The sequence below is a fragment of the Streptacidiphilus rugosus AM-16 genome, from assembly GCF_000744655.1.
GTDB classification, from domain to species: Bacteria; Actinomycetota; Actinomycetes; order Streptomycetales; family Streptomycetaceae; genus Streptacidiphilus; species Streptacidiphilus rugosus.
The window spans coordinates 834,912-892,582 of the sequence record NZ_JQMJ01000004.1; the positions used below are offsets into that span (position 1 = coordinate 834,912).

The 57,671-nt window shown below is 71.4% G+C and carries 46 protein-coding genes and 2 pseudogenes (2 of these 48 cut by a window edge); 26 read left to right on the plus strand and 22 right to left on the minus strand.

What is annotated here, in order from left to right; genetic code table 11:
- The 5 genes and pseudogenes from BS83_RS12845 to BS83_RS12865 all read right to left on the minus strand — a co-directional run.
- Positions 1-302: the start of a GTP-binding protein gene (locus BS83_RS12845; protein ID WP_051942989.1), read on the minus strand. The gene continues 328 nt to the left of window position 1, outside the view; 302 of the gene's 630 nt are visible here — the first part of the coding sequence; it begins with the start codon at positions 300-302; its stop codon lies off the left edge, out of view.
- Complete coding sequence (locus BS83_RS12850) at positions 259-654, minus strand: DUF742 domain-containing protein (protein ID WP_037603867.1); 396 nt, start codon at positions 652-654, stop codon at positions 259-261. The genes BS83_RS12845 and BS83_RS12850 overlap by 44 nt, the downstream gene beginning before the upstream one ends.
- Complete coding sequence (locus tag BS83_RS12855; RefSeq protein ID WP_037603868.1) at positions 651-1,052, minus strand: roadblock/LC7 domain-containing protein; 402 nt, start codon at positions 1,050-1,052, stop codon at positions 651-653. Before BS83_RS12855 ends, BS83_RS12850 begins: the two co-directional genes overlap by 4 nt.
- Positions 1,049-2,230: a sensor histidine kinase gene (locus tag BS83_RS12860; RefSeq protein WP_037603870.1), complete on the minus strand. Its 1,182-nt coding sequence runs from the start codon at positions 2,228-2,230 to the stop codon at positions 1,049-1,051. Before BS83_RS12860 ends, BS83_RS12855 begins: the two co-directional genes overlap by 4 nt.
- Positions 2,231-2,877: 647 nt before the next feature.
- Positions 2,878-4,049, minus strand: a pseudogene (locus tag BS83_RS12865) (RNA-guided endonuclease InsQ/TnpB family protein).
- A 10-nt stretch (positions 4,050-4,059) separates the two neighbouring features.
- Here BS83_RS12865 and tnpA point away from each other — a divergent pair.
- Positions 4,060-4,488, plus strand: coding sequence for an IS200/IS605 family transposase (gene tnpA / locus BS83_RS12870; protein WP_084713419.1), 429 nt, complete (start codon positions 4,060-4,062; stop codon positions 4,486-4,488).
- 99 nt (positions 4,489-4,587) lie between these two features.
- Here tnpA and BS83_RS12875 read toward each other — a convergent pair whose 3' ends face one another.
- The gene (locus BS83_RS12875) at positions 4,588-4,743 is read right to left on the minus strand and encodes an XRE family transcriptional regulator (RefSeq protein ID WP_232248254.1); all 156 of its coding nucleotides are present in this window, start codon (positions 4,741-4,743) and stop codon (positions 4,588-4,590) included.
- A 58-nt stretch (positions 4,744-4,801) separates the two neighbouring features.
- Between BS83_RS12875 and BS83_RS12880 the strand changes: the two genes are divergently transcribed.
- The gene (locus tag BS83_RS12880) at positions 4,802-6,217 is read left to right on the plus strand and encodes an SWIM zinc finger family protein (protein ID WP_037603873.1); all 1,416 of its coding nucleotides are present in this window, start codon (positions 4,802-4,804) and stop codon (positions 6,215-6,217) included.
- Positions 6,214-8,787, plus strand: a complete 2,574-nt coding sequence (locus tag BS83_RS12885) for a DUF6493 family protein (RefSeq protein ID WP_037603874.1) — start codon at positions 6,214-6,216, stop codon at positions 8,785-8,787. The genes BS83_RS12880 and BS83_RS12885 overlap by 4 nt, the downstream gene beginning before the upstream one ends.
- A 164-nt stretch (positions 8,788-8,951) precedes the next feature.
- On the opposite strand, the gene BS83_RS12890 is transcribed toward BS83_RS12885, so the two are convergent.
- From BS83_RS12890 to BS83_RS12915, 6 genes are all read right to left on the minus strand, one after another.
- Entirely contained in the window at positions 8,952-9,503 is a 552-nt protein-coding gene (locus tag BS83_RS12890; protein WP_051942990.1) for a hypothetical protein, read from the minus strand.
- Positions 9,500-10,516 carry a cysteine peptidase family C39 domain-containing protein gene (locus tag BS83_RS12895; protein WP_037603875.1) on the minus strand — a complete coding sequence of 339 codons (1,017 nt, stop codon included), beginning with the start codon at positions 10,514-10,516 and terminating at the stop codon, positions 9,500-9,502. Before BS83_RS12895 ends, BS83_RS12890 begins: the two co-directional genes overlap by 4 nt.
- 30 nt (positions 10,517-10,546) lie before the next feature.
- Positions 10,547-11,710 carry an acyl-CoA dehydrogenase family protein gene (locus tag BS83_RS12900; RefSeq protein WP_037603876.1) on the minus strand — a complete coding sequence of 388 codons (1,164 nt, stop codon included), beginning with the start codon at positions 11,708-11,710 and terminating at the stop codon, positions 10,547-10,549.
- Positions 11,707-13,536 (minus strand): non-ribosomal peptide synthetase, encoded by a 1,830-nt coding sequence (locus BS83_RS12905; protein WP_084713421.1) that lies wholly within the window; start codon positions 13,534-13,536, stop codon positions 11,707-11,709. Before BS83_RS12905 ends, BS83_RS12900 begins: the two co-directional genes overlap by 4 nt.
- 418 nt (positions 13,537-13,954) lie before the next feature.
- Positions 13,955-14,281, minus strand: a complete 327-nt coding sequence (locus BS83_RS12910) for a hypothetical protein (RefSeq protein WP_051942992.1) — start codon at positions 14,279-14,281, stop codon at positions 13,955-13,957.
- A gap of 10 nt (positions 14,282-14,291) precedes the next feature.
- Entirely contained in the window at positions 14,292-14,606 is a 315-nt protein-coding gene (locus BS83_RS12915) for a Cif family virulence factor (RefSeq protein WP_037603877.1), read from the minus strand.
- Positions 14,607-15,272: 666 nt separating this feature from the next.
- Here BS83_RS12915 and BS83_RS12920 point away from each other — a divergent pair.
- Positions 15,273-15,857, plus strand: a complete 585-nt coding sequence (locus BS83_RS12920) for a dihydrofolate reductase family protein (protein WP_037603878.1) — start codon at positions 15,273-15,275, stop codon at positions 15,855-15,857.
- A gap of 56 nt (positions 15,858-15,913) precedes the next feature.
- Complete coding sequence (locus BS83_RS46435; protein ID WP_051942993.1) at positions 15,914-16,177, plus strand: YciI family protein; 264 nt, start codon at positions 15,914-15,916, stop codon at positions 16,175-16,177.
- A 607-nt stretch (positions 16,178-16,784) separates the two neighbouring features.
- On the opposite strand, the gene BS83_RS48890 is transcribed toward BS83_RS46435, so the two are convergent.
- Entirely contained in the window at positions 16,785-17,510 is a 726-nt protein-coding gene (locus tag BS83_RS48890) for a DUF6431 domain-containing protein (RefSeq protein ID WP_051942994.1), read from the minus strand.
- Positions 17,511-18,441: 931 nt separating this feature from the next.
- On the opposite strand from BS83_RS48890, the gene BS83_RS12935 reads away from it, so the two are divergent.
- The 9 genes from BS83_RS12935 (at position 18,442) to BS83_RS12975 (ending at position 27,662) form a co-directional block, all read left to right on the plus strand.
- Complete coding sequence (locus tag BS83_RS12935) at positions 18,442-19,011, plus strand: (2Fe-2S)-binding protein (RefSeq protein WP_232248255.1); 570 nt, start codon at positions 18,442-18,444, stop codon at positions 19,009-19,011.
- Positions 19,008-21,395, plus strand: a complete 2,388-nt coding sequence (locus BS83_RS12940; protein ID WP_051942995.1) for a xanthine dehydrogenase family protein molybdopterin-binding subunit — start codon at positions 19,008-19,010, stop codon at positions 21,393-21,395. Before BS83_RS12935 ends, BS83_RS12940 begins: the two co-directional genes overlap by 4 nt.
- Entirely contained in the window at positions 21,392-22,258 is an 867-nt protein-coding gene (locus BS83_RS12945) for an FAD binding domain-containing protein (RefSeq protein ID WP_037603881.1), read from the plus strand. Before BS83_RS12940 ends, BS83_RS12945 begins: the two co-directional genes overlap by 4 nt.
- Positions 22,259-22,272: 14 nt before the next feature.
- Positions 22,273-23,202 carry an AAA family ATPase gene (locus BS83_RS12950; RefSeq protein WP_084713425.1) on the plus strand — a complete coding sequence of 310 codons (930 nt, stop codon included), beginning with the start codon at positions 22,273-22,275 and terminating at the stop codon, positions 23,200-23,202.
- Positions 23,199-24,521 (plus strand): vWA domain-containing protein, encoded by a 1,323-nt coding sequence (locus BS83_RS12955; RefSeq protein WP_084713427.1) that lies wholly within the window; start codon positions 23,199-23,201, stop codon positions 24,519-24,521. The genes BS83_RS12950 and BS83_RS12955 overlap by 4 nt, the downstream gene beginning before the upstream one ends.
- The gene (locus BS83_RS12960) at positions 24,514-25,659 is read left to right on the plus strand and encodes an XdhC family protein (protein WP_037603882.1); all 1,146 of its coding nucleotides are present in this window, start codon (positions 24,514-24,516) and stop codon (positions 25,657-25,659) included. The genes BS83_RS12955 and BS83_RS12960 overlap by 8 nt, the downstream gene beginning before the upstream one ends.
- A gap of 2 nt (positions 25,660-25,661) precedes the next feature.
- Positions 25,662-26,312 carry an SRPBCC family protein gene (locus tag BS83_RS12965; protein ID WP_037603883.1) on the plus strand — a complete coding sequence of 217 codons (651 nt, stop codon included), beginning with the start codon at positions 25,662-25,664 and terminating at the stop codon, positions 26,310-26,312.
- 49 nt (positions 26,313-26,361) lie between these two features.
- Complete coding sequence (thpR, locus tag BS83_RS12970; protein ID WP_157597162.1) at positions 26,362-26,862, plus strand: RNA 2',3'-cyclic phosphodiesterase; 501 nt, start codon at positions 26,362-26,364, stop codon at positions 26,860-26,862.
- Between the two features lie 344 nt (positions 26,863-27,206).
- Positions 27,207-27,662 carry a hypothetical protein gene (locus tag BS83_RS12975; protein ID WP_037603884.1) on the plus strand — a complete coding sequence of 152 codons (456 nt, stop codon included), beginning with the start codon at positions 27,207-27,209 and terminating at the stop codon, positions 27,660-27,662.
- Between the two features lie 23 nt (positions 27,663-27,685).
- Here BS83_RS12975 and BS83_RS12980 read toward each other — a convergent pair whose 3' ends face one another.
- The 3 genes from BS83_RS12980 to BS83_RS12990 all read right to left on the minus strand — a co-directional run bounded on the left by BS83_RS12980 (position 27,686) and on the right by BS83_RS12990 (position 30,550).
- Positions 27,686-28,582, minus strand: coding sequence for a hypothetical protein (locus tag BS83_RS12980; protein WP_051942997.1), 897 nt, complete (start codon positions 28,580-28,582; stop codon positions 27,686-27,688).
- A gap of 532 nt (positions 28,583-29,114) precedes the next feature.
- Entirely contained in the window at positions 29,115-29,813 is a 699-nt protein-coding gene (locus BS83_RS12985) for a sterol desaturase family protein (protein ID WP_037603885.1), read from the minus strand.
- Positions 29,810-30,550, minus strand: coding sequence for a FadR/GntR family transcriptional regulator (locus BS83_RS12990; protein WP_051942998.1), 741 nt, complete (start codon positions 30,548-30,550; stop codon positions 29,810-29,812). Before BS83_RS12990 ends, BS83_RS12985 begins: the two co-directional genes overlap by 4 nt.
- A 1,238-nt stretch (positions 30,551-31,788) precedes the next feature.
- On the opposite strand from BS83_RS12990, the gene BS83_RS13000 reads away from it, so the two are divergent.
- Positions 31,789-31,992: a hypothetical protein gene (locus BS83_RS13000; protein ID WP_157597163.1), complete on the plus strand. Its 204-nt coding sequence runs from the start codon at positions 31,789-31,791 to the stop codon at positions 31,990-31,992.
- Between the two features lie 368 nt (positions 31,993-32,360).
- Here the strand turns inward: BS83_RS13000 and BS83_RS13005 are convergent, their stop codons facing one another.
- Both BS83_RS13005 and BS83_RS13010 read right to left on the minus strand, forming a co-directional pair.
- The gene (locus BS83_RS13005) at positions 32,361-33,086 is read right to left on the minus strand and encodes an ABC transporter ATP-binding protein (protein ID WP_037603888.1); all 726 of its coding nucleotides are present in this window, start codon (positions 33,084-33,086) and stop codon (positions 32,361-32,363) included.
- Positions 33,083-34,003 (minus strand): ABC transporter ATP-binding protein, encoded by a 921-nt coding sequence (locus tag BS83_RS13010; RefSeq protein WP_084713431.1) that lies wholly within the window; start codon positions 34,001-34,003, stop codon positions 33,083-33,085. Before BS83_RS13010 ends, BS83_RS13005 begins: the two co-directional genes overlap by 4 nt.
- A 103-nt stretch (positions 34,004-34,106) precedes the next feature.
- On the opposite strand from BS83_RS13010, the pseudogene BS83_RS48305 reads away from it, so the two are divergent.
- The 5 genes and pseudogenes from BS83_RS48305 to pflA all read left to right on the plus strand — a co-directional run.
- Positions 34,107-34,178 (plus strand): annotated as a pseudogene (locus BS83_RS48305) (hypothetical protein); the annotation flags it as partial.
- A gap of 54 nt (positions 34,179-34,232) precedes the next feature.
- Positions 34,233-34,646, plus strand: a complete 414-nt coding sequence (locus tag BS83_RS13015; RefSeq protein WP_269664891.1) for a universal stress protein — start codon at positions 34,233-34,235, stop codon at positions 34,644-34,646.
- A 674-nt stretch (positions 34,647-35,320) separates the two neighbouring features.
- Positions 35,321-37,987 (plus strand): bifunctional acetaldehyde-CoA/alcohol dehydrogenase, encoded by a 2,667-nt coding sequence (gene adhE / locus BS83_RS13020; RefSeq protein WP_037603889.1) that lies wholly within the window; start codon positions 35,321-35,323, stop codon positions 37,985-37,987.
- A gap of 43 nt (positions 37,988-38,030) precedes the next feature.
- Entirely contained in the window at positions 38,031-40,298 is a 2,268-nt protein-coding gene (gene pflB / locus BS83_RS13025) for a formate C-acetyltransferase (RefSeq protein ID WP_037603891.1), read from the plus strand.
- Positions 40,299-40,372: 74 nt separating this feature from the next.
- Positions 40,373-41,200: a pyruvate formate-lyase-activating protein gene (gene pflA / locus BS83_RS13030; RefSeq protein ID WP_051945341.1), complete on the plus strand. Its 828-nt coding sequence runs from the start codon at positions 40,373-40,375 to the stop codon at positions 41,198-41,200.
- Between the two features lie 156 nt (positions 41,201-41,356).
- Here pflA and BS83_RS13035 read toward each other — a convergent pair whose 3' ends face one another.
- Positions 41,357-42,229: an oxygenase MpaB family protein gene (locus tag BS83_RS13035; RefSeq protein ID WP_037603893.1), complete on the minus strand. Its 873-nt coding sequence runs from the start codon at positions 42,227-42,229 to the stop codon at positions 41,357-41,359.
- Positions 42,230-42,534: 305 nt separating this feature from the next.
- Between BS83_RS13035 and BS83_RS13040 the strand changes: the two genes are divergently transcribed.
- Positions 42,535-43,914, plus strand: a complete 1,380-nt coding sequence (locus BS83_RS13040) for an FAD-binding oxidoreductase (RefSeq protein ID WP_037603895.1) — start codon at positions 42,535-42,537, stop codon at positions 43,912-43,914.
- Between the two features lie 82 nt (positions 43,915-43,996).
- The gene (locus BS83_RS13045) at positions 43,997-44,374 is read left to right on the plus strand and encodes a nuclear transport factor 2 family protein (protein ID WP_037603897.1); all 378 of its coding nucleotides are present in this window, start codon (positions 43,997-43,999) and stop codon (positions 44,372-44,374) included.
- A 55-nt stretch (positions 44,375-44,429) separates the two neighbouring features.
- Here the strand turns inward: BS83_RS13045 and BS83_RS13050 are convergent, their stop codons facing one another.
- Entirely contained in the window at positions 44,430-45,509 is a 1,080-nt protein-coding gene (locus BS83_RS13050) for a GNAT family N-acetyltransferase (protein ID WP_037603899.1), read from the minus strand.
- A gap of 379 nt (positions 45,510-45,888) precedes the next feature.
- Here BS83_RS13050 and BS83_RS13055 point away from each other — a divergent pair, with 379 nt between their 5' ends.
- Both BS83_RS13055 and BS83_RS13060 read left to right on the plus strand, forming a co-directional pair.
- Positions 45,889-47,214, plus strand: coding sequence for a lipopolysaccharide biosynthesis protein (locus tag BS83_RS13055; protein WP_157597164.1), 1,326 nt, complete (start codon positions 45,889-45,891; stop codon positions 47,212-47,214).
- A gap of 147 nt (positions 47,215-47,361) precedes the next feature.
- Positions 47,362-49,176 (plus strand): hypothetical protein, encoded by a 1,815-nt coding sequence (locus BS83_RS13060; RefSeq protein ID WP_051943000.1) that lies wholly within the window; start codon positions 47,362-47,364, stop codon positions 49,174-49,176.
- A 543-nt stretch (positions 49,177-49,719) separates the two neighbouring features.
- Here BS83_RS13060 and phoU read toward each other — a convergent pair.
- Positions 49,720-50,379, minus strand: coding sequence for a phosphate signaling complex protein PhoU (gene phoU / locus BS83_RS13065; RefSeq protein WP_037603902.1), 660 nt, complete (start codon positions 50,377-50,379; stop codon positions 49,720-49,722).
- Between the two features lie 507 nt (positions 50,380-50,886).
- Here phoU and BS83_RS13070 point away from each other — a divergent pair.
- A complete protein-coding gene (locus BS83_RS13070) occupies positions 50,887-54,639 on the plus strand; it encodes a family 78 glycoside hydrolase catalytic domain (RefSeq protein ID WP_084713435.1) in 3,753 nt (1,250 codons plus the stop codon).
- Between the two features lie 135 nt (positions 54,640-54,774).
- Positions 54,775-57,537: a SpoIIE family protein phosphatase gene (locus BS83_RS13075; RefSeq protein ID WP_084713437.1), complete on the plus strand. Its 2,763-nt coding sequence runs from the start codon at positions 54,775-54,777 to the stop codon at positions 57,535-57,537.
- Between the two features lie 40 nt (positions 57,538-57,577).
- On the opposite strand, the gene BS83_RS13080 is transcribed toward BS83_RS13075, so the two are convergent.
- A protein-coding gene (locus BS83_RS13080; RefSeq protein WP_051943001.1) for a TetR/AcrR family transcriptional regulator crosses the window boundary here: on the minus strand, positions 57,578-57,671 show its final stretch. Its footprint extends 488 nt past the window's final position; only the last 94 of its 582 coding nucleotides appear in the window; the start codon falls outside the window, past its right edge; its stop codon occupies positions 57,578-57,580.

Sequence of the window (57,671 nt, forward strand, 5' to 3'; positions counted from 1 at the left end):
GGTGTGCCGAACAGGTAGAGGACGACTCGCTCGCTGATGGTGAGCCGACCGAAGTCCATGGCGACGGTGGTGGTGGTCTTGCCCTGCACACCCTTCAGGTCATCCAGGTCCTGCGCAGCGCGCGTCATCGTCTCCTCGGTCGACAACGGCTCGATCTCGGAGATCGAGCCGATGAACGTGGTCTTGCCCACCGCGAAGTGGCCGACGACGAGAATTTTGACGGCGGTCTGCGAGGCGCCGCCCGCGACGTAGTCCCGCTCACGCAGACTCGGTCGTCGATCCAAACTTGGCCCGGAGACCATTGAGCACCTCCTCCAGGAGCTCCCTGTCGGCGAGACGAGCGCGGGCCACCGGCGGCCGGGTGATGAGGTATCCGGCCTCGGTGAGTCCGGCCAGGATGATCCGCACCACGCCCAGCGGCAGCCGGGTGTGCCCCGCGATCTCGGCCACCGAGAGGTAACCCGCCGAGCAGATGTCCAGCAGTCTCTGCTCTTCGGGGGACAGTCGCAGCGGACGCTGCACCTGCTCGGGCGCCGCCGTCACCAAGGTGACCAGCGAGAGCTGGTCCTCCTCCGGCAGCCCGCGTCCCTTGGTGATGACGTAGGCACGGACTAACTCCGCGGCCTCGAGCTCGAAGTCCCCCGGCCTCGTCATGAGCGTGCGCCGATGTTCTCGCGCGGCGGCGCGACCAGGACTTTGCCGAGTTGGCCGACGAGCTGCTGCATCCGGAAGGTGATGTCCTGCATGTCGACGTCCGGCGCGGCGGAGACGCCAAGGTAGGCGCCCTCGCCGGCTGATATCAGGAAGACCCAGCCGCCCTCGAACTCGACCAGCGTCTGCCGCCACAGCCCGCTGTTGTCCTCACAGAAGAAACCGAGCGAGCGGCTCAGAGACTGCACTCCGCTCATCGCGGCGGCGACGCGGTCTGCGTTGTCCTTGTCGAAGTCCTTGGTGCGGGCCATCAGCAGGCCGTCGGCTGAGATCAGGACGGCGTGCAGGGCACCGGGTATCTCCAAGGCGCTGTCGAGCATCCATGACAGATCGTCGTTCACGAGAACTCATGCCCTTCACTGCTTGACACACGTGTGCTGGTCGTCTGGTCCTGTCCGTCACCGGGCGCGTCCCGGCCCGACCTGGTTCCGCGTTGGAACGCTCCCATGATGGCCGCGGTCTCCTCCCCGGAGCGGGCTTGGGCGGTAGGAGCAGGCACGGAGACCGGCACGATCGCCATCGGACGCTTACGCCGTCGAAGCGGCAGTCCCTCGGAAGTCGTCCCGGCAGCGGGAGATGCCGGCGCGGGCTCGGGCGCCATGGGCGGTGCCGGCACGGAGGCGCGCATCATGGGGGCAGTTGGTGCCTTCTTCTCGGGCATGGTCGTCAGGAGCTGGTGCGGCAGGAGCAGCACCGCGCGCACACCGCCATAGGGTGAGGCGGAGTCCACCGACACGTCGAAGCCGAAGCGCTCGCTGAGCACACCGATGACAGCGAGGCCGAACTGCGGCGGGTTGCCCAGGCCTGCCACGCTCTTGACCCGCTCGGTTCGCAGCAGCCGCTCGCCGCGGGCACGCTCCTCGTCGTTCATGCCGACGCCAGCGTCGTCAACGACGATCGCGACGCCCTTGGGGACTGTCCGGATGTTGATCTCGACCACCGTGTCCGGGCTGGAGTAGCTGGTGGCGTTGTCGAGAAGTTCGGCGAGTGCGAGCGCCACCGGTTCGACGACGCGGCTGGCGATGCCGAAGTCCACCTGCGAGAGGATCTCCACCCGCCGGAAGTGCCGGATGCGGCCCTGTGCGCTGCGGACCACGTCGTAGACCGAGGCATTGTCGCGGTGCCGGCCCAGCCAGCCGTCGCACAGGACTGCGATGGACTGGGCGCGACGGCCGAACTGGGAGTTGGTGTGGTCGATCTCCAGTAGGTCCTGGAGGATGACCGACTCGCCGTACTTGGCCTGCAGGCGGGAGACGATCAGTTGCTGCTCGGCGGCGAGACCCTGCAGGGTACGCATGGCCGACTTCAGCACGCTCTTCGTCGCTTCCTCGGCTTGCTCCTGCGCCGCGGCGACCGACTGGGTGTAATGGTGCTCCAGACCCGAGTAGTACTCTCTGAGCCCCGCGATCTCCTGTCGCGACGCCGTGGCCTTCTTCCGTTGGCGGACGACGATGGCAATGAGGATGGGCAGGAGCACGACAAGAGCCCACGTGGCTGGATCTTCGATGTATTCCGTCATAAGACTCTTTTCAGGCGTCCGACAGCCGGTCCCTGAACCCCCGCCAATGCAGGGTGGACCCGCCCGCTCCGCAAAACGCAGTGATCCTATCATCAGCGGAACATCCGGGCAGGTGACCGTAGTTCAGCAAGGGGATCCAGCTCCTCCGGTTATTCCTACGTGAGTTGATTGGTGGTCAGACCTTCCGCGAGGCTTGGAGGCTGCCTGCCGGAACGCTGACGACGCGCCGATCAGGACCTCATCAGCAGCACTCCCGACCCCGCCCCCACGGTGACGGTCGGGCAGCGGATCGCGCCGGCCCGCCTGCGGAAGGCTGCCGCGGACCGGTCGCAGAGGTTCGAGCCGGTCCATCGGGAAGCCGTCGATGCCGAGCTCGCCCCCATCGACGGCCGCCGGAAGCACTCGACGCGCCGCCCTGCCGACGTGTGTCGCCTCCAGCAGCTCCCACGACAAGATGCGGCTGTTGCAGTCTGGGCCGAGACTCCGAGGATCGGCGCCCGGAGTCGTCTGGCCGTCGGACGCGGGGCGTTCACCCCCGTGCGGGCAGGAGCGAAGCGGGGGGTCAACTTGACCCGGCCCTGAAGGGCCGGGCTTGTGGGTAGGGCGCGACTGGCTGTCGCGTGGCCTCCCACGTCTGAGAGCTGCCGTCAGGCTGGCTCTGGGACGCGTGACTCACGCCCCGCAGTCCACACGGTCGCGCCTTTTCGGGCGATGTTGTGGGACGCGTTGTCGTCCGCGTGCATGATCACGCCGCAGGCGCGGCACGCGAACGTTGCTTGATCGACGCGGTTGCCCCGCTCGATGTGGTGGCACTGGGAGCACTGCTGGCTGGTGTACGCCGGATCGACGTACACCAGCGGCACTCCGGCCCGCTTGGCCTTGTACTCCACGAAGGAGGCGAGCTGGTGGAAGCTCCACGAGTGCAGTTTGGTCCGCTGGTCCTTGCGGTGCCGTACCCGGTTGCGGATGCCCGTGAGGTCTTCCAGGGCGATACCGGAGCCGGTGCGTTCAGCGGTGGTGACGATGGTCTTGGAGATGACGTGGTTGGTGTTGGCGGCGTGCCGCTGTTCCTTGCGAGAGCGCTTCTTGAGGAGACGCTTCGCGGACTTGGTGCCCTTGGCCTGCAACGTCTTCCGCAGGTCACGTTGTCGCTTGCGGTGCCGGTTCAGGCCGCGCCCGGCGGCGCGGTAGCCGGTGGACGCGGTGGCGATGTTGGCGATGCCGAGGTCAACGCCGACGAACCCGGCAGGGTCCTCATTGAGCGGCGTCTCGGGCACGTCGCAGACGGCGATCAGGTAGAACACGCCTCACGTTCGATCAGGTCGGACTCGCCCTTGCGGTGCTCACGCAGCATCGTGAGGGCATCGGGCGAGCACGCGAAGCGCACGCCCTTCAGACGCCCAGCGGTCGTCCAGATCGACACGGTCCACTGGTCGTACTGCCAGCTCAAACACCGGTCATCGTATGGCTGCGCGGCCTCGGGCCGGAACGCAATCGGCTTCGACTCCGCCTTGATGCGGCGCTTGGCCCCCGCCTTGCCCAGGTTCCCGGCGCGGATGTTCGCCTGCAACGTGGTGTAGGCGTCACGGGTCTTCTTGATCACGTGCTGCGCGGCCTGCGCCCCGAGCCCACGCGCCCTCAGCTCGGCGTAGGTGTGCTTGCGCAGCTCGAACTCACGCGGCACGCCACGCTCGAACGCCACCCCGGACACCCAGCAAGCCGCCTCGTTGACCGTGCGCAGGGTGGAGCGCAGCACGGCGGCCTGGTCGGCCTCCGGCATCAGCTTCACCTGCCTAACGATCTTCACGGGCATGACAATACATTGATCCATGTCACCACGATGGGAACCAAACCCCAGCATTCGCAGGGGCCGTACGGTTGTCCACACTCTCCATGCACACTTGGTCTTCACGCCCAAGTACCGGCGCGGACCTTTCACCGACGAGATCCTGCGACGCTGCGAAGAGATCATGCGTGCCGTCTGCGCCGACTTCGAAACCGAGCTGGTCGAGTTCAATGGCGAACGCGACCACGTCCACCTACTGGTGCACTACCCGCCCAAGGTCGCCCTCTCCCGCCTGGTGGGCTCACTCAAGGGCGTCTCGGCTCACAGGCTCCGTCAGGAGTTCCCCGCCCACATCCGTAAGTACCTGTGGGGCGAACACTTCTGGTCGCCCAGCTACTTCGCCGCATCATGCGGCGGCGCACCACTATCGATCATCAAGGAGTACATCGAGAACCAGAAACGCCCACAGTGAAACGGCGGCGCACCGCACCGCCGTGGCTCAGGAAGCGATTCCTCCCGACCGTGAACGGCCGGGGTTCCTCGCTAGATCATGCTGAAGCTCCTACCGGTGTCAAGCGGCGGTGAGCCAGTCGCGGTAGACGGCGGCGAGGTCGTCGTCTCGGCTGAGTCCGCGTTCGAGTCGGGAGATCGCGGTGGGCCAGACCGTGAAGTGTTGGGCCGCGGCGGTGAGCGTGATGGTCTCGGGCTGCCTCAGTGCCCGAGCCACGACCACCGAGACCCGAGTGTCAGCATCAATGTCACTGCCCTGATCTAACGTTCCCGGCATGACGCAAGCCGCTCACGCGTACCGCTATCTGCGCTCCTCCGTGCTGGACGACCGGCACGGGCACCTCGGGCTGGAAACCTCCGGCGGCGCCACGCCCTTCGGTGAGGTCGCCCATCCCCGCTTCTTCGAGGGGTGGCTGACGGCCCCTTCGGCCGCGGCCGCCGCGCTGCTGGCGGTCGCGGACGTGGCGGCCGCGCGCTACTACCAGCCGCAGCTGCGCGCCTCGCTGGATCCGGTGGTCACGGCCAACGGCGACCGGCTGCGTTTCGAGTCCTTCTCCGGGTGCGGCGGCGTCTACGCCCGGCTCGATGTCCTCGAAGCCGGCCTGGACGGCGGCGAGATCGGCCATGGCACGACCAACGTCGACGTCAACGTACCGCTGCGTGACGCCCTGGGGCGTCTCGGCCCGGCCGAGCCGCTGCGGCTCGCGGTCGGCCCCGAGTCGCTGGAGGTCACCACGCTCGACGGCCCGTTGCTGGAGAAGAAGGTTCCGCTGCCGGACCGCTGGCTGCGCGGCTTCGCCGAGACGCAGGTGGTGGCCGCCGGGTTCGACCTGCGTGCCGAGCTGCCCGCCGCCGAGGCGGTGCGTTTCCTGCGCTCGCTGACGGCCGGGCCGGGAGGCCGCGCACGCGGTACGACCGGCGCGACGCAGTGGGTGGTCCCGGCGGGGCGGCTGCTGCGGCCGACGAGCCGGCCCGTGTCCGGCGCCGTGTGCCTGCCGGGCGCGCAGCGGCTGGTCGCGCTGCAGCGGGTGCTGCGCCACGCCCGCACACTGCGGGTCTACGGGCCGCAGCTGACGGCCGGGGACACCCGGCCGACCAGCTCTGCCTGGGAGATCGGGCTGCCAGGCATGCGGCTGACGCTCACCTTGTCCCCCGACCCGGCACGCGGCTTCTCCGGGGAGGGCGGGGTGCTCGATGCCCTCGCCGCGGCCGGCAGCGAGCAGGACGCGGAACTGATCGCGGTGCTGCTGGCCTGGGAGCCGCGCGTCGACGTGGCGGAGCTGGCCGAGGAGGCGGGCCTGTCGCCGCAGCGGGTCCGCGCTGCGCTGACACGGCTGGGCACTGCGGGACAGGTCGGTTACGACACCGCCGAGGCGGCCTTCTTCCACCGTCAACTCCCCTACGACGCGGGCCGTGGCGAGTCCTGCAACCCTCGGCTGCGGGCCGCGCGGGCCCTGGTCGCCGCCGGAGCCGTCCGGCCGGAAGCGGACGGCAGCACCTTGGTCCTGGTGGAGGATCATGTGCAGCGGGTCCGGCGCGCTGCCGACGGCTCGCTGGGCTGCACCTGCCTGTGGTGGGCCAGGTACCGGGGCGGGCGCGGGCCGTGCAAGCACGTACTGGCCGTGGGACTGGCAGCGGGGGCCGCTGCCTCGACCGTTGTGAACGATGCGAAGGAGCTGGCTGCGCGATGAGCCTGCTGGACTGTGTGGACCTCGGCGACGTCGACGGTGTGAGGGCCGCGCTCGCCGGGCTCGGCCCGGCGGAGCGCCGCGCCCTGCTGCCCGAGCTCAAGCGCCGCCGCACGGCGTTCTCCGTCGCATGGTGGGAGCATTCCCACCACCACAAGCTGGCGCTGCTGGTGGCGGGGCTCGGCTGCAACACGGCGCCCTCCGCCGCGTTCTCCTGGGCGAGCGGGATCGGCTCCCCTGCCGGGATCGTGGTCTGGCAGGACGAGGCGGTCCTGGCCGTCGTCGACCAGCAGAGCGCTGAGTGGCAGGCCGAGGTCCTGCGCCGGATCGCCGACCGGCGGCCCTCCGCCTGGCTCGGCGACGAGTACCCGACGATCGAGCGCCTTGCCCGCGCGACGGGCCTGCCGGTGCCGGTCACGGAGGGCGTGGTGCTGGCGTGGCAGCGCCACCACGACTGGCCCTACGCCACCACCGAACAGCGCAGCGGGATGGTGCTGCGGTTGATCCAGGCCCCGTCGACGCCCGCGCTTGTCCTTGGCCTGTTCGAGGTTGTCGGAACGGGCGACCGGCTGGGCGAGGCGTGGCGTGGCGCGGTCCTGGGGCTGGTCGAGGCCGGGGTGGTCGAGCGTGGCGAGATACTCGACCGGTGCCTGGCCCGGTTGGCGCGCGGCGGACGTCCTGGCGACCAGCGCGGTTTCCTGCGGCTGCTGGAGGAGCTCGCACCGACGGCGCAGGAGAGCGCCGCCCGGGTCCGGGCCTGGCTGTCGATGCTTGACGGCCTGCCGACGGTGGCCGCGCACGCCCAGGCGCAGCTCGTCGAGCTCGACGCCGAGGGCCTGCTGGAGCCCGAGCATCTGGTGGAGGCCTCGGCCACGGTCTTCTTCCGCAGTGAGAAGAAGCTGGTGCGCGCCCAGCTGGCGTGGCTGGACCGGTCCGGGCGGCGGTCGCCGGAGTGGGCGGCGGTCGCTGTGCGCGGTGCGGTGGAGGCGTTCGGGCAGACCGACGCCGCGCTGCAGGAGCGGGCGTTCAAGGTGGCGGCGCGTCACCTCAGGGCGGCCGGGCCCACGTTGTTGTCCGAGCTGCAGGCAGCCACGGAACTGCTGGGCCCGGCCCAGGCCGCCCAGGCGGTGGCGCTCTTCGGTCTCGATGCCCAGGCAGCGGGGGATGAGGGCCCCTATGTCGAGCTGCTGCCGCCGCTCCCCCGACGGGTGCCGCTGGGCGGGCCCTTGGACGGACCTGTCGCGGTCGCCCAGGAGCTGGCCGCCGTACTGGCGGGCGACGACAGCGTCGCCGCGTTCGAGCGGACGCTCGACGGCTTGGTCCGCGAGTCCTATCGGGACGTCGAGGCACTACGGGTGGCGTTGAAGCCGGTGCTGGGCGGGCGTCACTGGGCCACCGAGCACAGCGTCTGGTCGCTGCCGCACACCTGGATGGGGCTCGTGGCCGCCGCGGCGTTCGGCGAGGTCCCGGCGGTGGAGGCTGACGCCATCCTGCAGGGGCAGGGGCCCCTGCGGGCGGACAACCAGGAGCGGTTCCGCGCCGTGGCGGCCGCCCGACTGGAGGAGGCCGCCGCGCTGGTCGTGTTCGGACGTGCGCCCTTCCTCCTTGCCACGCCCAGCTACGTCGACGGTGCCCTGGAGGCGTCTACGCTGGTGGAGCGGCTCGCCGCCGTGGAGGCGACGGACGGACAGGTGGGCGCGGTGGACTTCGGTCAGGCGCTGCTCCGTGTCCTGCCGACCGCCGACCCGGCGGTGCTCGCCGCCGCCGCGCGGCTCCGCTCGGTGAAGGGCCAACAGCTCGCGAGGTGGCTCACCGAGGGTGGCCTGCCCGGCCAGCCCACCGAGCGCCGGCCGGCTCAGGGCCTGTTGCGTCCGATGGTCACCCAGCCCGGGCCGGCACCGGAGCAGGAGGACCTCCTCCATCCGGTTCTGCGCCGGGTGCTCGGGTCCCTGGTGGATCGGGAGGGGCGCGCGATCTACGCCATCGGGGACATCGTCACGCCCGCCGCGCTTGCGGTGCTGCCGTGCCACCGTGAGGAGTTGGCGGCCCGGCTCGGCAACGCGATCGTGGACAACGCCCGGGCCGACGTCAAGGGCAGAGCGCTGTTGCTGCCGCAGTTGGTCGAGGCGGGCGGCCCGGCCGGCCCCGCGGTCCACCTGGCGGTGGCGTGCACGCTCGGCGCGCCGTCGGCGGATTACCGCACCGCGGCTGTGGACGCGCTACTGCTGCTCGCCGCCCAGCGCGCATTGGACCCGGCGCGACTCGGTGCTGACCTGGCCGACGCGGTCCGCTGCGGCGACGCCCCGTTGAACCGGGTGCCGCTCACCCTCCGGCAGGCCGCCGAGTCCGGCGCCTACGGGACGGTCTGGTCGGTGCTCCGCGGCGCGCTGCCGGGGCTGCTCACGCCGGAGCCGATACGCGGCGTTCCGGAGCTGCTGTCCATCGCCGCCGACTGCGCCGCCCGCAGCGGCGCGACAGGCACGCTGCCGGAGGTCGAGGCGCTCGCCGCGCAGCGCGGCTCCTCCCGCCTGCTCAAGGAGGCCCGAGCACTGCACGCCGTGCTCGCGGGCTGAGACGCACCCTAACCTGCCAACGCGCTGACGCGTTCAGCACGGAATCCGCAGGGGTTGCGCTCTGTTTCAGCGCGTCCGCCGGGCAGTCGAGTGGGGACGGCGCGGTGCGGAGAGCGCGCGAAGGGCCCGGCGGCGCAGGCGCCGGGCCCTGCTGAAGCGGCCGCTCAGATCTCGAACCAGAGGCTGAAGACGTGGAGCCCCGGATTGAACGGAAGCCGGACGGACGCCACGATGAACGGCGCGGGCAGCGGCCGGCGGCTGCGCCACAGCTTGGGTCGGGGGCCCTTGATGTCGATCCCTTCGATGCGGAGGGTGTCCGCCTCGGCGGCGATCTCCTCACCGAAGGCGGGGCCGCCCGCGAGGAAGTCGCTCAGCGCCAGGGGCACCCGCTGCTCCCTTGCCCCCTCCGGGCCCAGCAGCGTGAGTTCGTCACGGAGCGAGCCGCCGGTTCCGGCACCGACGACGCCCACTGCGCGCACCGGAGCGGGCGGCGCGACGAGGAACTGCTGCCCCTGGCACTCGACGTTGTCGGCGCCACCCGCGCCCCAGCGCCCGGGGAGCCCGCCGATCTGGTCGGCCAGGGCGGCGAAGTCCTCTGCCGGCAGCCACTTGCCGAACCCGTCGAAGCCCCCGCCGAGCAGCTGCGCGCCCGGACCGGCACAGGCGGCGTTGGTGCGGTGGCCGCTGAGGTCCACCTGGAACCGTCCCGGGTTCACCTGGAGCACCCCCCGGCCTGCCCGGAAGGGCGCAGGCGGGCCGCGGCCTTCTCGAGGAGCTCGCCGATCCGCGTCAGTCGCAGGGTGATCTCCTCGCGGTAGCCACCCTGCTGTTCGGGTCCGCTCATCCCGGCCCGCGTCAGCAGCGTCCTGACAGCGAGCCAGTCGTGTGCCGCCCGTTCCACGAGGTCGGCCGCCCCGTCCAGACGTGCCTTCTCCGGCACCGGCACGCAGCGCAGGTAGCGGGCGAACCAGCGCAGCCGGTGGTGATAGCCCCACAGACCGAGCATCAGCGAGACGGCCTGTTGACGCTCCGCCTGGCCGACGCCCTCCTGGTCGACTCGCGCGAGCAGCGGCATCCGCATGAGTACCTGGTCCAGCCGCCGGGCGAGCGAGGCTGCCAGCGCGGTCCCGCTGAGCTCTGGTCCGATTGGTCCGGCGAGCGAGTCCGCGTGCAGCGGCATCCGCGCGGCGTGGTCCTCTCCCTCGGCGGTGAGCGTCGGAGCCCACGCCGTGACGTGCAGCACCGACTGGCTGAGCGGCCCGGCGAACAGCGCCGCGTCGAGCGCCGCCAGCGGCGTTCGCCCGTCGTGCAGGGTCGCGTCCATGGGGTCGGTCAGCCGGACCGACCCGTCGGCAGGGTCGTAGTCACGCAGCAGCACGGCGTGCAGGGCGTGGTTGCGTCCGCGGTCCATCCAGTAGTGGTCGAGCGCGTAGGTGTCCGCGACAGCGATCAACGGGGTCCCCCGCCGCAGCAGTTCGTGCAGCGCGGCTGCCCCGGCCTCGGTACGCAGGTCCGTCTCGGCGACCAGGTGGCCGCGGATGTGGAGAGAGTCGGACAGGGCGGTGGCGATGTGGTCGAATACGGGGCCGTCGGGGCTGTCCGCGGCCTCGGTCGTGGCCGAGTCGCCCAGAACCAGAGCCGGATCCTGCTCCGGGAACCGGTCGAGCAGCATGGTGCCCAGCGTCGCGTGGAAGCAGCACGGATCGGTAAGGGCCGTCGCCACGGTCATCGGCGGTTCACTTCTCTCTCCTCATCTCGCTCAGCGGCCGAGAGAACGGCCGACGAGCTCCTTCATGACCTCGTTGGTGCCGCCGTAGATCGGCATCATCCGGGTGTCCAGACAGGCGCGGGCAGCACGGCTGTCCTGGTCGGGACCGTCGGCGGCGAGCAGTTCCAGGCACCGGTCGACGACGCGCCGCTGCAGGTCCGTGGTCCACCACTTGGCCTGCGCCGCGGCGACCGCCCCCGACGCGACGGTGTGCACGCCCTCCACCTGGTCCAGGACACAGCGGTCGAGGTAGGCGCGGGCCACCTCCAGCTCGGTGGCCAGCTCGGCCAGCACGAACCGGGCCGCCTGCGGGTCCTCACCGCCGTGCCGCGCACCGGAGCGGGCGGCCGCGCGGCGCTCCAGCGTGTCGGCGAAGACCGCCTCGGCGCCGGCGACGGCCGCCACCGCGATGCTGAGCCGCTCCCGCGCCAGGTTGCCGGTCAACTGGCCCAGTCCGTGGCCCTCCTGACCGAGCAGGTGGTCCGCGGGGACCCGGACGTCGTCCAGCCCGATCTCGACGACGTCCGTCAGCGCGGAGCCGAGGGTCCGCATCGGCCGGCCCCGACGGAGTCCGGGCGTGCCGCCCTCGACCACGAAGAGGCTGACCCCACCGCCCCGAGGGACCCGGGCCCGATCGGTCACGGCCGCGACGACGATCAGGTCGGCGTGACTGCCGTTGCTGACGAAGGTCTTGGTTCCCCTGAGTACGTAGTGGGAGCGGTCCCGAACGGCGGTGGTGCGCATCGCCCGCAGGTCGCTCCCGCAGTCCGGCTCGCTCATCGCGATCGCGACGAGCAGTTCCCCGGCGCAGAAGCCGGGCAGCCACCGCCGGCGCTGGGCGGTGTCGGTGAGCGCGGTGAGGTAGGGGGCGACGACGTCGTTGTGCAGCGCGATGCCGACTCCGGCTACGCCCGCGCGGACCAGTTCGGTGCCGAGCAGGAAGTGGTAGCGCAGGTCCGTCAGACCTCTTCCGCCCCAGGTCCGCGAGACGTCGAGCCCGAGGAGGCCCGCTGCGCCGGCCTTGCGCCACAGGGCGCGGTCCACCGTGCCCTCGCGCTCCCAGCGGGTGTAGTACGGGGTGATCTCGGCGGCGATGAAGGCCTTGGCCTCCGCCCGGAAGGCGTGGTGTTCCGGCGTCAGGTGGGCCCGTCTCACCGCGCGTCCGCCAGCAGCAGCCCGCGCAGCGCCTCGGCCAGCTCGGCCACCGTCTCGGCATCGTAGACGAGGCTCGCTGGCACCTCGAGGTGCCAGCGCTCCCCCAGCCGGGCGACGAGCTGCATCACCGTCAGGGAGTGCGCCCCGAGGGCGAAGAGGTCGTCGCCCGGCGCCACCGGAACCCCCAGGACCTCTGTGCACAGCTCGCACAGAGCGGCTCCCAGGGACGGCTCCTGGCGACCGGCCGGGGCGAGCCCGCCGCCCGCCGCGGGCCGTGCGTCCACGGTGGGTCCCAGTTCGGCCGCCCGAGCGCCGAGGGCAGCGCGGTCGACCTTTCCGTGTACCGTCAGCGGGAGCTCCGTCACCGCCACGACGACGCTCGGGACGAGGGTCTCCGGTACCAGGGCCGCCATGCCGGCCCGCACCCGCGCCGGGCTCAACACGCCGACCGGGACGACGAAGGCGATCAGCGTGTCGTCGTGGACCACCGCCGCCGCGTCCGCGACGTCCGGCAGTTCCGCCAATCGGGCCTCGACCTCGCCCGGTTCGATCCGCTGCCCGCGCAGCTTCACCTGGTCGTCGTCGCGCCCGAGATACTCCAGTGTGCCGTCGGGGCGCAGCCTGCACCGGTCGCCGGTGCGGTAGCAGCGCGCGGCCGGGTCACCCGGCTCGTCCAGGAACCGCTCGGCGGTCAGATCGGGCCGATGGAGGTAGCCGAGGGCCACCCCCGCGCCCGCAAGATACAGTTCTCCCGGCTCGCCGGGTGGCACGGGGCGACGCAGGTCGTCGAGGAGGTAGGCGCGGGTGTTGGCGATCGGCCGGCCGATCGATGTCGAGGCCGCTTCCTGCGGGACCTGCCACAGCGTCGAAAGCACCGTCGTCTCCGTCGGGCCGTAGCCGTTGACCAGGCCGCCGACACGCGCAAGCAGGCGTTGCGCGAGAGCCGGGGTCAGCGCCTCGCCACCGGTCATGGCCAGCATCGCCGGCCTGTCGAACCCGGCGTCCAGCAGTGCCCTCCACTGCGACGGCACCGCCTGCATACGGTCCACCTCGTGTGCGTCCAGCAGCCGGACGAGTGCGGCGGCGTCCCTCAGCTCGGCCTCCGTGGGGATGACCAGTCGGGCGCCGCTGACGAGCGGCACCCAGATCTCCCCGAGTGAGATGTCGAAGGTCGTCGGGGCCATGGTGGCCCAGCGGGCGTCCGGTGTGCTCCGCAGCGCATCGGCGAGTTCCAGGACCACGTTGAGCAGTGCCCGGTGGCCGCCCAGGACGCCCTTGGGCCGGCCGGTCGAGCCGGAGGTGTAGAGGACGTACGCGCGGCTGTGCGCGGTCACCGGCGCGCGGCGGGGCAGCGGCTCGACAGACGCCTCGCCGAGGTCGTCGGCGTCGTACACGACCACCGTCGCACCGACGGCGGGCAGCCCGGCAGCCGCATTCGCGTCGGTCACGACCGCGCGGGCCGCCGAGTCGTCCAGGAGACAGGCGATCCGGTCCTCAGGGTGACGCAGATCGAGAGGCAGGACCACGGCGTCGAGTTTCCATGCGGCGACCATGCCGACCACCGCCGCGAACGAGCGGGCGGTGGCCACCGCCACCACGTCGCCGGGACGCACGCCCGCGTCGCGCAGGCGTGCGGCCAGGCATGTCGCTGCCCGGTCGAGCCGGCCGTAGCTGCGTTCCTCTCCCCGGCAGACCAGCGCGACGGCGTCCGGTGCGGTCCGGGCCCGGGCCTCGAACAGATCCAGCACGCCTCCGTCGGGCATCGAGCGTTCACGCCCGATGAGTGCGGGCGAGAGACCCGCAGATGTGGTCGCCGCGATCGACATGTGTCCCCCTGGTCCGTGCGTCCCCGTCAGCCACCGACCGAGCGGACCGGCGCTGCGGCACAGGAACGTAGCAGCGCCGACGTCACATTGGAAACTTCTTTCTGCAACTTTTCGCAACTTCTTTCATGTGCGAGCATCCCGTTGAGGCAACGTCAGACATTGGCAACCGCCCCGGTTTCGCTGGGCACGCCATCACCAGGCCGCGTCACGGGGCACCCGATAAGCGGTGTGCCCCAGGGAGGTGTTCGCGGGTTCCGGGCCGTTCCCCTCCGCGCGGCTCCCACGCTGCCGGAGATGGTGAACCCAGAGATCCGGAACGGATCGCCGCGCGCGGCACGGAGCCGGTCGGGCTGGAAGGACAGCTGGTCAGGCAGCTGGACCCGGTTCGAGCCGAGCAGGACGTGGGTGTCGATGGGGGTCATCGGGGGCCCCTCTCGCTCGTCGCCGCCCGAGCCGTGGATGGTGCGGCGACGTCCTTGAGGATCGTGGCACGGGGACGACCGGAGAGGGCCGGCGCGTTCGCGGGGCTCGGCCAGACGTTCCGGACGAGGAACCCGCGGCAGCTCTGGGCGGCTGCCACGGTGTCGAAGCCGAGGTCGACATCGATGAACGCCGGGTCGTCGACGGGTTGCCGGATGTGCTGACAACGCACACCGGCCTGGGCGCGGGCGGACTCGAACCGGGCGAATGCCGCCAGCCAGGTGTCCAGGTCCGTGATCCGGTGGTGGATACGGAGGATGATCATGATCCTCCCCTCAGGAGGACGAGGAACTCGTAGCGCCACATGCCGTCCTCGCGGCAGCGGCGGGGTTGACGGTGTCCGCTCCCAGGAGCAAGGCCGCGACCCGGACCTGCAGGACCTTTCGCGGCGTGGCGACGTAGGTGACGTCGTGCCGGCGGACCGTGGAGAGCGCGGCGCAGAGCGCCCGGTGCCCCCGGAACTCGCGCGCGTCCTTGAGGACCAGCACGCCGGAGGGGTGGAACAGGCCAGTGGCGGCGTCGACGTCACCGAGCAGGAGCGCGTCCTCGATGAGGGTCTCCAGTTCCTCTGGCGTCGCTCCGCCTTCCACGCTCCTCGCCGCCTGTCAGAACTGCAGGCCGTGCCGCTGGACCAGCGGGAACGTGGCCTCGAAGTCCAGGTCGCAGTGGTACCTGCCGGCCATTTCGCCCGAGACACGCACCACGACGTCTATGCCCCGGAGTGCCCCTGTCGGGCGCTGCTGGACCTGTCCGCCAACAAAGTGGTCCACGCTAGCCGTCGGCGTGTTGGAGGAAGGCCCGCAGCGCCTCGGCGCGCTGCAGCGCAGGCTCCGGGGCGTCAGCCCCAGGTGCTCACCCAGCCTGCGCCGCGTGAAGGACTTCGGCCTGGTCGCCAGGACCGTCTACTCGAAGTGCCGCTCCACGTCGGGTAGGCGCTCACCGCGCTTGGCAAGAGCGCCGCCGTCACGCTGAACCTGCTGCGCACCCGGGTGGAGGGCAACGTCGACTCCACTGCTGCGGCCGACGCCGAGCCGCGTTAGTGAATATCGCGCGGTCTCTTCCCCGCTCACAGCCCTACCCGCCTAGTCACCCACGATGAGATCCGCGCGCCGTCCGCTCGGGTTACCAGGTTCCTCTGGTCGTGATGACTTTGCTGGGAGAAAAGTTCCGGCCGGGTGTCGATTTGGCGGGTGACTCTTCGTGTAGGGGGTGAAGCAGGCCGCGGAAGAGCGGTCCGCACGAGCAGGGAGCACGTCATGCGCCAGGTCAACGCCACGCTGTCCATCACTCTCGACGGAGTCGTTCAGGGCGTGGGTCGTCCGGACGAAGACACCCGCGGTGGCTTCACTCACGGGGGCTGGGGCGGCCCGTACAACGACCAGGTCATGGGCATGGAGATGGGCAAGAGCATGTCCAAGCCCACCGACATGCTGTTCGGGCACCGGACCTGGACGGACTTCATCACCGCCTGGGGCAACCGCAAGGATGACAACCCCTTCACCACGCACATGAACGCGGCGACCAAGTACGTCTGCTCCCGGACCCTGCAGAACGCGGACACCTGGCAGAACTCGATCCTGCTCAAGGGCGACGCCGCCGAGACCGTGGCCGAGCTCAAGCAGGAGGACGGCAACGACCTGACGATCATCGGCAGCGCCACGCTCGTCCACGAGCTGCACAACGCCGGCCTGGTCGACACCTATCATCTGCTGATCCACCCGCTCACCCTGGGCAGCGGCACTAAGCTGTTCGAGGGCCCCGCCCCGCTGACCGAGTTCGAGCTTACCGACAGCGTCACCACCACCAAGGGCGTGATCATCGCCCGCTACTCCCGCATGTAGGCCTCCATGGGGAGTACCTGCTCTCGATCTATCAGCCCGAAGGCAAGGCAGACCCCGTGGCCAAGGACAAGATCAAGGCTGATCTACACCAGCGCAACGAGGAACTGCGCGACAGCGGCTCGTGGGTGTTCACCGGCGACCCGCATGCGCCCAGCACAGCCGCGGTCCTGCGCACCGACGGCATGCTCGCCAATGGTCGCTACGTCGAGGGCAAGGAGTACGTCAGCGAGATCTGGGTGATCGCAGCACCCGATCTGAACGTTGCACTGGAGTGGGGCAGCATCGGCGTCCGCACGTATCAGGGCGTCGAACCGTATTGAGTCCGACACCGCAGCAGATCGCGGCCGTGTTCCGAGCCAAGCACGGCAAAGCCGTAGTCGTGCGCGGCTTGGCGACATGGGCATGGCCAAGGACGCCGCGGCATCGTCCCATCGGGACTCCTCGTGCGAATCGAAGATGAGCACCGGCGGGCGGCCGGACTGGCCGTAACCGAGGGGGATGTCTACCGCGGGGAACCACAGATCGCGCTGGGCCAGCTCGCCCGGCTCGCAGACGGTCCGCGAGACGGGGTCCACCGGGAGGGAGCAGCAGCAGCGCGTCATGGCCTGCGAGACGAGGGCACCTCGCTGCGGAAGATCGCCGCCGAGGTGGAGGGTGTCGCTGTGCACGGTCCAGGACATCCAGCGGGGCTACACGCGGGTGGTCGGAACGGCCGAAGAAGGGCGCGGAGCAGGAGCAGGCCCCGGCACGTCCGAGATCGAACCCGGGCCTCTACCTGCTCACTCGGGCGCGCCAACGCCCACTGCAAGCCGCGCACGCCTGGCGCTTGCCCAGCAGTTCGGCGACGAGGAGGCAGGTTGCGGCAAGCGCCAAGGGAGCGACGCCACACCGGCTTCAAGATTGCCAATTCGCCAGGATTCGCCATGCTCAAAGACGTTCCGGGTGTCCCTCGCCACGGGCATAGTCAGAACGCACTCCTTCGCGGCTGTGCACAGGGCCGCCTGTGGCGCCGACGAAACGATGCAGGCGGCCCTCACCGCTAGTGGAGCATGCGACGCCCACTGGCAAGGCGTGGCGAACTCTGGCGAATGATGGCGAATCGCCTGGCGCCACAATCCAGGGAGGCTGATGAGCCGAGGCGACCGCGAGGACCGCGTCGGCCACCGCCGTTCCGGCCGGTTCCGGCATCATCGGGTCGTCAGCGAGCGCGACCAGGGCGACGGTGAAGTGGCGGCGGACCTCTTCCGACCGGGTCCGGAAGCGGCGGACCCGGCCCCGCACAGTGTCCTCCGCCCGCCCCAACTGGGCCGCGATCCGCCGATGCCCCAACCCAGCCGCGGCTATCTCCAGACCCGCCCCGATCACCTCCGTGGCATCCGTACGCCGAGGCCACAGCACCTCCGGCAGCAGCACGTGGGTGGCCTCGCATCCTCGGCACCGGGCCCGACGCGGCCGGACCTGCAACCACGAAGCCCCAAAAGCCCGGATCTCCCGCGACCGCCCGTGTCCCCACGGCGCCAACCCGGCCCCGCACCCAGGGCAGGCCAGCTCGCCCGCCCGCAATTGACGTTCCACCAGCACGACCTCGACGTCCACGATGAGCACCCCGGACACCCCTTCACCCGCGTTCGTGCACACCGTGTCGTCGCACACGAAACGAGTCGAGACTGCCCACCCGGCCCAGTCCTCATGTCCACCGTCAGTGACGCCAACCCCCGCCTACGTGCTCACACAGAGAGTCGTCCAACAGGTGGCAGCACGCAGTCGTCGCGACCGATCCCGTGGCAGACCTGCACGAGAGGCTCAGGGATCACGCAGGCCGCGTCTGGTGCTGTTGGGATCGACGGTCGTTTGCGGTGGGCAGCAGCGGTGGTGACGGCAGAGGGCTCAGCACGTCCCGGCGCCATGTCGCAAGAATGACCACCGGGATCAGCACCAGCGAGAACCGTCCCATGAAGCGCGTCACTGCGCTCTGGCCGTCTTCTCCTGTTCGAAGCGGCAGGTGCCCAGGGTGTACGGCAGGGTGTCGGCAGGTTCGGCTGTTCCTGGGCGCTGGAGCGCAGGGCGACGGTACGGTCGGCGCTCACCGGGTGGCCTCGGTCCAGGGCAGGAGGGCGCGGGTGACCATCTCGGTGGGTGAGGTCCTCGTAGGCTGATCCATGGGCGGTGACCGGCAGGAGCGAACCGGTCGGCAAGCTCGTGACGGACCGAACCCGCGAGCTGACGGCGCAACTTCGCCTTCTCGTGCCGCAACACCAGCAGCTGGGCGTCCTTGGCCATGCCCCGGCGCGGCAGTGCAGGCACGGACAACAACGTCCGGGTCGCCCGGGCAAAGGACGAGATGATCACCCAGGCCGCATCCGAGCCACCATCGACAGCCTGGCACGCGGATTCCCACCTGCAGCGACGACGTCGCGAACCCCACACGTGCCCGCACGACCCCGAAAGACGCGGACGACCTTCCGCGCAGGGTGCTGAGGCCGCTGCCGCGCGGGGCGGATGAGGGCGGCCTAGGGTAGAGGTAGAGCCGGATTTCCGCCATTTCGGGCCCTGGGTCGCAGGACCCGAGAGTTCAGGAGGGCAGATGGCCTCCACAGCGATGCCCCGGGCCTCCGCGGCCCGGATATCCGTGAACGTCGACGGCGTGGATCACCTGGACGAGGTGGAGCCGCGCCTGCTGCTCGTCCACTATCTGCGCGATCGGCTCGGCCGCACCGGCACGCCGGTCGGGTGCGACACGGGCAACTGCGGTGCCTGCACCGTCGATCTGGACGGGGTGAGTGTCAAGAGCTGCCAGGTGCTCGCCGTCCAGGCGGACGGCGGCCGGGTGACCACGATCCAGGGGCTGGCCGGTCCGGACGGGGCCTGGCATCCCCTGCAGAAGGCCTTCCACGAACAGCACGCGCTGCAGTGCGGGTACTGCACGCCCGGCATGATCATGGCCGCGCGCGACCTGCTCAGGGAGACACCGGATCCAACCCCGGAGGAAGTCCGCGACGCGCTGGAAGGCAACCTCTGCCGCTGCACGGGCTACCAGAACATCGTCCGCGCAGTGCTCGCCGCGGCGGCGGAGCTGCGTCGGGCGGGCGCGCCGGAGCCGCGGGGCGAGGCTGAGGACGTCCCACGGCCGAGCGGTCAGGAGGCGCCGGCATGAGTGTGACGACGGACCGGTCCGCCGGGCGCGAGGTCGGGCGCGCGCGGGCCCGCAAGGAGGACGCCCGGCTGGTGACCGGGCAGACCACCTGGACCGACAACCTTTCCCTCCCCGGTGTGCTGCACCTGGCGATCCTGCGAAGCCCGCTGGCACACGCGCGGATCGAGCGCGTCGACGTCGGTCCTGCGCTGGAACGCGAGGGCGTGGTCGCCGCCTTCGGCGGTCGCGACCTGGCGGAAGGGCTCGGTTCGCTGCCCTGCGCCTGGCAGGTGACGGAGGACATGATCCTTCCGGACCATCGTCCGCTCGCCGTCGACGAGGTCCGCTACGTCGGCGACCCGATCGCCGTCGTCGTCGCCCGTGACCGCTACACGGCGGCGGACGCCCTGGAGGACGTGTGGGTGGACTACGAGCCGCTGCCTCCGGTGATGGACCTGGAGGAGGCGCTCGCGGCAGGGGCCCCGCTGGTCCACGCCGACAAGGGCACCAACCGGTGCTACACCTGGCCACTCAGCTCCGGCGACTACGCGGCCGCGAAAGCGGCGGCAGACGTCGTGGTGCGCCGGCGGCACCACCAGCAGCGGCTGATCCCCAACCCGATGGAGCCGCGGGCCTGCATGGTCGTGCCGGTCCCCGCCACGCAGGAGTACACGCTGTACTCCTCGACGCAGATCCCGCACATCGTGCGGATCATGATGGCGCTGACCACCGGCATCCCGGAACACAAGCTCCGCGTCGTCGCCCCGGACGTGGGCGGCGGCTTCGGCTCGAAGCTCCAGGTCTACGGCGAGGACGCGATCGCGTTGGCGATCGCCCGCACGCTGGGGCAGCCGGTCAAGTGGACCGAGTCGCGCTCGGAGAGCTACCAGGCGCAGCACCACGGCCGCGGACAGATCCAGGACATCGAGCTCGCGGCGACCCGCGACGGCCGACTGCTCGGGATGAAGGCCGAGATCCTGGCCGACATGGGCGCCTACCTCATGATCATCACCCCCGGCACGCCGCTGCTGGGAGCGTTCATGTACCCGGGCATCTACAAGATGGACGCCTACGACTTCCGCTGCACGGGCGTCTTCACCACCCGGACCCCGACCGACGCCTACCGGGGCGCCGGCCGCCCGGAGGCGACGTTCGCCATCGAGCGGACCATCGACGAGCTCGCCGCCGAGATCGGCATGGACCCGCTGGAGCTGCGCCGCCGCAACTGGATCGGGCACGACGAGTTCCCCTTCACCACTGTCGCCGGACTCACCTACGACAGCGGCGACTACGAGGCCGCCACCGACCGCGCGGTCGCACTCTTCGGATACGAGGACCTGCGCGCCGAGCAGCGCGCCCGCCGGGCGAACTCCGACCCGGTCCAGCTCGGCATCGGGATCTCCACCTACACCGAGATGTGCGGCCTGGCCCCGAGCCGCATCCTCGGCTCACTGCGGTACGCGGCGGGCGGCTGGGAGGCGGCGTCGATCCGGATGCTGCCCACCGGAAAGGTCGAGGTGATCACCGGCACCAGCCCGCACGGACAGGGCCATGTGACCGCCTGGAGCCAGATCGCCGCCGACGCGCTCGGCGTGCCGTTCGAGGACATCGAGGTGATGCACGGAGACACCCGCGTGGCCCCGCAGGGCATGGACACCTACGGATCGCGCTCGCTGGTGATCGGCGGCATCGCCGTGCACGAGGCCGCGCTGAAGGTCGTCGCCAAGGCCAGGAAGATCGCGGCGCACCTGCTCGAGGCAAGTGAGGACGATCTGGACTTCGCCGACGGCGCCTTCGCCGTGCGCGGCTCGCCGGACGCGCGCAAGACCATCCAGGAGATCGCCTTCGCCACCTTCGCGGCACACGACCTGCCAGAAGGCATGGAGCCGACACTGAACGCGGAGCACCTGCTGGACCCGGACAACTTCTCGTACCCGCACGGCACCCACCTGTGCGCGGTGGAGGTTGACACCGAGACGGGCCGCGTCGCCATCCGCTCCTACGTCTGCGTCGACGACGTCGGACGGGTCGTCAATCCGATGATCGTCGAGGGTCAGGTGCACGGAGGCGTCGCCCAGGGCATCGCGCAGGCCCTGTACGAGGAGGCCGTCTACGACGACGCGGGCAACCTGGTCTCCGGCACCATGGCCGACTACCTGGTGCCCGCCGCACCCGACCTGCCGGACCTGGTCACCGACCGCACCGAAACGCCGGCGACCTCCAACCCGTTGGGCGTCAAGGGCGTCGGCGAGGCCGGCACCATCGCCGCCACCCCGGCGGTGGTCAACGCGGTCATGGACGCGCTACGGCCGCTCGGCGTCCGGGACGTGCGGATGCCGTGCACACCCGAACGGGTGTGGCGGGCCCTCCAAGAGGCAGCCTCCGGACGGGAGGACGAGTCGTGATCCCCGCGAAGTTCGACTACGCCCGCCCGCAGAGCGCGGACGAGGCCGTGCGCCTCCTCGCCGACGCCGGCCCGGAGGCAAAGGTGCTGGCCGGCGGTCAGAGCCTGCTGCCGATCCTGCGCCTGCGGCTCTCCTTCCCCGAACTCCTCATCGACGTCGGCGCGATCGAGCAGCTGCGCGGCGTGCGCGAGGAGGACGGCACGCTCGTGGTCGGCGCCCTGACGACGCATCACGACCTCGTCCGCGCCCCGCTGGTCCGGCTCCATGCCGGGCTGCTCGCGCAGGCGGCCGCGACCGTCGCCGACCCGGCCGTGCGCCATCGCGGCACCCTCGGCGGCTCCCTCGCCCACGCCGACCCGGCCGGCGACCTGCCCGCGGTGTGCCTGACGCTGGACGCCCAGCTGGTCGCGCTGGGCCCGGCCGGGTACCGCACGATCCCGGCGGCGGAGTTCTTCGTCGACTACCTGACCACGGCCCTGCGGCCGGACGAGCTGCTCACCGAGATCCGCATCCCGACCCTCGACGGCTGGGGATTCCACTACGAGAAGTTCCACCGCACCGCCCAGGCCTGGGCGGTGGTCGGCGTCGCGGCGGCGGTCCGCCGCGACGGCGCAGGCCGCGGCGCGATCGCCGAGGCGCGGATCGGCCTGGCCAACATGGGCGCGCGGCCCATGCGCGCCCATCTGACCGAAACCGCGCTCGCGGGCGCCGAGCCGACGGCGGCGGCGGTCGGGCGCGCCGCGACCATGGCCGCCGAAGGCGCGCATCCGCCGACGGACCTGTCCGGCTCCGCCGAGTACCGTGAACATCTGGCGCGGGTGCTGACCGGGCGTGCCGTCCTGGCAGCGGCCGGAGCGGACTGAGACGGGGCGCGCGGATGGGACCGGACGGGCAGGCGGCCGGCTCCTCGACCGAGCCGGACAGCCCGCAGGGGCTGCGGACCCGACTGGAGCAGGCCGGCTACCTCGTCGACGAAGGACTCGCCGTCGCCTGCTTCCTCGCCGTGCGTCTGCACCGTCCGGTGTTCTGCGAGGGCGATCCCGGCACGGGAAAGACCGCGCTGGCCGCCGCCCTCGCCCACGCCCTCGACGCGCCGCTGCTGCGGCTGCAGTGCTACGAGGGCATCGACGCCACCCAGGCGCTGTACGACTGGGACTTCCCACGGCAGTTGCTGCACCTGAAGGTGGCCGAAGCCGGCGGAGTCGGCGACACCGAGCTGCTGGAGAACCAGCTCTACAGCCCGCGCTTCCTGATCGCCCGCCCGCTGCTGCGCGCGCTGGAGACCGCGCCGTCGGTGCTGCTGATCGACGAGATCGACCGCGCGGACGAGGAGTTCGAGGCGCTGCTGCTGGAGCTGCTGTCCGAGTGGACCGTCACCATCCCCGAACTCGGCACCCTGCGCGGCGAGCGACCGCCGGTGGTGGTGCTCACCTCCAACCGGACCCGCGAGGTCCACGACGCGCTGAAGCGGCGCTGCCTCTACCACTGGTTCGACCACCCGGACTTCGCCCGCGAGGTCGCGATCGTCCGGCGCCGCCTGCCCGAGGTCACCGAACAGCTGGCGGTCGAGGTCACCCGCGCGGTCCGCGCGCTGCGCGCCCGCGACCTGCTCAAGCCGCCGGGTGTGGCGGAGACCCTGGACTGGGCGCAGGCCCTGCACGCGCTGGGTGCGACGGCTTGGGACGCGGAGCTGGCGACGACGACACTGGGCGCGGTGCTCAAGCACCACGAGGATGTCGAGCAGGCCCGCCACCTGGACCTGACCGCCCTGCTCGCCGGGACGGCGGCGCCGGGCGGCGCACCATGAGCCGCCCTGTGGCCCGCCCGCCCGTCACCGTCGTGCCGGGACGCCCGGCGGACACCTCTGCCACGTGGACGGCACCGCACGACGGCCCCCAGCTCGAAGGGCAGCGGCTGACGGGCGAGGCATCGGGCAAAGCATCGGGCAAGGGGGCGGCTCCGGCGGGCCCGGGCACCGCAAACGGGTTCGCCGACCTGACCGCCGACGCGGCGTCCTCGGTCGTGGTCGGCCTCGTGCGGACCCTGCGGGCGGCCGGGGTCGGGGTCGTGACGGAGCAGCTGCGGGGGTTCCTGACGGCGCTCGACACGCTCGGACCGGCCCTGCGGCGTGACGTCTACTGGGCCGGGCGGCTCACTCTCTGCGGCGAACAGGACGACCTCGACCGCTACGACCGCGTCTTCGCCGCCTACTTCGGCGAGCGGCCCGGCGAGGCGGGCCCGTCGCGGCCTGTTCCGCTGCGCAGGCGACCGCGTCCGGCCGTCGGCGTCGAGACGGCCTCCGGAGAGGGTGAGGCCGCGCCCGCCGCCGACCGTCCGATGCCGGCGGCGGCCAGCGCGACCGAGATGCTGCGCCACCGGGACATCGCCACCCTGACCGACGGCGAACGCGCACAGCTGCGCCGCCTGCTCGCCGCGCTCGCGCTCGGCGGGGAACCGCGCCGCACCGCACGGCGACGGCCCGCTCGGCGTGGGCGGGTGGACGCGGGCCGCACCACACGCGAACTCCTGCGCCACCGCGGCGAGCCGGTGCGGCTGCTCCGGCGCGAGCGGGTGCGCAAACCGCGACGCGTGGTGCTGCTGGTCGACGTCAGCGGGTCCATGGCGCCCTACGCGGACGCACTGCTGCGCTTCGCGCACGCCGCCCGAGTGGGCGCCGCCACGGCCACGCGCACGGAGGTGTTCACGCTCGGCACCCGGCTCACCCGCGTCACCACCGCACTGACGCACCGCCACCCGGACCTCGCGATGGCGGCGTTGAGCCGGACCGTGCCGGACTGGAGCGGCGGAACCAGGCTCGGCGAGACGCTGCGCGCGTTCCTCGACCAGTGGGGCCGGCCCGGCCTGGCCCGGGGCGCCGTGGTGGTCCTGCTGTCTGACGGTTGGGAACGCGCCGATCCCGCGCTGCTGGCAGCCCAGATGCGGCGGCTGCACAGACTCACCCACCGCGTCGTCTGGGCCAACCCGCGCAAGGGCAGGACCGGCTACGCGCCGCTGGCGGGCGGCATGGCGGCCGCGCTGCCGAGTGTGGACGTCTTCGTGGAGGGGCACAGCCTCGCGGCCCTGGAGCACTTGGCCGCCGTGGTGAGAGGAGTGGCTGATGCGTGAGCTGCTGCCCGCCCTGCAGCGCTGGTACGCCTCCGGCACCGAGTTCGGCCTGGCCACCGTCGTCGCGGTGACCCGCAGCGCGCCACGGGCGCCGGGCGCGGCCATGGCCGTCGGACCCGGCGACGAAGTGCTCGGCAGCGTCTCCGGAGGCTGCGTCGAGGGCGCCGTCTTCGAGCTGGCGAAAGAGGTGGTCCGCACCGGCCGGGCACGACTGGAGACCTTCGGATACAGCGACGACGACGCGTTCGCCGTCGGCCTGACCTGCGGCGGCGAGATCTCCCTGCTGGTCCGGCCGGTCTCGGCCGCGCTGGATCCGGCCTTCGGTGCGGTGGCCGCGTCGGTCGCCGAGCAGCGGCCCGTCGCCCTGGCCACCGTCCTGGACGCGCCCGAGGGACCGGCCACCGTGGTCGGCGCGGTCCTGGCCGTATGGCCGGAGAGGGTCGCGGGCTCGCTCGGCACCGCAGGCCTGGACGCCGCCGTCACCGCAGACGCGCGCGGCGAGCTGGCGCAAGGCATGACCGCCCAACGCCACTACGGCCCGCACGGGGAGCGGCGGATGGACCAGGTCAGCGTGTTCCTGCAGTCCTTCGCTCCCCCACCGCGCCTGCTGGTCTTCGGCGCCATCGACTTCGCCGCCGCCGTCGCCGACCTCGGCGCGTTCCTCGGCTACCGGGTGACGGTCTGCGACGCCCGCCCGGTCTTCGCCACCGCCCGACGCTTCCCGCCGCAGGTGGAGGTGGTCGTCGACTGGCCGCACCGGTACCTCGCCGCGACCGAGGTGGACCGCTCGACGGCGATCTGCGTGCTCACCCACGATCCCAAGTTCGATGTGCCGGTCCTGGAGGTGGCACTGCGCACCCCCGCCACGTACATCGGTGTGATGGGCGGCCGCCGCACCCACGAGGACCGACTGCGGCGGCTGCGTGAGGCCGGCGTCGACGAGGCCGCGCTGGCGCGCCTGCGCGCGCCCATCGGCCTCGACCTCGGCGCCCGCACCCCCGAGGAGGTGGCCGTCTCGATCGCGGCCGAGATCGTCTCGACCCGCTGGGGCGGCACCGGCGCCGCGCTCTCCACCACGACCGGCGCGGTCCACGGGCCGGTCCCACGCACCGAAGCCCCCTCGAACGCGAGGAGTTGACCATGCTGCTGCATCACGGCATGACCGTGCCCGCCTCCGCCGACGAGGTCTGGCGGGCACTCGGCGAGATCGAGGACATCGCGCCCTGCCTGCCGGGGGCGTCGGTCGACCGGGTCGACCAGGACACGGTCTACGGCTCGATGACCGTCAAGGTCGGCCCGATCACGGTCGCGTACCGGGGCCGAGCCGTCATCGACGAGCGGGACGACGTGAACCACCGCATGGTCGTCCACGCCTCCGGACGCGAACAGCGCGGCGCCGGCACGGCGCAGGCGACACTGGTCGTCGAGGTCCACGAGCAGCCGTCAGGGGCGACCGGGCTGGACGTGGACACCGACCTCACCGTCACCGGCCGCCCGGCCCAGTTCGGACGGGGCATCATGGCCGACATCGGCGACCGAGTGATCGCGGAGTTCGCCGACCGGCTCTCGACGCAACTGGCCGCGTCGGCACCGGCTCCCGCCTCCGCCCCACAACCCCCGACCACGGACCCCGTGCCCATGCCGCAGGCCGGCAGCGACGAGCCCCTGGATCTGGGGCCGATCCTGGTCCCCGTGCTGCGCCGCGCGGCGGCGCTCGCGCTGATCGCACTGTCCCTGACCCTCCTCGCCCGCCTGATCCGCCGCCGGATCGCCCGCGGTGGATCGCCCTGAGCCCGCGGCCCGGAAGGCGGCCGGCGCCCCGGCGACCTACCGTGGCCCTGTGACCGCGGTGGAGGACGACTCGATGCGCCTGTTCGTCGCGCTCGTCCCGCCTCCGGCGGCCGTCGCCGAACTGCGCGCCGTCGTCGACGCGGTCCGCGCCCGCCACCCCGGGCCGCGCTGGACCGCACCCGACTCCTGGCACATCACGCTCGCCTTCCTCGGCGAGATCGACACGGCCACCCGGGACCGGCTGAAGATCCGGCTGGCCCGCGTCGCATCCCGCCACCCGGCACCCGTGCTCGCGCTCGAAGGCGGAGGCCGGTTCGGCGACAACACCCTCTGGGTCGGCATGAGCGGAGACCGACGAGAACTCTCCGCGCTCGCAACCGGAGTGCGGCGGGCAGCGGTCAAGTGCCGGATCCCCGTCGAGGACCGGCCATGGCACGGCCACCTGACACTCGCCCGAACGGGAGCGCGGCGGCCAGCGTGCTGGCCGGCCCGAGCGCCGAGCTCGCCGCGTACCGCGGCGCGCAGTGGACGGCGGAGCGGATGCACCTGATCCGCAGCGTCGTCGGCGAGGGGCCACCGCGTTACCACGACGTCGCGGCGTGGACCTTGGCAGGCAGCACCTTCGCCTGTGGCTGAGGCTCGACGGGCACGCAATGGCACCCTCGGCACGCGGGCCGGGTCCCGCACCCGCGGGGCGGCACGAGCGTCTCACCCTCGCCACCCGGCCCGACTCCCGGAGAGACGGGCGAAACCGACGCCGAAACGGGCTGTTGAGATCAGAGAGCGTGTCGGGTCGTGATCCGTCGGCAGATTCACGATCCCGGTCCAAGTGGGTTTGCTGGAGACAAGCCGAACACTGCATCGGCCCCTGAGCAGGGCGTAGCGTGTCGAGGCATGACGCCACTGTCGAACCTGCCGCAGAACACGGCGCTGCTCGACTCCCTGCGGTCCCAGGGCGTCCCGGAAGAGCGGCGTACTTGTGCCTACGAGGGGTGGGAGCTGCACACCCACCCCGATCTGATGGAGAGACTCGAGAGCCTTGCTCCTCGCTGGCCTGTCCTGGCGACGTTCGGGGTACCGGTGCTCGCAGCGAACGGTATTGCCGCGGTTGTCGCCTTGAGCATGGGGACATTGCTGGTGCGCCTTCCCGCAGCGCCGACCGAGTCCCTGGAGCGCGCCCCGGCTTTCCCGCCTCTGACGGATCCGGGTCAGGGTTGGTATTCGGTGTGCCCCTGGCAAAGCGGCCTCTCCTCCGCGGATGCCAAGCGTCTGCTCACGCTGCTGGTCCAGCGAGCGCTCTCCTACTCGGCAAGCCTGTCGGAAGGCGGCAGCCACGAGCGGCGAGGCTGACCGGGGGCAAGCCGGTCCGTGGTTCAGGGCTGATGGGCGGCAGCAGAGTCGGGGGAGATCTGCAGGGTGGACACGTCCACGGCTTCGAAGTCGCTGCCGGTGATGAAGTCGAGTTGGTGCAGTACATCGTTGTTCCAGCGTTGATCCTGGGTTCCGCTGACGTACCAGGGCGAGCCGTTGTCCGCGACGATCGCGCCATAGATCTTAAGCGCCGTGGCGATCGACCGGGCGTTCGGGGAGAGCCGGGAGATGTCGACGCTCGCCTTGAGGCGCAGCCGCAGCCCCATGGGTGGGAGGTCGGTGTCGGAGCTGTCGGAGGCACTGTGGCGGGCAGGCCACAGGTACCCGGCCTGGGTACGCGGGACGGTGATCCGCAGCGCGTGGTCGATCGTTCCGGTTGCGGCCTCGTCGTAGCGGGCGAGGCCGGGCAGGATCGGCAGCCCGGCGGCGTCGGCCGAGGTCCACCCGGCCTGGCGCAGGGCGTCGGAATGCAGGTCGAACACGGCCCCGGAACCGGCGTGCCAGACGTTGCTGCCCTGCGGGTGGGCGTTGTAGAGCTCGTAGTCCCGGCACCGGGAGGTGTCCAGGGCGATGACGTGCCGGTCGCCCTGCGACGAAGGACCTCCTTCGATCAGCGCCGTGTCGGGGATCGGGTAGGTGCCCTGGTCGCTCTCGCTCGCGTAGTCGAACCCCACCCGGGCCGCAGGGGTACCGGCGGGGATCACGGTGATGGGGATGCCCATCGGGGCGCCGTTCCAGGTGCCGGAGCCGAAGTCAGCGTGCAGGTGCTGGTCCGCCCCGATGGCGGTGATGTAGGCCCCGGAGTGTGGGGAGACGGGCAGCGTGTCGACGGGGGTGCGCCAGATGCTGTCGGCGGGAGCGACGGGACAGCCGCCCAGATCCGCCGCCGACCCACTCACGTGGGCAGTCCTCGCAGGGGTCTTCGCGGAGGCGGGCCTGGACCTGGCCGGCGAGGGGGATGCTGCCGCGCTGATGGGGGCCTTCGCGGAACTCGCTCCCCTGGCAAGCGGTTTCGGCGCCGAGACTGCGGCTCGGTGGCCGTCCGGGTGTGCGAGCGCCGCGACGGTCACGGACGCGGCAACTGTAACTGTCAGCACCGTGCCGAGCAGCGGACCACGACGCAGCGACCGGGAACGCCGATGCCGCTGAGGGGAAGACGCCATTCCCGTTGACCTTTCGTGACGCGGGACAGGTGGGTGTTGTTCCTTCGGATCGGATCGAGCCACGTCTTCGCCGAGATGGTCCCGAAGACATCAATCGATGGGCCGGGGCGCTTCGCTGGCGGACGGCAGCAGCCGGTACGGCGCTGGTGTGCGCGGCCACCAGGCGCAAGGCCGACACTGCGGCCCGCCCGAGTTCCTAGGCAGGGGTCAGCCGCCCGGCACCGCGGCAGAAGGCTGGGGCCGACGGGCACCATGCCTCTTCGGTCGGTCAGTTGTCAGGGACAGCACCTACGCCTGTGGTGTCGCCGATGCCGAGGGTCTTGGCGGTCTTCGACGGCGGGGTCTCGTCCTTGGCCGGGTTGGTGTGCAGGACGGTGTCCGAGACGGGGGTGATGATGCCGAACCAGTAGTTCTCGTTGCGGTAGTGGTGCAGCTGGTGGGTCCGGCGGACGGCCTTGTAGAGGGCCGATTTCGGCGAGTAGGAGGAGTGGATGAGGAAGTGCGTCCACTCATACGCGCTCAGCAAGAGCAGGGATGCGGCTGTGCCCGTGAGGGCGGCCCTCGGGGACCGCAGTGCGAGCGTGTTCGCCGCAGCGAGGCCGGCCACCACCGGCACGATCGCCTGCTCGGGGATGAAGACGAGTTCGGGGTCGCGTGGGCTGCGGTGATGCGCACGGTGCTTGCTGGCCAGCAACGAGTCGATCGTGCGCCCCTTGACCGTCCGAGGGCGCTGGTGAAGCACGTGAACGTGGATCATCCACTCGACGAACGGCTCCAGTGCCACCAGGCCGGCGGCAACCTTCGCATCGCGCCGGGACCAGCCCCCTGCCGCCACGCGCACGGCGGCAGCGACGGCGGCAGCCGGGAGCAGCACACGGGGACTGGGGTAGCGGACGAACAGGCGAGCGGCATCCGCAAGTGTGAGCCGAGGGCTGCGGAAGTCTTCGCTGTCCTGCACGGTCTTCATGACTTCCCCCGAGTAGAGATGTCGGATGGGTCGGGCAAGAAGGTGCTCATCGCGGCTGTGCCGAGTTCCAGCAGGGCGGCGGCCCGGTAGCGTGCTTGCGGGGCGTCGCGGCTCGCGATGGCCTGCGCGACAGCCCGGTAGCGGTCCACCGCGTTGTGCTCCGGCGTGAGCACCTGGTGCACGAGAGATTCCGCCTGACGGTAGGACGCGCGCAGTCCGTTGAGGGCAAGGCGGTAGCAGACGTTGCCCGAGCCGTCGACGATCAGATCCCAGAACCGGGTGTCGGCTGCGACCCGCCCAACCGGGTCGCAGTGGACGAGGTCCGCGACAGCGGCCCGCAAATCGCGCAGCAGCTGCTCGCCGCCGCGCAGCGCGCACAGCGCAGCGGCGTCGGCACCGACCGCGGCGCGCATCTCCATAATCGCGCGCACCACCTGCGGTGCTGCCGCACCGTCGGCGCGGATCAGCAGCAGCGGGAGCAGGTCGAGGCCCGCACTGGCGCGCCAGTCGCACACCCGGGTCGCGCCGCCGTGCCGGATCTCCACCAGCCCCAGCTGCGCGAGCCGTTGCAGGGCCTCGCGCAGCGCCTGCCGGTTAACGCCGAACTCCTGTGTCAGGATCCGCTCGGGCGGCAGCAGCGCCCCGGCCGGCAGGGAGCCGTCCAGGACCTGGCCCGCAATCTGGTCGAAGACCGCACCCGACACCGGGTTGCGCTGTACCTGCGTGAAGCCGCTCACAGGCCCAGAGTCACGCACCGGCCTCCAACTGGTCAAGAGGTCAGACCTCTCGCCAGGGACAGCAGTTCGGCGGGACTGACAGACTCGACCGTGTTCCAACCGTTGACCTGGATCCCGGCTCGGTGCAGTCAGGACGCGCAATGATCAAGCGGGTGCGGCAGCAGGCCTCTGGTCTGGCACGCCTCTTGCCAGCGATCACCGGCCCGGAAGCCCCGCGGTCCATAGCCGAGCCGGAACAGCATCTGGACATGGCCCAGTATTCGGCCAGAGTCCAGCAGTTCCTCCATGGAAGGTCCGACAGCACCCCGAGTGTCAGCGCCGCCGCGCGCTGATTCGGCCCGCGTGAACCACGGTCATTGGACCGCCGAGCCATCGAACGCCCGTACTGGCGGACAGGGTCTACGCTGTGACCCGAGGCCATCGCACGAACTTCAGTCTTCATACGCCAGTGACAAGCGGTCGCGGTGCCCGCATCCCAGCCGAACCCACCGGCCAGCCACCGTTTGCGGGTGGGGCAGGCACGAGCGCGCATGATGCGAGTCGGCAAAGGGGAACAAACATCAGGGGATGACATGTCGAGAGCCGGGCTAGGCAAGGCACTTGTATTCGGGGGCCAACTGGCCTTGTACGGCTATTTCCTGACGCGCTACGGAAACGAGGCTCTGACTCCCCTCTTCATGTTCGCCCCTGCCACATTCGGAGCCTCGTTCGCGGGCTTCGCTGTCGGCCGCAAGTGGAGCGCGAAATCCAGCACGGGTTCGCGTCCCTGATCAGACCCGCTCGCAACCCCGGACGGTCGACGAGCACGCCGTGCGCGCCCCACGGAACACCGCGACCTGCGCGCCCCGGACGACGTCGCAGTCGTAGAAGAGGACGACCTCACTCCGCCCCGGCTTCCGAGCCCCGCACTCAGCACCGTCGACATTCGCATCGACGCCGCCCGAGCCGGCCGAGCGCCTCGACGAATCGACCGTCGCCCCCGAAAGAACCCGCGGCGGATCGGATCACGAGGAGGCGGCCGGTCTTCGGACGGTTGCGGGTTGCCGATCAATGGCGACAGCGGACGCGCCATCGAAGCGCTGCCGCGTCCACTGGACGAGGACAGGGAAAGGACCGCCACGGGCTCACACGCGGGTCGGCAGGTGCCGTCCTGCGCCACAAACGGGGCCGTTCGGCCCATGTACTCGTGTCCACCGGAGCGAATCGTGGGACGGAAGCCCAGCACGCAGGTGATCCCCATGAACTTCGAACTGCAAGCCGAATACGAGTACCGGCAGATCTACGCCTGGCACATCGTCCCCACCGGCACCCACCGGAGCCTGTGCGGCAGCCCCCTCGCGCCGGCGGCCGACCTGCCCCCTATCGCCGACCTGGCCCTCACGCCGCGGACCTGCCGTACATGCGAGATCCTGCACGCGGGTCCGACACGGGCCCGACCATGATCCTCAGTTGGCAGGCGATGCGACTGCGTGCAGCTGGCCTGCCCCGGGGTTGACGGCGAGGCAGGCCAGGCCGCCGCGCTCCCCAGGCGGCGACAGTGCGCGGTCGCCGGAGTGTCCGAGCCTGCGGCGACCGCGCCGGTAAGGCACACCAAGCTCGCGGGCCGATGCGGGGGTGGCCCTTGCCTGGCGCTGGGGCCGCCGCGGGGACGAGCGGCCTACTGTCGGGGGAGTCCGCCTCCGACTCACCCAGAGTGCCGCTGCGGACACGAAGCGCTCTTGGGGCTCGTGGTCCACACTTCGAGGCCCCTCGGACCTTGACCAGCCGCGCACGCGAGGGGAGCCGACGTCGAGGCGGCGAGGCCCAAGCCTCACCCCGGGCTGATGCGGCCGTCGCGGAGCTCCAGCACGCGGTCGGCGCGCTCCATCAGGTGCGGGTCGTGGGTGGCGACCACGACGGCGACACCGGCGCTGCGCACGAGGGCGTGCAGGAGGTGCATGATGGCGCGGCCGGTTTCGGAGTCGAGTTGGCCGGTGGGCTCGTCGGCGATGATCAGGGCTGGCCTGTCGACCAGGGCACGGGCGATGGCGACTCGCTGCTGCTGGCCGCCGGAGAGCTCGCCCGGACGCTGTTCGGCGTGGTCGGACAGGCCGACCAGGGCGAGCACTTCTCGGACCCGGGCCTCGCGTTCGACAGGTGGCGTACGGCGCAGGCGGAGGGGGACGCCGACGTTCTCGGCCGCTGTCAGGACGGGGAGCAGGCCGAAGGACTGGAAGACGAACCCGATCCGGTCCCGGCGGACCCGCAACCGCTCGGGCTCGCTGAGGTCACTGAGGTCGAGGCCGTCGACCTGGATGCGCCCGGAGTCGGCCTGGTCGAGGCCGCCGACCAGGTTGAGCAAGGTGGTCTTGCCGGAGCCGGACCTGCCTGCGAGCGCGGTCAGCTGTCCCCGCTCGGCGGTGAAGGAGACTCCCCGCAGAGCGTGAACGGCAGCGCGTCCCGTGCCGAAGGATTTGTGGACTTCCTCCACGACGATCATCGCCGAGCCTTGCGGCGTGCTCCCTGGAGTGGTCTGGGCCTGGGCGCGGGTGGTCATGCCGTGTCTCCTGTGGTCTCGTCACCGACCGGGCCGGGCTGCGGGATGTCGGGCCAGACGGTGATGTGGTCGTGCTCCAGGGCGAGCCGGACGCGTCGTCGCATGCCGAGGCCCTCGGTGAACTCGCGGGGCAGCTGCAGGCGTCCGTGGCGGTCCAGCACGGCGAACTCCGCGGAGACGCCGGTCTCCAGGGCGCGCAGGACCTCGGTGGAGGTGCGGCCGTTGCGGATCCGGACGGTGCGTCCGACCTGCTCGGAGACGAGAGGATCGTGGGTGACCACGACCACGGTGACGCCGAGTTCGGTGTTGGCGCGGCGCAGCGCCGCGAAGATCTCCTCACTGGTGGCGGTGTCGAGTTCGCCGGTGGGTTCGTCGGCCAGCAGCACCTGGGGCCGATTGGCGACGCTCACCGCGATCGCCACGCGCTGCTGTTCCCCGCCGGACATCTCGCCCTGACGGCGGTGGCGGCAGTGTCCGACGCCGAGCAGGTCCAGCAGTTCCTCGGCGCGGGCGCGGCGTTCGCCACGGGGCACTTTGAGGTAGGACAGGGGCAGCATCACGTTCTCTGCCGCGGTCAGGTACGGCAGCAGGTTGCGGGCGGTCTGCTGCCAGACGAACCCGACGACCCGGCGTCGGTACTCGCGGCGTTCGCGTCGCCGCATCGCCAACAGGTCGTGACCGGCCACGAGGGCCGCTCCGGCGGTGGGCGTGTCCTGACCGGACAGGATGCCGAGCAGCGTGGACTTGCCCGAGCCGGACGCGCCCACGACAGAGCCGCGCGGTTGCGGACCGAACTGCTGCTTCTGCACGTCGGCGACTGGCCGGCGCACACCGCCAAGGGCAGCACGTTCGACGTCCACCAGGGCCGGATCCGCGACCTGCTCCGTTCCGCGGCCGCCGAGGCGGATCTCGACCATCCCGGTCTCACAGTGCGAACCGCGACCGCTGCAGGCGCACCGGTCCAGAGCCTGGTCGAGGCCGGCGAGCGAGCCGAGCTGCTGGTGATCGGGGTCGCGTGGACAAGGGGCGTTCCAGGGCCTGCTGGTGGGCTCCACTGCACTCGCTGTCGCGGCGCGCAGCCGATGCCCCGTCGTGCTGGTCCGGGCCGACCAGCCCTTCGGCAGCGCGGTGACGGTCGCCGACGTCGTGGTCGGGATCGACACCGCGGACAGCAGCCCGGTGGTGCTGGAGTTCGCCGTCGAGGCCGCGGAGCGGATGAAGACCGGACTGCGCGTGGTTCACGCCTGGAGCCCGCCACCGCATTGGTTCACCCAGGCACCCGCGCAGGACGACGAACACGCCCTGGCCCAGCACATGGAAGTCGATCAGCTCCAGGAGGTTCTGGCTCCGCTGAGGATCGCGCACCCGGGCGTGAACTTGGTTCCGACCACCAGAGTGGGCGGCGCGGCCGAGATCCTCACCGACGAGGGCAGGCGGGCCTCCCTCATCGTGGTCGGACGGCACGACCGCAAGCACCAGGGCATCGGCCGCCTCGGCGCCGTCACACACGCCGCAATCCACTACACACGCTGCCCCGTCGCTGTTGTCCCCCGCCACTGATCGTCACAGTGCCGGACCGGTCGCGGCCAAGGTCATCAACGCCGCAGACGTAGCCGAGGCACAGCCGACAGGTCGACGTGGACGACCTGCAGGACACGTACCCCCTGCGCTCTCCGCGGTCCGCGCGTCGGCCTCGTAGCCGAACAACGCCTCGGCCTGACGGTTGACCAGGCGGATGCGGACGTGCCGAGCGCGACGCCCCCCGAGCACGGCAGACCACTCAGCGCACCGGCCATCGCCAAGGCAACGCCCGCCAGAGACGCGGTCACCATCAGACCCCACGCAGCGGTTACCCGCGGCACTCCTTCGGCGCCGGCTCTCATCAACCGCAGGACGCCTGGCCGTTCGCCGCAACGGACGCGCCCGCGACCTGCCGCGAGCGCGTCCGTTCCCACCATGAGACCTCCTCCCGCACGGAATCCATCGCTCGGTCTCGCCCGCGGCTCCCCGCGGCGCTCTGTGCAGCAATGGCGCACCCGGCCGACGGGCCCGGATAAGGGACTGTCGGCCCTGCAACGAGGGTCCGATGGCCGCCTTCTGCGCCGCAGGAACGCGGGAGGCTCCAGGGAGGCCAGACGGGCTCGGAAAAGCCCCGGACAGGATGACGATCCGAAAGGTGGTCCACCATGCCCCGCCGCTCGAAGCCCGAGGAGCGACCCCGGCCCGAGGCACACATGACTGCGCCGACCGACACCTCGGCCGGCGACCGGCCCGCGCCAACCGAACGCACCACGCCGTCGACCACCGTCGGCAACCAGGTCGACGTCCTGGTCCGCAACGCGCTGACAGCCCTCGGAGCGTACGACGGGTTCACCCAGGACCAGGTGGACCACATCGTCAAGAAGGCCTCCCTGGCGGCGCTCGCCGCACACACCCGGCTCGCGGTGCTGGCGGTCGAGGAAACAGGTCGGGGTGTGTTCGAGGACAAGGCGGTGAAGAACGTCTTCGCCTGCGAGAACGTCACCCACGTGATGGCCCGGACGAAGACGGTCGGCGTGGTGCGCCGGGACGAGATCGACGGCATCGTGGAGATCGCCGAGCCCGTGGGCGTGGTCGCGGGCATCACCCCGGTGACCAACCCGACCTCGACCACCATCTTCAAATGCCTGCTCGCGCTGAAGACCCGGAACCCGATCGTGTTCGCCTTCCACCCCTCGGCTCAGCGCTGCTCGGCCGAGGCGGCCCGGATCGTCCGTGACGCGGCAATCGCCGCGGGCGCTCCCGAGCACTGCATCGCGTGGATCGACCGGCCGTCGATGGAGGCCACCCACGCTCTGATGCACCACCCGGACGTGGCCACCATCCTCGCCACCGGCGGCAACGCGATGGTCCGCGCGGCGTACAGCTGCGGCAAGCCGGCGCTCGGTGTGGGTGCGGGCAACGTGCCCGCTTACATCGAGCGCAGCGCGGACGTCCGACGTGCCGTGAACGACATCGTGCTCTCCAAGTCGTTCGACAACGGGATGATCTGCGCCTCCGAGCAGGCGGTGATCCTGGACCGGGAGATCCGCGAGGACGCTCTCGGCGAGTTCCGCCGGCTCAAGGCCCACCACGCCGACGCCGAGGAGAAGGCGCTGCTGGAGCGGTACCTGTTCGGCGGCGCCGCCGACGGAAGCTCCTGCGCCGGGGACCGGCTGAACACCGAGGTGGTGGGCCGGTCCGCCGCGCAGATTGCCGAGGCTGCCGGATTCGAGGTGCCGACCGAGACGTCGGTGATCCTGGTCGATGTGGACGGAGTTGGCCCCGCCGAGCCGCTGACCCGGGAGAAGCTCTGCCCGGTGCTCGCCGTGCTGACCGCCGACGACCGCACCCAGGGAATCGAACTCGCCGGCGCGATGGTGGAGTTCAACGGACTCGGGCACTCGGCCGCGGTGCACACCGAGGACCCGGAGTTCGCCGAGGAGTTCGGGCACGCGGTGAAGGCGTGCCGGATCATCTGGAACGCGCCCAGCTCCCAGGGCGGCATCGGGGACGTCTACAACGCGTTCCTGCCCTCGCTCACGCTCGGCTGCGGAAGCTACGGGCACAACTCCATCGCCGGGAACGTGTCGGCGGTCAACCTGATCAACATCAAGCGGATCGGGCGGCGCAACACCAACATGCAGTGGTTCAAGGTCCCGCCGAAGATCTACTTCGAACGCAACTCCGTCAAATACCTGGCGAGCATGCCCCGGGCGCACCGGGTCGTCATCGTGACCGACAGGACGATGGTGGAGGTCGGGCACCTCGAACGCGTCAGGAACGTGCTGGACCGGCGCCGCGAACCGGTCGAGGTGCGGGTCGTCGACTTCGTCGAGCCGAACCCGAGCATCGACACCGTCCGCAAGGGCGCCGAGCTCATGCACGGTTTCCAGCCCGACACCATCATCGCCCTGGGCGGCGGATCGCCGATGGACGCCGCCAAGGTGATGTGGCTGCTGTACGAGCACCCCGAGGTCGAGTTCGCCGACCTGAAGGAGAAGTTCTTCGACATCCGCAAGCGCGCCTTCACCTACCCCGATCTGGGCGAGAAGGCGAAACTCGTGTGCCTCCCGACCACCTCGGGCACGGGCTCGGAGGTCACCCCCTTCGCCGTCATCACCGACACCGCCACCGGACAGAAGTACCCACTGGCCGACTACGCACTCACCCCGAGCGTCGCCATCGTGGACCCCGCCCTCACCACCCACCTGCCGAAGAACGTCACCGCCGACACCGGCTTCGACGCGCTCACTCACTGCATCGAGGCCTATGTCTCGGTCTACGCCAACGACTTCACCGACGGCTTGGCGCTCCAGGGCATCCGTCTGATCTTCGAGAACCTGGAGCGGGCGGTCACCGACGGGGAGCGGGACCCGGTGGCGCGGGAGAAGATGCACAACGCCGGGACCATCGCGGGCATGGCGTTCGGCTCCGCCTTCCTCGGCGTGGTGCACGCGATGGCGCACACCCTCGGCGCGACCTTCCACGTCGCCCACGGCCGCACCAACGCGCTGCTGCTGCCGCACGTGGTCCGCTACAACGGCTCCGCACCGGCCAAGGTGACCAGCTGGCCCAAGTACCGCAGCTACATCGCTCCCGAGCGCTACCAGCAGATCGCGGCCATGCTCGGCCTGCCTGCCGCCACCCCCGAACAGGGCGTCGAGTCACTGGCCGCCGCGGTCGAGGGGCTGCGCGATCGGGTCGGCATTCCCAGCTCGTTCAAGGACGCGGGCGTGGACGAGACGGCATTCCTGGAGGCGCTGCCGCAGCAGGCCATGAACGCCTATGAGGACCAGTGCGCTCCGGCCAACCCGCGGATGCCGATGCTCGCCGACATGCAGCAGTTGATGCGGCAGGCCTTCTACGGCGACCAGGCGTGAGGACCGACCGACCAGACGACCCGACGGGAAAGGAGCAGGAGACATGACTGTCCAGCAGACGGGAACGGTCACGCGGAACGCCTGGGAGGGCTTCAAGGGCGGCCTGTGGCGTGACACGGTCGACGTGCGCGACTTCATTCAGCACAACTACACCCCCTACGAGGGCGACGGCTCGTTCCTGGCCGGGCCGACCGAACGCACGACGGCCGTGTGGCGGCAGATCACCGAGCGCTTCCCCGAGGAGCGGGCCAAGGGCGTCCTCGACGTCGCGTACGACATCCCGGCGGGCATCACCGCTCACGCGCCGGGCTGGGTCGACCGGGAACGGGAGCTGATCGTCGGCCTGCAGACCGACGCCCCGCTCAAGCGCGCGATCATGCCGTACGGGGGCTGGCGGATGGTGGCCGGGGCTCTGGCCACGTACGGCTACCCGGTCGACCCGGAGCTGGAGAAGGTCTTCACCCGGTACCGCAAGACCCACAACGACGGCGTCTTCGATGCCTACACGCCCGACATCCTCGCCGCCCGCAAGGCCGGGGTGATCACCGGCCTGCCGGACGCCTACGGGCGCGGGCGGATCATCGGCGACTACCGGCGGGTCGCCCTTTACGGTGTGGACCGGCTGATCGAGGCCAAGCGGGTCGAGAAGGCCGAGCTGGCCGGGCCGCTCGAGGACGCGAGCCGGCTGGAGGACACGATCCGGCTGCGTGAGGAGCTGTCCGAGCAGATCCGCGCGCTGGGTGACCTCAAGGCGATGGCGCAGAGCTACGGCTGCGACGTCTCCGGCCCCGCTACGAGCGGTCGCGAGGCGGTGCAGTGGCTGTACCTCGCTTACCTGGCGGCGGTGAAGGAGCAGAACGGCGCGGCCATGTCGCTCGGGCGCACCTCGACGTTCCTCGACGTCTACCTCCAGCGTGACCTGGACGCTGGTCTGCTGACCGAGGTCCAGGTCCAGGAGCTGGTCGACGACTTCGTCATCAAGCTGCGCATCGTGCGCTTCCTGCGCACACCGGAGTACGACGAGCTGTTCTCCGGCGACCCGACCTGGGTGACGGAGTCGATCGGCGGCATGGGCGAGGACGGCCGCCCGCTGGTGACGCGGACCTCCTTCCGCTACCTGCAGACCCTCTACAACCTCGGCCCGGCCCCCGAGCCCAACCTGACGGTCTTCTGGTCCCCCCGGCTGCCACAGGGATTCAAGGAGTTCTGCGCCAAGGTGTCCATCGACACCTCCAGCATCCAGTACGAGTCCGACGAACTCATGCGCCCGCGGTTCGGCGACGACACCGCGATCGCCTGCTGCGTCTCGGCGATGGCCGTCGGCAAGCAGATGCAGTTCTTCGGTGCCCGGGTCAACCTCGCCAAGACCCTGCTCTACGCGATCAACGGCGGCCGCGACGAGATCAGCGGCGCCCAGATCGGTCCCGACACCGGTGTCCTGCACGGCGAGGTCCTCGACCCGGACGCCGTGACGGCGGCCTTCGACCGGCAGCTGGACTGGCTGGCCCGGACGTACGTCCACGCGCTGAACGTCATCCACTACATGCACGACAAGTACGCCTACGAGCGCCTTGAGATGGCGCTGCACGACCGGGACGTGCTGCGCACCATGGCCTGCGGCATCGCCGGCCTCGCGGTGGCGGCCGACTCGCTGTCGGCGATCCGGTACGCGCAGGTCCGGCCCGTTCGCGACGAGCGCGGACTGGCCGTCGACTTCGTCGTCGAGGGCGAGTACCCCGCCTACGGCAACAACGACGACCGGGCCGACGCCATCGCGGTGGAACTGGTGGAGACGTTCATGAGCAAAGTACGCCGCCACCCCACCTACCGCGGCGCCCGGCACACCCAGTCCGTGCTCACCATCACCTCCAACGTCGTCTACGGCAAGAAGACCGGTGCCACCCCGGACGGCCGCCGCGCCGGCGAACCGTTCTCCCCCGGCGCCAACCCGATGAACGGCCGCGACCGCCACGGCTACGTCGCCAGCGCCCTGTCGGTGGCCAAACTCCCCTACGAGCACGCCCAGGACGGCATCTCGCTGACCAACACCATCACCCCCGACGCACTCGGCCGCACCGAGCAGGAGCGCGTGACCAACCTCGCGGGAGTTCTGGACGGCTACATCTCCTGCGGCGGCTTCCACATGAACGTCAACGTCCTGAACCGGGCCACCCTCCAGGACGCCATGGACCACCCCGAGAAGTACCCGCAGCTCACCATCCGGGTCAGCGGCTACGCGGTCAACTTCGTGCGCCTCACCCGCGAACAGCAGCTCGACGTGATCGGACGCACCTTCCACGACGCGCTGTGAGCGCGACCACCCACGTGGTGCCGGCGCCCTCCCCGACCTCGGGTGCCGGCACCGCCCTCTCCCGGAGACCGTCCATGCCCGGACCCATTCCCCCGGACCATCCGGCAGGCTGCGCCGCGACGGCGACCAGCGCGACGGCCGCGACCCCGGCGGCTGCCGCAACCCGGCGCCCCGTCACCGGCATGCTCCACTCGTGGGACCTGTCCACCGGCGTCGACGGCCCCGGTACCCGCTTCGTCGCGTTCCTCTCCGGCTGCCCGCTGCGCTGCCTGTACTGCCACAACCCCGACACCTGGCACATGCGCGACGGCCGGCGCGCCTCGGCCGACGAGATCGTCCGTGAGGCCGCCAAGTACACCGACTTCATCCACGCTGCCGGAGGCGGAGCCACCATCAGCGGCGGCGAACCGCTGCTCCAGCCGCTCCTCACCGGCGAGCTCCTGCACCGCTTCAAGCACGAACTCGGTCTGCACACCGCCCTGGACACCTCCGGCTTCCTCGGCAACCGCGCCACCGACGCGCTGCTCGCCGACACCGACCTCGTCCTGCTCGACATCAAGTCCTGGGACCGTGCGCTGTACCGGCGCCTGACCCACCAGGAGCTGGCTCCTACGCTGGACTTCGCCCGGCGCCTGGCCGACCTCGGCAAGGAGGTCTGGGTGCGGTTCGTTCTCGTCCCCGGGCTGACCGACGCCGCCGAGAACATCGACGGCGTCGCCGCGTTCGCCGCGTCCCTCGGCAACATCACCCGGGTCGATGTACTGCCCTTCCACAAGCTCGGCAAGCAGAAGTGGCGTGCCCTCGGCCTCGACTTCACCCTCGCGGACACCCCCACACCCACCGGCGACCAGACTGCCTCGGCTCGCGCGATCTTCGCCGCACACGGCCTGCACGCCGTCTGACACCGTCCGGCCGGGCCCACTGCGGCGCACGCGCCTGCGGATTCCGATCGGATCCCGAAAGAGCCGGCCGGTATGGGCCCAGCGGGACGTCCGCCGTCGGCGCAGGGACCGTGGCCCTGTGGCCGACCCAGGGCGCAAGACCCTGCGGCTCTGACCTCAGGGAGCGTGCGGGTCGGGCGGCGTCGGCAGCGCCCAGCGCACCGCGCCCACTACTGCGCGCCCGGCGAGGGGCGCGGTGACGGCCTCCAGCGGGAGTGGGGGCAGGTGCAGCATCGGGCGGGCCCACCGGGGCAGCAGATGGACGGCGGCGGAGGCGAGCGACGCGTAGCCGGGGAGGAGGAGCAGCGGCACGGGAGGGCGGAGCAGGAGGAAACGCATGGCTTCCTCGCAGGCGGCCGTTGATCGGAGTTCGCCTCGGTAGAAGGTCAGGACCGCGGCCAGATCCTCGGTGCTCTGCGGCGGATCGACCACGCCCAGGGCCCTGGCCACCACCGCGGTGTCGGTCACGTAGGCATCGCACGCCGCCGGGGTGAGCGGAGACGCGCCGTAGCGCTGGTGGGCGCGCAGGAAGCAGTCCACCTCGGCGGCGTGCACCCACCCGAGCAGGTGCGGGTCCGAGGCCCGGTAAGGGGTGCCGTCCTCCGCGGTGCCGGCGATCCGCTCGTGCACCGCGCGCACGGCGTCCACAGCCCGTTGGGCGTCCTCGGCGGTGCCGAAGGTGGTCGTGGCCAGGAAGGCGCTGGTGCGCTGGAGCCTGCCCCACGGGTCGCTGCGGTAGCCCGAGTGGGTCGCCACCGCGCCCATGACCAGCGGATGCAGCGACTGCAGGAGCAGCGCCGTCAGCCCGCCCACGAACATCGACGCGTCGCCGTGGACCGTGCGGATCGGCCTGTCCGGGGCGAACCACCGGGGGCCGGGCGTTCCGTGGATCCGCTCCCTGGTTTCCGGCCCCTCCGGGCCGGCCACCCGCGCGAACAGTGCGCTGCCCAGCCACTCGCGCACCGAATCCGAGCCGCTGAGAAGCACCATGCCCCCAGTGTGCTCCCCCTCCCGCTCCGGCCGGCGCGGGAGGGGGAGGGGGCTGCGGAGGCAACCGGTCGCTCGCGGGCTTCGGCCCTCGGCGTCCCGTTTGCGAGGCGCTACAGGCGGGTCGAGGCTGGTAGGAGGTAGACCCGACCTGTCGGTGAAGATCGCCTGTGGCGCGTGCCCGCACGACACCGGGCCGATGCCCGGGCGGTGGTGTGGGGTGCCGGCTCCGAGGGGCTGCACCCACGCATGGAGCGCACCTGGCGCACGGCTGCGGTGCGGCCCGCATTCTGTGCCTGGAGGCCACCATGGACGGTCCCACCCTGGAAGCGATGGGCGCCGCGCTCCGCGGCCCGGTCCTCACCCCGGACGATCCCGGCTACGATCAGGCCCGCAGCGTCTACAACGCGATGGTCGACAAGCGGCCGGCCGCCCTGGTTCGCTGCGCGGACGCGGCGGACGTGATGGCCGCGGTCGACTTCGTGCGGAGCAACGGTCTCGACCTGGCCGTGCTGGGCGGTGGGCACAGCGCTGCGGGTCTGGGCCTGCTCGACGACGGCGTGACCATCGACCTGTCGCCGCTGCGCGGTGTCCGGGTCGATCCCGCCGCTCGTACCGCGCAGGTCGCCGGAGGCTGCACCCTGCGCGAGGTCGACCACGCGACCCACGCCTTCGGTCTCGGCGTGCCGACCGGCGTCATGTCCACCACCGGCATCGGCGGCCTCGCGCTGGGCGGTGGCCACGGCCACCTCACCCGCAGGTACGGCCTGACCGTCGACAGCCTGCTCTCCGCCGACGTCGTCCTGGCCGACGGAAGCTTCGTCACCGCCGACGAGGAGCACGACTCCGACCTGTTCTGGGCCCTGCGCGGTGGGGGCGGCAACTTCGGGGTCGTCACGTCCTTCACCTTCCGCCTGCATCCCGTCGACACGGTGGGTGTGGGGCTGACCCTGTGGCCGGTGGAACGCACGCGCGAGGTCCTGCAGTGGTACCGGAACGCTCTGCCGCAGGCCCCCGAGGAGGCCAGCGGCTTCTTCGCCGTGCTGACCGTGCCTCCGGGACCGCCCTTCCCCGGGGAGATCCACCTGACCAAGGCAGCCGGCGTCGTCTGGTGCCACACCGAGGGAGCCGAGGCCCTCGACAGCCTGCTCGACGCCTCGGGCATGCCCGCCGACCCGTCCTTCCGCTTCGTGGCCCCCATGCCCTATCCGATGCTCCAGGGCATGTTCGACGAGCTGATCCCGCGCGGACTCCAGTGGTACTGGCGCGGTGACTTCTTCGACCGGATCAGCGACGAGGCCGCCGAGGTGCACGCACGCTTCGGAGCCGCCATGCCGACCATGCTGTCCACCATGCACCTGTATCCCGTGGACGGAGCCGCGCACCGGGTGGCGCCGGATGCGACGGCCTGGAGCTACCGGGACGCGGTCTGGTCCGGCATCATCGGCGGCGTCGACCCCGACCAGGCGAACGCCGCGGCGATCAAGAAGTGGTGTGTCGACTACTGGCAGGAGTTGCACCCGCACTCCATGGGTGGTTCCTACGTCAACTTCATCGGACAGGAGGAGCCGGCGGACCGCGTCCGGGCGACCTACCGGGGGCACTACGCCCGCCTGGCGGAGGTGAAGCGGAGGTACGACCCGGACAACGTCTTCCACGCCAACCAGAACATCGAACCCGCCTCCTAGCCCTCGCGGGCACCGGGGCGAGCGCTGTTCCGGATCGACGAACGCGTACCCGGAGACGTACGAACCCCGGGACAATCCCCGTATGGATCACGAGAACGCACAGAAGTTCGTAGCCTCCTGGCTCGCCGCCTGGAACACGCACGACCTGGACGGCCTGCTCGCCCACTTCGCCGAATCGGTGACCTTCCGCTCCCCCGTCGCCGCGCAGCTCCTCGGCGGCGACGGCGTCATCCACGGCAAGGCGGCGCTCCGCGCCTACTGGACGGAGGGCCTGCGGCGCATCCCCGATCTCCGCTTCGAGGTGGTCGCCGTCTACGTCGGGGTCGACTGCCTGGTCATCAACTACCGCAACCAGAAGGGCGGCCTGGTCAACGAGGTGCTCGTGCTCGACGGCGAGCTGGTCACCGAGGGCTTCGGCACCTACCTCGATCCGGGCGACAACCCGGCCGGGGCCCGCTGACGCCATCAGCGATCGCCCGTCCCCGGTCGCCGCGCCTGCTCCGCCACCCCTGTCGTCACGCGTCCTTGAAGCCAATGACGCGCTTGACTGCCGCCCTCAGGTGGCGGTCGGCGGCCGTGAGCGGCAGACGCTCGCGGTAGTAGGCGGGGGAAGGAACCGCTCGTGCACCGAAGTTCTCCTTGAAGCGGGCGAGGGAGGAGCCGGGCTCGGCGTCCCCCATGTCGTACACGAGGCACCCGGCCGCACAGGCGTCCTCCACGGCGAGGCGGTGCAGCAGCTCGTTGGCATGGACCGGTCCGGCCAGGCGCCGGTCCATGGCTCCACGCCAGTACTTGGCATGGGTTCCGTGGCGCAGCACGACGATCGCGGCGGCCGGCTGTCCCGCGCAGCTGGCCAGCCAGACCGCGCAGGACGCTCCGAACCGTTCGGCGACCGCCTGGACCAGGCGGGGCGGCTCCCTGTGCAGCTGGCGCCGGCGGGCCAGCGCGAGCGGCTCGTGCTGCTGCTCGGCCCAGCGGGCGACGGACTCGCGGTACAGCTCCTGGAACTGCGGCACGAGACGACCGGTTCGGTCCACGGTCACCTCGACGGCCATCCGCTCTGCCCGGCGGACGCCCTGGCGCACCGTCGAGAGGAAGCTGTGCGACCACACCGCGTCAAAGCCCCCAGACAGGTCCAGGAGGTAGGTGGTGCGCTCCCTGGCGACGAAGCCGGGCGGCAGGGCGTTCTCGCCCACGGAGGGGGCGCGCGGATTGAACCGGACCGCGACACGCAGAGCGGGCAGCGCCCTGAGGTCGGTCAGGACGAGGCGCGCCTGCTGGGTGTCCAGGGGGTCGTCCGGGGCCACCACGCCACCCACACCCCATCCGGGCCAGGACTCCACCGCCAGCAGCTGTCCGAGCCCGCCGCGGCGCCGCACCATCGGCATCAGCAGCCGCCGTCCGCCGGGGAACCGGTAGAGGCGGCTCGCGTCCTTCAGAGGCCAGGCGTCGCAGAGTGAGTCGAGCCAGGCCGGGGTCTGTGTGGCGAGGGCGAGTTCGTCACGGTCGAGCAGGTCCGACCACACCTGTCGGGGTGCGGGGCTGATCACCTCGACCTGGCGGGACCGGCTGCCGCCTCGTTGCTTGCCGGGCACAGGTCTCTTTCCTGTCGGTCGGCCGGTGTGCGTGGTGCGCGAGGAAGCGCGCGACTGATAAGTCCCTGTTGCCCATTTTATGCCATGCTATGTCCATGGCCTGATCCGCGCTTCGCGGGTGCCGATGTGCTGGGGGAATCAACGGTGGCCCCGGGCCTTCCTCGGTCCGCCACCCCAGCGGATGCCATCAGGGCCGCGCGCGACCACGGCGGCTGCCGCCAGGACCCTGGGCACCCCGCCCGGCACCGAGCTCGACGGCTGCTTCGACCGCGGTCCACAACGGCCACGAACCCATGTCCTCGACGGGCGGCAGGCGCGCAGAGGCATAAAATGGGCAGTCGGATTCCGTACCCGGACAGAGAACGGGAGCCTGCCGGTGGTGAGCACCGGAACCAACACCTCGGCCGTCGGCGGACGATCGCTGCGGTCGCGGGGGAAGGCGTTGCTCGGCGCGGCCGGCCGCTACGACCCGCTGCTGCGCAACGGCCACCTGCTCACTCTCAGCTCTCTGCTGACGTCCCTCTTCGGTGCGCTGTACTGGGCACTCGGCGCTCACTGGTACACCCCCGACGAGCTCGGCCGGAACTCGGCGGCCGTCTCCGCGATGATGTTCCTCGGCGGCGTGGGCCAACTGAACCTGGCCAACGCCATGGTCCGGTTCGTGCCGTCGGCGGGGCCGCACTCGACACGACTGGTGGGCCGGGCCTACCTTGCGGCCGGCACGGTGACCTTGCTGCTCTGCGCTGTGTTCGTCCTGGTGGTCCCACAGCTGTCACCGGGGCTGGAGTTCCTGCACACCTGGGGCCTGGGCACCTGGTTCGTCCTGGCGACCGGCGCCTACGCCATCTTCAACCTCCAGGACGGCGTCCTCACCGGCCTGCGCCGCGCCGACTGGGTGGCCCTGGAGAACGGGGTGTTCTCGGTCGAGAAGATCGGGTTGCTGGCGCTGTTCGCCGCGGTCGGCACCGCCAGCGGCATTCTGTTCTCCTGGATGGTCGGACTGGCGCTCTCGCTCCTGCTCACCAACGTCTTCATCTTCGTGCGGGCCCTGCCCCGGCACCAGCGCGCCGCACCCGAGCCGGCCGCGGACGTCTCCGGGCTCACCTTGGGCTACGTCTCGGCCGACTACCTCGGCGCGATGTGCTGGCTGGCTGCCGTCAACCTGCCACCCGTGATCGTGCTGAACCGGCTCGGCGCCGCGGACAACGCGTACTTTTCCCTCGCTTGGCTGGTGCCCTTCGCCCTCTACGCCTTCAGCGCCAACATGGGCTACTCGCTCATCGTGGAGTCCGCGCGGAACGTCACGCGACTGGAGGACTACCGGCGGGTTCTGCGCCACGCCGGCCGCGTCCTTCTCGTCGCGGTCGCGGCGGTGCTGGCCGTCTCGCCGTTGGCACTGCGCCTGTTCGGAGCGGCCTACGCCAGTCACGGGCTGATCGTCCTGTGGCTGGTCACGCTCTCCGCACTGCCCAACCTCCTCAACTCGACCGTGGTCGCCCTCTCGCGGGCGCGGCGCCGGATGCGGGTCGTGGTGGGCGTTCTCGCGGCGCTGGCGCTGCTGGTGCTCGGCCTCACGGTCCTGCTGCTCCCCGTCCTCGGCATAGCAGGCGCGGGGGCAGCGTGGCTGATCGCTCAGAGTCTCGTCGCGGCGGTGCTGCTGTGGCGGCGCGAATGGTGGCTGCCCACCCCGGCGCCGTCGGCGTGAACCGGTGCGCGCCGTGGGGTGTTCGCACGGGAGGCAGCCTTGAACCACGAGAATCCGGGGGAGAAGACGTTCTCGGCCCGTCCGCCCCGCCTGCCCCGGCCCGCAGGGCGCCCCGCCGGGCCCCGCGACACGCCCGATGGCGGCCGAGTGGCAGGAGCTGGGAGGGCGAGCGCGACGGGCACCGGGCTGCGGCGCTACGCCGCCTGCGCACCGCTGCCGACGGCCCTGGTGCTGTGGCTGTTGTCGCTGCATCAGGCCGACCTGTCCAGGATGGGCGATCTCGGGCTGCTCCAGGTCCTGCCGCCGCTGTACTGGACCGCCGTCGTCCTGCTGACGCTCGGATTCCTGCTCACGCTCCGCCAGCCCCGTCTCGGACAGGGGTGGCTGGCCGCCCACGTCCTCACACTCATCGCCGTCATCCACGCCACGCCGACGCTGCTCTACCCCACCCTGCGCTACGCCTGGGCCTGGAAACACCTCGCCGTCGTCGACGCGATGCTGCGGCACAACGGACTGGTGCCGCACGCCGGCGCCCTGGACATCTACAACCAGTGGCCCGGTTTCTTCCTGCTCAACGTCGGAGTGCTCAAGGTCCTCGGCCTCTCCTCCCCCCTTGCCTACGCGGCCTGGGCACCACCCTTCGTCAACGCGCTGGCGCTGGTGCCCCTGCTGTGGCTGTACCGTTCCGTCACCACCGACCGGCGGGTGGTCTGGCTGGCGGTGTGGGTCTACTACTGCACCTCGTGGGTCGGCCAGGACTACTTCGCGCCGCAGGCGTTCGCGTTCGTCCTCTACCTCTGGATGATGGCGCTGGTACTGCGGCGACTGCCCCCCGCGCCCAGGACACCGGACCACCTGCTGCCCGGATACCCGCCTGACCGCGGCGCGCGCGGCAGACCCTGGGGATGGACGCTGGCCGTCGTGCTGCTGCTCGACGCCGCGATCGTCTGCTCGCACCAGCTCACCCCGCTGATGGTGATCAGCAGCCTGGCGCTGCTCGCAGTGCCGCGCCGCAATCGGCGCGTCGTGCTGCCACCGCTGATCGGCGCCGTTGTGCTGACCTCCGCCTGGGGCGCGACAGTGGCCAGGCCCTACCTGTCGGCGAACCTCGGCTCCTTCGTGACATCGCTGGCCACCCCGGACGGCAATGTGGCCTCCGGCTTCCGGAGCCTCGGCACCGCGGCGCCGGCCCAGGTTCTGGTCGGCTGGGCGGACCGGGGCCTGTCCGGCGCGGTGTTCGTGCTGGGCGTCGCCTGCCTGGTGCTGCGGCCCTGGACGCGGCGCACCCCGTTCGTCTGGCTCTTCTTCTCACCGCTGCCGCTGCTCGCCGCGAACGCCTACGGCGGCGAGATGCTGTTCCGCGCCTACCTGTTCTCGCTCCCCTACGCGGCGTTCCTGATCAGCGTGCTGCTCCGGCCGCGCTCCCGGGCCGCGGCCGGAACCGGGGCGCAGGCCACCTCGCGGCAGCAGCGGCCACGGCTGCGGGTTCACACGGTCGCGCTGCCCGCGCTGCTGCTCGGCATGCTGGGCGGACTGTTCTTCGGCTACTACAGCAAGGAGGCGATGAACTACTACACCCTCGACGAGGTCGCCGCCACGCAGTCGATGATCCACGCCGCGCCGCCGGGGGCGGTCATCGTGGGCGTCACAGGGTCCGTACCCGGTATCGACGAACGTTACGAGGAGCACCCGGAGGTACGCCTGACCTCCACCTCGGGTGCCACACAGCGGTTGCTGGTCGCCGACCCCATCGCCGGGCTGCGCGACAGCGTGGGCTTCGTGAAGCCCGGCACGCCCGCCTACCTGATCCTCAGCCGCGCCCAGGCGTGGGAATGCCGACTGACCGGGGAACTGCCCGGCGACATCGTCGCCCGGCTGGCGGCGGCCGCGTCCGTCACCCCCGGATTCACGCTGGTGTACCGGAACTCCGACGCGTCGGTGTACCGCTTCACCGTCGGCTGAGGCCTCCTGGGTGGACGGGGAGCGGCGGTCGTCACCGGGGCGCGGCGGGCTGAGGCGGGCCAGGGTCCCGCACCAGCCCGCGACCTGACGTCACAGCGGGTGAGCGGACCGACGCGACCTCAGCGGTCGGGAAAGCCACGCCGCCAAGTGAGCTGGAAGTCGACCGCACCGGCCGCTCGCTCCAGAGCCTGCTGCGCGGATCGCCTGACATCGGCGGGTACGTCGCCCCGCTCCTGGACCAGCTGGTCGTATATCGGAGTGTCGGAGAGCGCCGGGAAGGTCACTGGCAAACGTCCTCAAGAACTGACAGGGCACCGCACCGCGCGGCCCCAGAGCACTCGCGAGTCTACGGGCCTTTGGCCGTGCAGTTGACGGACCCCCAGCTCGTGGGCCGGGCACGGGCAACTCCTGCGGCACCGGCGGGCCAACGGTGGCACGGACGAGCACGGCTTCGAGGTCGAGGTGAGTGCCCACGACAACGAGTCCGACGCGCCGTCCGACCGTCCCGCCAGGCCGCGTCGCCGCGCTCCCTTCCCTGACCCGCTAGTCCAGCGGGAGCTCATCGGAGTACTCGCCGGTGACCAGGTAGACGACGCGTTCGGCGACGGCCACGGCGTGGTCGGCGAAGCGTTCGTAGAAGCGGCCGGCCAGGGTGACGTCGACGGCGGCCTCCACACTGTGGTGCCACCTGTCGTCCATCAGGCGTCGGAACAGGGCGCGGTGGAGGTCGTCCATGGCGTCGTCGTCGCCCTCCAGCTCCAGGGCGGCCTTGACCTCGCGGGTGGCGATGACGTCGGCGGCCTTGGCCATCAGGCGCTGGGCGACGTGGCCCATCTCCAGCACGGTGGCGTGCAGCTCCGCCGGGACGGCGTGGTCGGGGTACCGGCGTCGCGCCAGTTTGGCGACGTTCAGGGCCAGGTCGCCGGCGCGCTCCAGGTCGGCGCTGATGCGCAGCGCGGTGACCAGGGTCCGGAGCTCGGTGGCGACCGGCTGCTGGCGCGCCAGCACGGCGATCGCCCGGTCCTCCAGTTCGCGCTGCAGCTCGTCGAGCCTGTCGTCGGAGGCGATGACGCGTTCGGCGAGTTGCAGATCGGCGTCCAGCAGGGCCGTCGTGGCGCGGCCGATCGCCGACTCGGCGAGATACGCCATCTGCTGCAGCCCCACGGTGATCGCGTCGAGCTCTTCCCGGTATGCGGCGCGCATCGCGCTCCTTCCCCTGCCCAGGAGTCGACTCCCGGGCGCATCCCTGTTCAACCCCAGGGATACACCACGGGCCGTGCGGGGGGCGACGGACACGGGGAAAGGCAACGGCGCGACGCTCCCCGGTTGCCGGTCCGGTCGGCCGGGGGCAGGGTAGAGACCGCGGTGTCTGCGCCGCTTTCCCTCCACTCGGAGGAAGACGGGTCCTCACGGTCCCGTGGCCGCCCCGCCTTCGGCGCGGGGCGGTCCCTCGCGCATGGCGGACGACCTGCACGCGCTCCGGTGGCATGGCCCGACCCGAGGCCCCACCGACCCTCCCAGCGATCACGGACTCCCGTGGACGGACCCACGCGCAAGTGTCCGCGCACGTCCACGCGCAAGTGATTGACATGCCCCGGGCACGCCTCTACAGTGCCGTCGCACGCTCGAAATTGAATCGTTTCATCACTCCGTTCGCCCCATCCTCCCTCCGCAACCGCACGGCAACGGCCCGAGAGAAGGAGCACAGCGTTGAGCAGTGAATCGACACACCCCGGCGACAGCGCCCGGCCCGACGCGGAGCACCCGACGTTCAGCAGGCGGCGCTTCCTGGGCACCGGCTCGGGCGTCGCCGCGGGGGTGCTCGCCGCGGGCTGGGCCTCCCGCCCCCTCGCCGCAGGGGCCGCCCCGCACGCGACGGCGACCGCCGCACCCGTCGACCTGGCGGGTGCCCACTGGGTCTGGTACCCCGAGGGGAACCCGCGCGTCACGGCTCCGGTGGCGTACCGGTACTTCCGCAGGGACTTCACCGTCCCGGCGGGCGCCGTCGGCGACGCACAGCTGGTGGTCACCGGTGACGACACCGTCGACGTGTGGCTGAACGGACAGCACCTGGCTGGTTCCCCGCGCGTCGCGGACTTCTGGCGCAACGCCCTCTACGTCGACCTGCGGCCGGCGCTCACCGCCGGGACGAACACGATCGCCGTCGCCTGCAAGAACAACGGCGGCCCCGCCGGGCTCCTGGGACACCTGCGCGTCACCACGTCCGCGGGCACGACCGATCTGGTCACCGACGCCGGATGGCTCAGCGCGCAGTCCGCCCCCACCGGATGGGAGCAGCCGTCCTTCGACGACTCCGGCTGGTCGGCCGCCGCGGATCTCGGCTCCTACGGCGTCTCCCCCTGGGGCTCCGGCGTGGCCGCGCCCGACCTGACGGCCGTCTCGCCCCTCGCTCCGACGGGCCTGACGGCCGAACACCGGACGAATCCCCTCGGTGTGGACGCGGCCCAGCCGCGGTTCGGCTGGGCGCTCTCCTCAACGGCGTCCCAGCAGCACCAGGCGGCCTACCAAATCCAGGTCTCCTCGACCGGCACAGGAACCGGGGACGTCTGGGACAGCGGCCGGGTGGCCTCCGCCCAGCAGATCGACATCGCGTACGGCGGCCCCGCGCTGCGCAGCCTGGTCCGCTCCTACTGGCGGGTCCGGGTGTGGGACACCCAGGGCCGGGCCGGCGCCTGGAGCGACGTGCAGTGGTTCGAGACCGGTCTGCTCGACCCGGCCACCGAGTGGCACGGCGCCTTCGTGGGCCAGGCCGCTCCGCCGAACTTCGCGGGGGCGAGCTGGATCTGGTTCCCGGAGGGCAACCCCGCCTCCTCCGCGCCGGCCGCCACGCGCTATTTCCGCCGCACGCTCACCCTCGCCACCGCCCCGGCGAGCGCGGTACTGGCGGTCACCGGCGACGACACCGCCGACGTCTGGGTCAACGGCGCGCTGGTCAGCTCCTCGCCGAGGGCGGCCGACTCCTGGAAGGCCGCGGCGCTGGTCGACCTCGCCGGGTACCTGAAGGCCGGCACCAACGTGATTGCGGTGGCCTGCGCCAACACCAGCGTCTCCCCCGCCGGGCTGCTCGCGAAGCTGCTGCTGCCCGGCGGGCAGGTCGTCGACAGCGACACCTCGTGGAAGGCCGCCCAGTCCGGGCCGGCCGGCTGGAACACCGCCGCGTTCGACGACAGCGCCTGGCCCGCCGCGATGAACGTCGCCACCGCCGGGTCCGGGCCCTGGGGCGTCCAGGTGCACGTGGTGACGCCGGCCCCGCTGCTGCGCAAGCGCTTCACCGTGGCCGGGCCGGTGGCCTCCGCACGACTCCTGACGACCGCGCTCGGCCTGCACGAGACCCGCCTGAACGGCGCGAAGGTCGGGGCCGAGGTCCTGGCCCCCGGCTGGACGGACTACGACAAGCGCCTGCAGTACCGGGTCTTCGACGTCACCGCGCAGATCCAGCAGGGAGCCAACGTGCTGGCGGCGCTGCTGGGCAACGGCTGGTACAGCGGCAGCATCGGCTTCGCTGGCAGCCAGAAGTACGGCACCCAGCCGTGGTACTCCGCCCAGTTACAGCTCACCTTCACCGACGGCTCGACGCAGACCGTCGCCACCGACGGGAGCTGGAAGACCGCCACCGGGCCAGTCCGTGCGGACGACCTGTACCAGGGCGAGACCTACGACGCACGGCTGGACGTCCCCGGCTGGGACGGCGCCGGCTTCGACGACGGCTCCTGGGCCGCGGTCACGGTGGCCCAGGTCCCGCGCCCCACGCTGGTCTCCCAGGTCGACGATGGCGTCACCGTCCAGGCGGAGTACCCGCCGGTGGCCGTCACCCAGCCGCAGCCGGGTGTGTGGATCCTCGACCTGGGCCAGAACTTCGCGGGCCGGAACCGGCTCACCCTGGCCGGGCCCGCCGGGACGACGGTCACCATGCGGCACGGCGAGGTCCTCAACCCCGACGGCACGCTCTACACCGCCAACCTGCGGACCGCCCAGGCGACCGACCGGTTCGTCCTGGCGGGCACCGGCTCCGCCGAGACCTACGAGCCGAGGTTCACCGTCCACGGCTACCGCTACGTCGAACTCACCGGCCTCCCCGCCGGGTTCACCCCGACGACGGCCACCGTCACCGGACGGGCGGCCTGGACCGACGCCGCCCAGCTGGGGACGTTCACCACGTCGAGCCCGCTGCTCGGCCAGATCCAGCACAACATCGTCGCGGGTCAGCGCAGCAACATGCTGGCCATCCCCACAGACTGTCCACAGCGGGACGAGCGGCTGGGGTGGACGGGCGACATCGCCGCGTTCACCGCCACCTCCACGTTCAACCTGGACGTCCACCGGTTCCTGGCGAAGTTCGTCGAGGATCTGGTCGACGGCCAGCAGTCGAACGGGGCCTTCACCGACGTGGCGCCGGCGGTCATCTCCGGTTCCGGCACGGCCGGTTGGGGAGACGCGGGCGTGATCGTCCCGTACACCCTGTGGCAGCGGTTCGGCGATGTGCGCGTCGTCGACCGGCACTTCCCCGCCATGGCCGCCTGGGTCGACTACCTGCACAGCACCGCGGGCGGCAACCTGCTCCGCAACCAGACGACCTTCGGCGACTGGCTCAACGTCAACGACGACACGCCCCACGACCTGATCTGCACCGCGTACTTCGCCTGGGCCGCACGTCTCGTGTCACGGATGGCCGCCGCCACCGGCCGCACCGCGCAGGCCGCCTCCTACGGGCAACTCGCGGACCAGGTGACGTCGGCGTTCGCGGGCCAGTACGTCGGGGCGGACGGCTCGGTCGGCAGCAACACCCAGACCGGGTACGTGCTCGCGCTCGCCTTCGGGCTGGTGCCCGCCGCGCTGGTCCAGCGGGCCGCGGACAAGCTCGCCGCCAGGGTCGCCGCCGGCAACGGGCATCTGACGGTCGGCTTCCTCGGTGTGGAGAACCTGCTGCCGGTCCTGGCGGACAACGGGCACGCGGACGTCGCCTACCGGATCCTGCTGCAGACCGACTACCCCGGCTGGGGCTACATGATCAGTCGTGGCGCCACCACCGTCTGGGAGCGGTGGGACGGCATCCGCACCGACGGGTCCTTCCAGGACCCTGGTATGAACTCCTTCAACCACTACGGGCTCGGGTCGGTCGGCGACTTCCTCTACCGCACCGTCGCCGGCCTGGGTCCGGCCGCCCCCGGCTACCAGGCCCTGCTCCTCGCACCCCGGACGGGCGGCGGGGTGACTTCGGCCTCGGCCTCCTATCGGACGCCGTGCGGGACGGCCGAATGCGGTTGGTCCGTCGCGAACGGGCAGGTGACCCTCGCGGTCACGGTACCCGCCAACGTCACCGCGACCGTGGTCGTGCCCACCTCGCAACCCGGTTCGGTGAGCGCACCCGCCCAGGCCGTTCCTGCGGCTCCGGGCGCCTACTACCTGCCCGCAGGCGGGTACACCTTCACGGCCGCCGTCTGAGCCGAGCGGCCGTGCAGGCGGGTACACCTTCACGGCCGCCGTCTGAGCCGAGCGGCCGGTCCCGGCGCCCCTCACCGGGCGCCGGGACCGGCCGGACCGGTGGCCGCCGCGAGAGGGGCGGTGTTACATAGGCGTATGGCCCGGTTCTGGGGCCGTTCCCGGGCCACCGCGGGCCCCGGTTCCACCGGTGGGGACCGGTCAGTCCCGCGCCCGGAGCGGGATCAGCAGAGTGACCGGCACCCGGACCGGCCGCTTCCGCCTGCGCGTCGCCGGGGGATGTTCGGTCTGGGCAGCGTCGCCGGACAGGTCTTCGTGCTCCAGGTCGTGATCATTCTGGTGCTGGTGCTGGCCGCGGGTATCGAGGTCTTCGTCCAGGCTCAGAACGACACCACGGTGGAGGCCCAGGACCGGTCCCTGGCGGTGGCCCAGACGTTCGCCAACGCTCCCGGAACGGTCGCCGCGATGGAGTCGGCCCACCCCACCGCGCTGCTCCAGCCGCGCGCCGAGGCCACCCGGCTGGCCACCGGCGTGGACTTCGTCGTGGTCACCGACGACCACGGGATCCGCTACACCCACCCGATCCCCAACCGGATCGGAAAGAAGTTCGTGGGCGACATCGGCCCCGCGCTGGCCGGGCAGACGGTCACCGAGACCATCCGGGGCACCATCGGCCCGCTGGTGCAGGCGATCGTCCCGGTCTTCGACAGCCGCCACCGGGTGATCGGCGTGGTCTCCGCAGGCATCACGCTCAGGAAGATCAGCAACATCGCCCAGCACCGGCTGCCGGTCGTCCTCGGGGCCGGCGCCTTGGCCCTGGGGCTCGCCACCGCCGGGTCCTGGCTGGTCGTACGGAGACTGAGGCGCCAGACCCACGGCCTCGGCCCGGCCGAGATGACCCGCATGTACGAGCACCACGACGCGGTGCTGCACGCGGTGCGTGAGGGCGTGCTCATCGTCGGTGACGACCGCCGCATGCTGCTCGCCAACGACGAGGCCTGCCGCCTGCTCGACCTGCCCCTCGCCGAGTACGAAGGCCGGCTCGTCTCCGACCTGGGCCTGGACCACCGGCTGACCGAGCTGCTGGACTCCGGGCACGCCGCCACCGACGAGGTGGTCAGCGCCGGCGAGAGGCTGCTGGTGGTGAACATCCGGACCACCGACCCCGGTGGCGGCCCGTCCGGCGTGGTCGCCACGCTGCGGGACTCCACCGAGCTGCGCGCCCTGTCCGGCAAGGCCGACCAGGCCCGCAAGCGCCTCAAGCTGCTCTACGAGGCCAGCGCCGCCATCGGCACCACGTTGGACGTGACCCGGACGGCCGAGGAGCTGACCGAGGCGGCGGTCCCGAGGTTCGCGGACTTCGTCACCGTCGACCTGGCGGAGCCGCTGCTGCGCGGGGACGAACCCGCCCCCGGCGCGGCGACGAACCTGCGCCGCGCCGCGCTGTACGGCGTCCGGCCGGACATCCCGTTCTTCCCGGTCGGGACGTCCATCCCGTTGCCGCCGGGAACGCCGCACTCCCAGGCCCTCCACGGGCACTCCGTCCTGGAGCCCGCGCTGACCGACCCCGCGTCCGCCTGGAGGCTGACCGACAGCGAGCGGGCCGAGCTGATCGTCGGGCAGGGCATCCACTCCCTGGTCACCGTGCCGCTGCTGGCCCGCGGCACGTTGCTCGGGGTGGCCCACTTCTACCGCTCGGAGAAGCCCGAGCCCTTCGACGCCGACGACCTGTCGGTCGCCGAGGAGCTCGGGGCCCGCACGGCCGTGTGCATCGACAACGCCCGCCGCTTCGCCCGCGAGCACCAGATGGCCGTCACCCTCCAGCAGAGCCTGCTCCCCGGAGGCCTGCCCGCGCAGAGCGCCCTGGACGTCGCCTACCGCTATCTCCCGGCCCACGCGGGCGTCGGCGGTGACTGGTTCGACGTCATCCCTCTGCCCGGCGCCCGGATCGCGCTGGTCGTCGGCGACGTGGTCGGCCACGGCCTGCACGCCGCGGCGACCATGGGCCGCCTGCGCACCGCCGTGCACAACTTCTCGACCCTGGACCTGCCGCCGGACGAGTTGCTCGGCCATCTCGACGTCCTGGTCAACCAGATCGACCAGGACCGCGCGGCCACCGACGGCGAGACCGCCATCACCGGGGCGACCTGCCTGTACGCGATCTACGACCCCGTCTCCCGGCGCTGCAGCATGGCGCGCGCCGGCCACCTGCCGCCCGCTCTGGTGCACCCCGACGGTTCGGTCGAGTTCGTCGACCTGCCCGCCGGGCCGCCGCTCGGGCTGGTGGGCCTGCCCTTCGAGACGGTGGAGCTGGAACTGCCCGAGGACAGCCGCCTGGTGCTCTACACCGACGGCCTGGTGGAGGACCGCGCACGGGACATCGACGTCGGTCTGGACCTGCTGCGCAGTGCACTGGCCCGGCCCCACCGCACCCCGGAGCAGACCTGCCAGGCGGTGCTCGACGCGCTGCTCCCGATCAACCCCACGGACGACGTCGCGCTGCTGGTGGCCCGCACCCGGGTGCTGCCGGTGGACCGGGTGGCGGCCTGGGAGGTCGCGGCCGACCCTGCGGTCGTCGCCGGGATCCGGGCGGGCGTCGCCGAACGGTTGACCGCCTGGGGACTGGACGAACTCGCCTTCACCACCGAACTGGTCGTCAGCGAGCTGGCGACGAACGCGATCCGCTACGCGGCCGGGCCGATCCGGGTCCGGCTGCTGTACGACCGGACCCTGGTCTGCGAGGTCTCCGACGGCAGCAGCACGTCCCCGCACCTCCGGTACGCGGCCACCACCGACGAGGGCGGGCGGGGACTCTTCCTGGTCGCCCAGCTCTCCGAGCGCTGGGGCACCCGGTACACCCCCGAGGGCAAGGTGATCTGGTCCGAGCAGGCCCTGCCGTGACGGCCTCGCGCAGCGGCGCCGTTCTCGCTTCGGGACGGTGTCACCGTGGCGCGGGGCCGAGGAGTCTGTCGACGAGGTGCTCGGGGTAGCCGGTGGCGGGCGGGTCGATGCCGAAGATCGCCCGGACGTAGAGC

Excerpts from the sequence above, each read along its gene's own strand:
- BS83_RS12850 (WP_037603867.1), bottom strand. The coding sequence starts at position 654 with ATGACGAGGCCGGGGGACTTCGAGCTCGAGGCCGCGGAGTTAGTCCGT.
- BS83_RS12860 (WP_037603870.1), bottom strand. The coding sequence starts at position 2,230 with ATGACGGAATACATCGAAGATCCAGCCACGTGGGCTCTTGTCGTGCTC.
- tnpA (WP_084713419.1), top strand. The coding sequence starts at position 4,060 with ATGTCACCACGATGGGAACCAAACCCCAGCATTCGCAGGGGCCGTACG.
- BS83_RS12880 (WP_037603873.1), top strand. The coding sequence starts at position 4,802 with ATGACGCAAGCCGCTCACGCGTACCGCTATCTGCGCTCCTCCGTGCTG.
- BS83_RS12885 (WP_037603874.1), top strand. The coding sequence starts at position 6,214 with ATGAGCCTGCTGGACTGTGTGGACCTCGGCGACGTCGACGGTGTGAGG.
- BS83_RS12895 (WP_037603875.1), bottom strand. The coding sequence starts at position 10,516 with ATGACCGTGGCGACGGCCCTTACCGATCCGTGCTGCTTCCACGCGACG.
- BS83_RS12905 (WP_084713421.1), bottom strand. The coding sequence starts at position 13,536 with ATGTCGATCGCGGCGACCACATCTGCGGGTCTCTCGCCCGCACTCATC.
- BS83_RS12910 (WP_051942992.1), bottom strand. The coding sequence starts at position 14,281 with ATGATCATCCTCCGTATCCACCACCGGATCACGGACCTGGACACCTGG.
- BS83_RS12920 (WP_037603878.1), top strand. The coding sequence starts at position 15,273 with ATGCGCCAGGTCAACGCCACGCTGTCCATCACTCTCGACGGAGTCGTT.
- BS83_RS12935 (WP_232248255.1), top strand. The coding sequence starts at position 18,442 with ATGGCCTCCACAGCGATGCCCCGGGCCTCCGCGGCCCGGATATCCGTG.
- BS83_RS12940 (WP_051942995.1), top strand. The coding sequence starts at position 19,008 with ATGAGTGTGACGACGGACCGGTCCGCCGGGCGCGAGGTCGGGCGCGCG.
- BS83_RS12950 (WP_084713425.1), top strand. The coding sequence starts at position 22,273 with ATGGGACCGGACGGGCAGGCGGCCGGCTCCTCGACCGAGCCGGACAGC.
- BS83_RS12955 (WP_084713427.1), top strand. The coding sequence starts at position 23,199 with ATGAGCCGCCCTGTGGCCCGCCCGCCCGTCACCGTCGTGCCGGGACGC.
- BS83_RS12960 (WP_037603882.1), top strand. The coding sequence starts at position 24,514 with ATGCGTGAGCTGCTGCCCGCCCTGCAGCGCTGGTACGCCTCCGGCACC.
- BS83_RS12965 (WP_037603883.1), top strand. The coding sequence starts at position 25,662 with ATGCTGCTGCATCACGGCATGACCGTGCCCGCCTCCGCCGACGAGGTC.
- BS83_RS12975 (WP_037603884.1), top strand. The coding sequence starts at position 27,207 with ATGACGCCACTGTCGAACCTGCCGCAGAACACGGCGCTGCTCGACTCC.
- BS83_RS12985 (WP_037603885.1), bottom strand. The coding sequence starts at position 29,813 with ATGAAGACCGTGCAGGACAGCGAAGACTTCCGCAGCCCTCGGCTCACA.
- BS83_RS13000 (WP_157597163.1), top strand. The coding sequence starts at position 31,789 with ATGAACTTCGAACTGCAAGCCGAATACGAGTACCGGCAGATCTACGCC.
- BS83_RS13005 (WP_037603888.1), bottom strand. The coding sequence starts at position 33,086 with ATGACCACCCGCGCCCAGGCCCAGACCACTCCAGGGAGCACGCCGCAA.
- BS83_RS13010 (WP_084713431.1), bottom strand. The coding sequence starts at position 34,003 with ATGGTCGAGATCCGCCTCGGCGGCCGCGGAACGGAGCAGGTCGCGGAT.
- adhE (WP_037603889.1), top strand. The coding sequence starts at position 35,321 with ATGACTGCGCCGACCGACACCTCGGCCGGCGACCGGCCCGCGCCAACC.
- pflB (WP_037603891.1), top strand. The coding sequence starts at position 38,031 with ATGACTGTCCAGCAGACGGGAACGGTCACGCGGAACGCCTGGGAGGGC.
- pflA (WP_051945341.1), top strand. The coding sequence starts at position 40,373 with ATGCCCGGACCCATTCCCCCGGACCATCCGGCAGGCTGCGCCGCGACG.
- BS83_RS13035 (WP_037603893.1), bottom strand. The coding sequence starts at position 42,229 with ATGGTGCTTCTCAGCGGCTCGGATTCGGTGCGCGAGTGGCTGGGCAGC.
- BS83_RS13040 (WP_037603895.1), top strand. The coding sequence starts at position 42,535 with ATGGACGGTCCCACCCTGGAAGCGATGGGCGCCGCGCTCCGCGGCCCG.
- BS83_RS13045 (WP_037603897.1), top strand. The coding sequence starts at position 43,997 with ATGGATCACGAGAACGCACAGAAGTTCGTAGCCTCCTGGCTCGCCGCC.
- phoU (WP_037603902.1), bottom strand. The coding sequence starts at position 50,379 with ATGCGCGCCGCATACCGGGAAGAGCTCGACGCGATCACCGTGGGGCTG.
- BS83_RS13075 (WP_084713437.1), top strand. The coding sequence starts at position 54,775 with ATGGCCCGGTTCTGGGGCCGTTCCCGGGCCACCGCGGGCCCCGGTTCC.